This window comes from Mesorhizobium sp. BR1-1-3 (assembly GCF_020165455.1).
In the GTDB taxonomy this organism is placed as follows: domain Bacteria; phylum Pseudomonadota; class Alphaproteobacteria; order Rhizobiales; family Rhizobiaceae; genus Mesorhizobium; species Mesorhizobium ciceri.
In genome coordinates this window covers 114,008-169,530 of record NZ_JAIUIC010000015.1, presented here as the reverse complement: position 1 = coordinate 169,530, position 55,523 = coordinate 114,008, and the positions used below count along the sequence as shown (strand labels likewise).

Here is a 55,523-nt window from a genome sequence, read left to right as displayed (position 1 = left end):
ACTGAAGCAGACGGGCGTTACCTATCTTGCGCGAACAGACAAGGAGATGGCCGGTTTCGCGAAATTCCTGAAGATCGCCCAGGCTCATGGCGTCGACACGCGTCTCCTCGACCAGGGTGAGCTGGCAAGCCTGATCCCGGCCATGTCGCGACTGTTCAAAGGCGCAATGATCACTCCATCGGACATGCGGGCAGAACCTTGGGTCGCCGTGCCCGCGCTTGCTCGCCTGGCGGCCCGCGAAGGCGCGACGATCATCGAGAATTGCGCGGCACGTATGCTCGACATCTCCGCGGGACGCATCAGTGGCGTCTGGACCGAGAAAGGGCTCATCGCGGCCTCGAGCGTCCTCGTCGCCAGCGGCGCGTGGACGTCGCTGTTCCTGCGCGCCCACGGCATCTCGATTCCGCAGCTCAGCGTCAGGGCGACCGTCGCTGCGACAGCGCCGATGGCGGAAATCCACGCCGGCGCCGCCGCGGACGAACGCATCGCTTTCCGGCGCAGGCAGGATGGCGGGTACACGCTCGCATCGGGAGGCAGCAGCCAACTCTACATAGGGCCGGACGCATTTCGCCATGCAGGCAAATATGTCAGCGCCCTGATGGCCAATCCGTTCGGCACACGCTACCTGCCGGCCGCGCCGCGAGGCTACCCGGACGGCTGGTCGACCCCGCGCAGATGGAACGCGGATGAAGAAAGCCCTTTCGAACGGATGCGCGTCCTCAATCCGGCTCCCGAGACGTCGGCGCTCCGCGCCATCGACGGCGGGTTCAGGGAGCTTTTCCCTCAGTTCACGACTGTGCCGCTCAAGGCGAGCTGGGCGGGCATGATCGATGCGATGCCTGATGTCGTGCCCATCGTCGATCGCGCCGCTGCGTTCCCAGGCCTCGTTGTCGCGACCGGGATGAGCGGCCACGGCTTCGGCATAGGACCCGGAATGGGCCGCATCCTGTCCGATTTGATCCAGGGCAACGAGACCGGGCACAATCTCCACAGGTTCCGTCAATCCCGTTTCAGCGACGGCAGCCCGATCCGATTGGGACCATCGCTGTAAGTATTTCTGCGGCCCGCCAGCCCATCCGCTCTGGCCTTGAAGAACCGGACGAGGCTCAGGTGCCGCATGCCCGGGCGTAGATCTCGATGCTTCGCTGGACGTGATCGATCGCGATCTCTTCGACGTCGCAGGCTCGGTCGGCCCAAGCGAGCGCCGAAGGCAGGTGCTGGAGAAACAGCGTCACCGGCACCTTGCGGCCCTTCAACGCGTCGAAGAGCCGGTCGCAGGCGGCACGGGCTTGCGGGGTCGCCCAATAATATCGGATGCGATCGGAATAGGAGTAGTGGCGCAGCGTCCGTCTGTCGGCGTCGCTGCCATGATAGTGGCTTGCCCAGTTCTTGGGCACGGCTTGCATCAGCTCTTCCATGGCCTGATAAAGCGGCCGCTGGCCATAGAAAGGCACCAGATCGGAAGCGATCAGGTCGAGCGCGTACAGCGCCTCGCGCAGTTTGAAGGTCAGCTCGGGGCCGACCTTGAGGATGGCGAAGCCATCCTCGATGAGTTCACGCAGCGGCCTCTCGCCCTGATAGTCCGTCGAATGGGCTTCGAAAATGAGCGACGGCAATGTGTTCAGAGTTGCCGCCAGATCGCTGGCCTTGGTCCGATCGTAAAAAATCACATTCTGGTTGCCGAACTCCACGCCCGGCTGCACGACAAGCCCGATGACGCGGGAAAACGCGCTTTCAAGCCCGGCGGCCCGGAATGCTTTGGCGTGAATGGCATGTGTCTGGCGAGCCGCCTCCGGACTGGTCGGGGTGATCGCATCCAAAGCGTGATCGGCGCCACCGGGAGGCGGCACCTCCGTCCCGATGATGTAGACCGGGCTTGCCCCGCCGCTCTGCGCGGCCGCCTGTTCCGCGACGCCCGCCATTCTGGCTGCGCGCTCGGCCACCGTATGGTCGTCTAGCGCCGCCGGTTCACCCGCGCAGCCCATCGATGCATCGAGATGGATCTTGCGGAAGCCGGCGCGGACATAAGCATCGACCATTGTCCCGGCCTGCGCCATCGCCTCTTCGGCGGGCCGGTCTTTCCAGGGATTGGGACCGAGATGATCCCCGCCAAGCACGATCAGCTCTGTCGGGCACTGCTCGACTGCCGCGAGCGCTTTCACCATCGCCGCGAAATCGGACGGCGTCATGCCCGTATAGCCGCCCAGATGATTGACCTGGTTGCACGTCGCTTCGATCAGGACGGTGGTGCCGGTTTCCCGGCCGTGGCGCAGTGCAGCTTTGAGCACCAACGGGTGTGCCGAACACACCGAGGTCACCCCGATTTTCTTGCCTTCCCTGTGCAGGCCCGGCACATCTTCGATCGCCACACGCATCAGCTTCTTCTCGCCGTTCTTGCCATGAAATCTTCCAGTTCGGCCCGCGTGCCGGCTCCCTCCATGGGACCGAGGCGTGTGACGTTGCGCGCCCCTGCCGCGTTGGCGAATTCGAGCGAAGTCCGCAGCGGCATCCCCAACCGCCGGCATGCGACATAGGCTCCGCCGAAACAGTCGCCGGCGCCGGTGGGGTCCGTTTCCTCGACGATGAGGCCGGGACAATCGGCACTGGCGCCCGTGCTTTGACGGGCTGACGCGCCATGTTCGCCACGCTTCACGGCGATCTCCTTGACCCCTCGTTTGAACAGCGCCTCGATTGCGCGTTCCTCGCCATCCATGCCGGCGGCCAGGAACAATTCATTGCCCGACGGCAGCAGCAGGTCCGCTTTGTCCACCAGGCTCGCGAATTTCTCCTCGGTCTGGCCGTGCGCCAGCAATTCTTTGCGCAGGTTCGGATCGAGCGACATGGTGCCGCCGCGTGCCTTGATCAGCGGGATCGCGCGTTCGGTGATCGCCCAGGCCGCGGGGCTTGCGAACACCGTTCCCATGACGTGGATATGCCCGCAACGCGCGATCAGCGCCTCGACCTGCGGGGTCCATTCCAGTCGAGCGGCGGCGGATTTGGCGATGTTGTAGACGAAGTCGCGGCTTCCGTCCGTGCGGTAGCGGACAAAGGCGCTGCCCGTCGGATAATCCGCGGAAACAGCGATGGCGGAAGTGTCTACGCCGTCTCGCTTCAGGCGCTCCATGTTGACCGCGCCGAAATCGTCGTCGCCCACCACGCCCACCATCGCGGCCGCTCCGCCCATACGCGCGCATTGATCGATGAAGATGGCGGGCGCGCCGCTCGGAAAGGGGCCAATGAGGTCGATCGGTTCCCGGAAACCGGTGCCTGTCTGCCTCGCGACGATCTCTACTAGGATTTCTCCAATCGTCACGGTTGGCCCGAGCGAGTCCGGTGCAAGCGTTTGGGGGAGGTCGTTCATCAAGCGTCAAATCCTGGGTGTGGTGTCGTTTGCGGTTTCACGACGCCGAGGCGTCTGGACCGGAAACCGCGTCCTTGTTGAGCATCTGGTTGTCGAGCGACATGAAGCGTTGATGCATCATGCAAGCGGCTCCGAAGGCAGCTCCATAGATGGCGCTCTCGTTGAAAACGATCTCGGGGACAGGAAAGGTCGCGGCCTGGAGCTCGCGGATATGCACGTCGACCCGTGCGGCGACCAATGGATACAATTCCGCGACGGACCCGCCCAGCACGATGCGGTTCGGGTCGATCAGCCGCGAGATCTGCACGACTGCAAATGCGAACAAGACAGCCCATTCTTCGGCGAGCTGCACCGCTTGAGGAACACGATCGCGGACGTCACGCAGGAACAAGTCCAAGTCGGCGTCCGGCCTGTACTGGCGATAGGATGACAGGATGCGGTCGCGCCCGAAGGCCTGCTCCAGATTCCGGTATGTCGGGTTCCGTGTCTTGAGGTGGCCGACTTCTCCGGCCAGGCCATTGCCGCCGCGGAACAACTTGCCGTCGATCACAATTCCGCCACCGACACCGTTCTCGATGACCATGAAGAAGGTTACGCCGCTCGCCGCTTCCGGCTGGCTGTATGTGATGCCGATGCCGAATGCGTTGCCGTCATTTTCCGCGGATACCGGGATCTCGGCCGGAAGAAGGCTGCGGGCAAGGCCTGTGAGATCGACATTGCGCCACCCCAGGATCGGTGCGACGTGGATGAAACCGTCCTGGTTCATTTGTCCGGGCACCGCGATGCCGATGCCCTGACATCGCGCCAGGCTATCCTTCCGCATCTCGAGAAACACCTGTTCGATCGCCATGTGGACCGCGGCCTCCGGATCGCTGTCATGTCCTTCGAAGCGCGTCATGGCGCTGCGAACGATCTTGCCCGCGAGATCGATCTCGACGCATGTCATATGTTCGACACCGATCTCTATGCCGGCGAAGAAAACGGCTTCAGGCACGATTTCCACGAGGATACCCGGTCTTCCGGCCCTGGGCTGGCCCGCCGGATTCGCGATATCGTTCTCCGCGACTTCGCGAACGAGTCCGGCCTCGACCAACTCCAGGACGATATTGCCGGCGGACGAGCGGTTGACCCCCATATGCCTGGCGAGATCGGCCCGGCTCAAAGGGCCGAAGCGGTGGAGCGCGTTCAGCGTCGCTACCGAATTGCTCTGGCGGATCCTGCGAGGCGAGCTGCTGGCGAAGGTTACATGGTTCATGGCGGACTCCGCATGTTCGTTCCCAGCCTATACTTCACCCGAGCTTGTTTTTCCTCCGGCAACGCAAAGTCCTCAAAAGAATGAACCGCCTGATGTCGGAAGCAAGCAATTCCCGCTGCGCCGGACGCGAAGGAGAATGCCGCGAGCGAGCGGCATCCTCCTGTTGGAGCGTCAATTGCCGACAAGCACCTTGTCGACATTCTCGGAGGTCACCGCCAGCCACGGCACGTAGTAATGCTGGTCCTTGCCGTCGTTCCAGGCGAGCTTGCCGCCGTTTACGTCCCAGACAGCCGCGCGCGGCTTGTAGCTGTCGCCGACGATCTTGTGCAGCGCGAGGTCGATCGCCCCTTGCGCCTGTCCGTTGGCATCCTGGAGGATGGACATCGACTGTTCGCCACGCTTGACGGCTTCAAGCGCGTCCTTGATGCCGTCCACGCCGGCGACCGGAACCGTCTTGGGATCCAGGCCGTGGTTGCGGATGCCCTCGATGGCGCCGACGGCCATCTCGTCGTTTTCGGCCAGGACGCCCTGGATCGCATCGCCATGCGAGGTCAGGAAATTCTCCATCAGCGTGATGGCCTCGGCGCGTGACCAGTTGGCGGTGTTCTGCTCCAGGATGGTGACTCCGGGATTTTCCTTCAGCACCTTCTGGATCCCTTCAAGCCGCTGTACCTGGGCCGACTGGCCCAGCATCCCTTCCAGGATCACGACCTTGGCCTGCGGGCCGGCCTTGTCGATCACCGCCTTGGCCAGCATTTCGCCGGCCTCGACATCGTTGGAATTGATGTAGGCGTCGTAGAGTGCGGTGTTGGAAACCATCGTGTTGGAGCCGAACACCGGGATGCCGGCTGCCTTCGCGCGCTCGATCGGTTCATTGCCGGCGTCGATGTCGACCGGGATGAAGATGATCGCGTCGTATTTTTCGGTGATGGCTGTGTCGAACAAGTTCGACTGCGTCAGCACGTCCTGGCGACCGTCGAGAACTGTCAGCGTGGCGGTACCGTCCGCAAGCGCCGAGTGCGCCTTGGCGGCATCGGCCCACAGAACATTGTACTCTGTGTTGAGGCTCTGGACGATCGCCGCGATCTTCAGCGTCTTGGCGTCGGCCGAATTCCCCCCGAACACCATGCCTGCAAGGGCAAGGCCGGCCGCTGCTCCCATCAGGAAGCGTCTTGTCGTTTTCATGTGCATTTCCTCCATGTTGCGTGCGGCCGCGCCGCTTGCGCCCGTTACTCTCTCCCGGCTCGGGAGCGGTCGATCAGCACCGCGAGGACGATGATCGAACCCTTGATGATCTGCTGGTAGTATGAGGACACCCCCATCAGATCGAGACCGTTGCTGATCATGCCGATGATCAGCACGCCCACCAGCGTATAGCCGATGCGGCCGATACCTCCGGTGAGGCTTGTTCCGCCGATGACCACCGCCGCGATGGCATCGAGTTCGTAGCCGATGCCCGCCTGTGGCAGGGCGGACGTGGTGCGGGCCGTCAGCATGACACCCGCGAGACCGGCCAGCGCGCCCATGATGACGTAAACCGAAAAGATGATGCCGGTGGTGTTGATGCCGCTCGTCTTCGCGCTGCGCGGGTTTCCGCCCACCGCATAGACCCGTCTTCCGTAAATGGAGTAGCGCAGGACGATCGCCGCGACAGCGAAGACGACGGCGAAAATGATCACCGGTACCGGTATGCCGAGCACGAGACCCTGGCCGAGCCAGCGGAATTCGAGGCTGAGATTGGGAATCGGGCGGCCGCCGCTGTAAAGCAGCGTCGCGCCGCGCGCCACGCTCAGCATTCCGAGCGTGGCGACGAAGGCCGGCACCTTGAAGTAGGCGATCAGCCCGCCATTGACGGCGCCGCAAAGCGCGCCCACGGCGACGCCGGCCGCGACTGCTAGGAGCGGATTGAACGCATCCGCGCCGGTGACCAGGCTGGCCGCCACGGCGCCGGCCAGGGCCAGAAGCGAACCGATGGAGAGATCGATGCCGGCCGTCAGGATCACGAAGGTCATGCCGACAGCCAGCACACCGTTCATGGAGACCTGCCGCAGAACGTTCAGCAGATTGTTGGTGGACAGGAAGTTCGGCGACGCCAGCGACAACACGACGAACAGCAGGATAAACGAGATGACGATGCCATAACGGGCGATGAACTTTCCCAGGCTCATGCCGCTCATGCTTTGACTGGCGGATACCATTGGATTCTTCTCCACGAAATGGATCGTCTGGCTAGGAAGCCAGATGAACGAGGGTTTCCTGGGTGGCCTCGGGTCCGGCGACCTCGCCTGCGATGCGGCCCCGGCGAAAAACAACGATGCGATCCGCATTGGCGAGGATTTCGGGCACCTCGGACGAGATCATCAGCACGGCGTTTCCCGCCTTCACGAAATTGCCGAGGAAGGCGTAGATCTCGCGCTTGGCGCCTTCGTCGACGCCGCGTGTCGGCTCGTCGCAGATCAGGATCCTGGGGTTGGTATCGACACAGCGCGCAAGGACAACCTTCTGCTGGTTGCCGCCGCTCAGGGATTGGACGGGCAGGTCCGGCGACGCCGTCTTGATGGAGAAGCGCTTGATGTGCTCGACCACGCTCCTGGCTTCCGCCGATCCGTTCATGAAGCCCTTGCGCGCATAATGCGGCAGGTTGGCCACGGTGATGTTGTGGGCGACCGACGCGGTCAGCGACAGGCCCGTCTGCTTGCGGTCCTCCGTAACCAGCGAAATGCCGGCGCCGATGGAATCGGCGGGCGTCTTGAGATCGATGGGCTTGCCCTCGATCAGCACCTGGCCGGAATCCCGCGGCTCGTTTCCGTAGAGCGCATTCACGAACTCGCTGCGACCGGAGCCGAGAAGCCCGTATATGCCGACGATCTCTCCCGCATGAACGGTCATGTCGATGTCGGCGAACTTTCCCTTCGATGCAAAGCCGCGGGCTTCGAGCAAGGGTTTCTGCGGGCCGGTATCCTTCGGTTCGCGATGATGGTCCAACAGGTCGCGGCCGACGATCGACCGGATCAGGCCCTTGCGGTCGATTTCGGAAATCGATCCGCCGCCTACGAAACGGCCGTCGCGGAAGACCGTATAATCGTCGGCGATCTCGAAGATCTCGGTCAGGCGGTGCGAGACATAAATGATGCCTACGCCCTCCGCGGTCAGAGTGCGGATCGCGTCGAACAGCATCTGCGCCTCGCGCTCGCCAATGGCCGAGGTAGGCTCGTCCATGATCAGGATGTCGCTGCGGCGGCTGATTGCCTTGGTGATCTCGACGAGTTGGGCCTGCGCGATCGAAAGATCGCGCAGCCGCGCACCAGCGGGGATGTTGAATTTCAACCGCGCCAGGATCGCCTCCGCGTCGCTTAGCATGCACTTGTCGTCGACGAAGAAGCGGCCGCGCCGCTGTTCCCGGCCGAGATAGAGGTTCTCGGCGACGGTCATGTCCAGGAAGGGGCTAAGCTCCTGGGTGATGATGGCGATACCCGCATCGAGCGCCTCGGCGGGGGAGGAGAAATTCACCTCCCGGCCTCTCACCGTGACGGATCCGGCGTCGCGCCGCAGCATCCCCATCAACACGCCGAGGAAGGTCGACTTGCCGGCACCGTTGCCACCGCACAAGGCATTGACCGTCCCGGCGCGCAACCGAATCCGCCCGTCGACCAGGGCGGGAACGCCTGCAAAGCTCTTCGCGACATTTTCGGCGCTGAGGAGAAGCGGCGCGGTGGCGCCGTTCTCGTTGGTGATAGCTTCGTTCTGCGTCATCTTCCCGTCCTCCTCGGGATGAGATGGCGCGGGCGCTTGTCGGCCCGCAGCCCTTTCGTCTTCAGGCAGCCTTGTTGATCTCGGCCCGGCGCACGGCTTCTTCCCAACGGCTTTCGATGAAAGCCTTGGCATGCGCGGCGAGCGGATTGTTGTCGGTCCAGGTGTCGCGCCAGATGCCGCACACACGCGACAGGGCTTCATCGACGATGGCGCTGGAGAAGCTCTCGAAGGTGACGTCGCGATTGTGGAAGCCAATGTCCACCAGCGCGGAAAAGATGCTCGCGAAATCGATCGTACCGGTGCCGAGATAGCCGCGGTAGTTCTCGTTGAAGTGGAAATAACCGAGCTTGTCCCCAGCCAGACGGATCGCCTCGGCCTGGCTCGCCTCCTCGATGTTCATGTGGAACGTGTCGAGATGCAGGAAGACGTCGTCGCGGCCGGTGTCCTTGATGAACTTCAGGCCTTGCGCGGTCGTGTTCAAGAGGTTGGACTCGAAGCGGTTCACCACTTCCAGAACGATCTGCACGCCGCTATCCCTGGCCACCTCGGCTGTCGCGGCGATGGCGTCGGCGCTGTTCATCCAGCCGGTTCGCGTGGGCAGCCCGTCATACTTGCCGTGCATCGAATAGAGAATGCCGCCCAATCGGATGCCGCCGATGTCGCGGACCGCCTTGACCGCGTCGGACAAGAGCGCCTTTCCCTTGGTGACCACGGCCTTGTCCTCGCTCGAGACGTCCGCATCCGCCGACAGGCCCATGGTGACCACGATCTCGATGTCCAGTTCCTTGGCTTGCTTCGCCAGGCGGTCGAGGTCGAATTTCTCGGGCCGCAGATAAGCGAACTCGATCAGCCGGTAACCATGCTCCGCCGACTTGGCGAGCGCCATTTCCAGGCCCTCCTGGGTCAGGCCGTTTGTCCAGACAAATGAATGGATACCAAGACGCCGCATTCAGATCCTCCGATGATTAAGTTTGCATGTTAAAGATACAAACTTGATCCTGAATGCCTAAAATTCAGCTTCGGCGCAAGAGGAATTCTGGCATTGGTCGGCGCGAGCCAATCATGCCGGATTAAAAAAATGCGGAAAAACAGACAGTTGAGGGGCATCATGGAGGTGCGAGAAAATTTTCTCTGACCCATGCGAGAAACGGGATATGCAGCTTTTGACAACAAATATCCCATCACTTGCGCAGACCGAGCGGCATGGACCGTCGCTCGGCGAGATGCAAGGCGAATGCGGAACGAGCAGAACCCGGTCCAACGTTCGTCAGTTCCTGCCAAGGCATTCGCTTGGGACCAGCCGGCGGACGCCCGATCCTCCGGCTTGCCCAAGCGCGCACCCGGACGCGGCGACGCGAAAACCCTCAGCCGGGAAACAGGTCCAGGATCGACGACAGACGGTTGGCACTGAGATCGATGTCGCTGAGCGGGCCGCCGCTGGGGAGATAGCCAACCACGAACAGACCGGCGGCCCGTGCGGCCTTGGTGCCGGTGCGGCTGTCTTCCACAGCGACGACGGATCCCGGAGCTATGGCGAGCTGCCGGCAGGCCTCGCGATAGGGCGTTGGGTCGGGTTTGCCGACCGTAACGTCGTCGAGGCTGATTGTGAGGCTCATATGGTCGAGCACGCCGAGCGCATCGAGATTGGCATTGACGACTTGCCGGCCGGAATTTGACACGCAGACCTGCGGGATGCCGCGGTCAGCCAGGGTCCGGATCGTCTCGACCGCCTCGGGGATCGGGATGGCGTCCGCCCGGTTGGCGACGTAGTGGGCATTGATGGCGGCGAGCCACTCCGCCTGGTCAAGCCCGACTGGGAGGCGCGGACGCAGCATTGTCCAGACGTCGCCCATATGGATGCCGCGAAAGGCCTGGTCGGGCAGGTCGTCAAGATCGACGTTCCAGTTGCGGCAGCCGGCGAGGAGAGATTGATGATGCAACGGCTCGCTGTCGATCAGCGTTCCGTCGATGTCCCAGGCGACGGCGCGATACATCACGATGGCGATCCCGCTTTGGTCGCGCCAGGAGCCGATAGGCGTGCATAGAGATCGCGATAGCGGCGATAACCCTCGCGGTAGATGTCGGCCTTGCGCGGGTCGGGATCGAGCCGGTCGGCGAAGCTGACGAAACCGGAAACGCCCGACCAGTCGTCGGTCAGGCCGACGCCGATCGCCGCCGTCCAGGCAGCGCCGATGCAAGAACCGGGGTGCCCGGTCAGGCGTTGGACCGGCTTTTGCAAGACATCCGCGACAATCTGCATCCAGACCTTGCTGCTTGAGCCGCCGTCGGAGGCGAGATAGCGCTCGGTCCGATGGCCCATGTCGTTGAGCACCTCGACATGATGCGCGATGGCAAAGGCATAGGCCTCGAGCAAAGCGCGCCAGACATGGCCGATATCGTGCGACAGCGTCAGGCCGTCGATCACGCCACGGGCCGCTGGATCATGGATCGGCGTCTTCTCGCCAAGGAAATAGGGCAGGATGATGAGGCCGTCGGCACCGGCGGGACGCTCTGCCGCCAGCGCATCGAGCCGCTGGTGTACGGAAATACCCTCGGCCTGTGCCGCGGCCATCTCGCCGCCGGCGAAATTGCGTACGAACCAGTTGAGGGCGGAGCCGCCTGTCGACATGCAGCCATTGGGCATGAACAGGCCCGGCACCAGGTGATAATCGAGATACATGCGCGGATCGGGCTTGATCTGATCGGTAGCGATCAGGATATCGACCGAGCCGCCGAATTTCAGGAGGACATCGCCCGGCTTGGCGACGCCGGCGCCAAGCGCGGAGGCGATCATGTCGGCTGCACCGCCGACGACCGGTGTCCCCGCCATCAGGCCGGTCTCATCGGCGGCCTTCGCCGAGACGGAACCGAGGATCTCATGCGAGGCGATCTTTCGTGGCACGGCCGAGCGCGGTATGTGCGCGAGCGCCACCAGATCGTCGTCGATCCGGTGCGTCGAAACGTCGACGAAGCCGGCCTCCAGCGCCCAGTTCTGCTCGACCGCACGTTCGCCGGTGAGGCGCCAGTTGATATAATCGTAGGAGCCGAAAACGGTGGCGATGCGGCTGAACACCTCCGGCTCGTGACGCTCAATCCAGCGCAGCTTTGCGGTGACGAGCTGTTGGTTGATGCCGTTGCCGGCCTTGGCGATGAAAGCCGTCTCATCGCATTCGGTCCGCAGTTCGGCCACTTCGGCGCCACAGCGGCCGTCGCTCTGCTGGATGCTCGGCCGCAGCACTTCGCCCTTCTCGTTCAGAAGAACGACCGCCGGCAGCATGCCGGTGGTGCCGACCGCCACGATTTCCTCGGCCTTGATGCCGCTGGTCCTGAGCAACTCCTGCACGATGCCGCGGACATTGGTCCACCATTGCGCGGGATCTTCCTCGGCCCAGCCCGCATGCTCGGAATGCAGCGTGACGGGGCGCGAGGCGAGGCCCAGCACCTGATCGGGAAGCCGGATCAGGATGCCGATCGTCGAGGTGGTGCCGATATCGAGACCGAGAACGAACGCCATGTCGAATCCATTGAAATGCTGGGAAGGGCAGGCGGGCGAAACCTGTCTGCCTCGTTGTGTCGCACTGCTCGATACCAGTCGATCATTCCGGACGCCGGCCTGCAACGATCGATATGATCACCGCGAGCCGGCGCGATGGCCGGCATCGCCGTGGAAGCCGTCCTCAGCGCAAAGTGGCGACAACATCCATGAAGCGCTTGACCCGATCGCCGTCGACGGCGTTCCAGGTATTGCCACCGATCTTGAAATGGGTCCCGATCACGACGCCGCTTGCCAGCGAAAGGACGTCGCGGACATTGTCGATGTTCACGCCGGTGTTGGCGAAGACCGGCACGTCCTTGATCGTCTCGCAGACGCTGCGCAGGTGGGACTGGTCGGCCGGCTGGCCGGTGATCGGACCGGAGACGAGGATCGCGTCTGCCATCGACGAGAACACCGCGCTCTTGGCACGCAATTCAATCGGGCGCTGGTCGAGCGAGTGTGCGAACTCGGCATTGATGTTGAAGAGAAGCTTCATGTCGTCGCGACCAAGGTTGTGCCGCAGGCGCGAGGCGGCGGCGCAATCGGGCTCCCACAAGCCCATATCGGAAGCGAACAGGCCGGTGAAGATCTCGCGCACGAAACGGGCTCCGGTGGCGGCTCCGATCGCGACGCTGGCAGTCGGATCCCAGAGATAGTTGACGCCAAACGGCACTTTCAGCTCGGGCTTCACCGCCTGGACGATGGCAGTCATGGCGGCAATGCCTTCGGGCGGCGCCTTGAAGACATAGGGGCGGTCGTTCTCGTTGCCGAACATGATGGCATCGACGCCGCCGTTCTGCAGCTTGCGGATGTCGGAGAGTACGCCATCGATCAGCTTGTCGAGGCCGCCATCGGAATCATAGAGGGGCGTTCCCGGCAGGGCACCGATATGTGCCATCGAGATGACAGCCTTCTTCTTGTCGCCGAAAAATTCAAATACCATCGAGTCTTCTCCTTGGGGATAAAGTGAAATGGCGCGCCTCAGTCGCGCGTCAGTGGCGGCGCGATGCGCAGGTCGACCTTGGCCGCGGCGAGCGCCGCGACGATCTTGGCCGGCGGCTCGGCATCGGTGATGAGGATGTCGATGTCCGACAGTGGCGCTATCCGCACCAGCGACATGCGCAGGAATTTGGCGGAATCGCACAGGACGATCTTGGTGCCTGACCGCCTCAGATAGGCGCGCTTCATATCGGTATCATCGAAGGAATAATCGAAGAGGCCGTCCGCTGTGATACCGGAGACGCCGATCACGGCGACATCGAACCATAGCGCCTCGAACTGGGCGATGGCCGCAGGCCCGCCGGTCGACATCTCGTCGGCCCGTACGCGGCCGCCGGCAACATAGACTTCGGGCACACCGCCATTCAGCGCCGCCGCGATCCTGAGACTGTTGGTGAACACCTTGGCGTGCGGAAGGTCCCTGAGGTGCTCGGCCATCAGATAGGTGGTGGTGCCGACATCCAATGCGATCGTGCGGTATCCCGAAACCAGCGCGGCCGCGGCCGTGGCAATCGCGGCCTTCGGGTCGCGGCGCTGGCGCAAGCGCGAATCGAAACTCGGCTCTTCGCTGTCCATGGCGACCAGCGGCGGGTTGTCGGCCTCGATCGCGCCGCCATGGATTCGGACCAGCCTACCCTCGCGTTCCAGTTCGACGAGATCGCGGCGGATCGTCATGTCGGAAACGGCAAGTTCGGCCGCTGCCGCGGCGACGGTGAGCGACCCCGTCCGGCGCAGCAAAGCCAGGATGCGTGCCTGCCGGTCGTGCGCGAGAAGGCGCTGACGATCGGCGTCGCGCGGTGCGCCATGCGGCGATGTCTCAGGAAGGGTGGTGTCGTCTGCCATCGATGTATCCGGTGGGTAAGCCGCCGACGAAGCGGTCTGCTGATCTTCACACTATCGCATGATCGAACATTTTCAAACAAAAATATGTTTGCAGTGTTCGATTTTATTGGTATGCATCTCGATATCAACAAAATGCGTTCCGCCATCAAGCAGAGAGAATACGACCATGCCGGCTGTCTCCGTCACGCCTCCCGTGCTTGCCGAACTCGCGGGCAAGCGAGCCTTCGTGACGGGCGGTGGCGCGGGGATCGGCCGGGCGATCGCGACCGCCCTGACGCGGCAGGGCGTCGCCGTGGCGATCGGCGATCTGGATCCCAAGGCGGCACGTCAGGCGGCTGAGGAAATTGGTGGCGGTGCCGCCGCCGTCACGGTCGATGTCCGCCGCCGCGATTCCGTCGAGGCGGCCTTCTCCACCGTACTGGAAGCGCTTGGCGGCTGCGACATCCTGATCGCCAATGCCGGCGTGTCCACCATGCAGCACGCGCTCGATCTGACCGATGAGGAGTGGGACTTCAACTTTTCGGTCAATGCCCGCGGTGTATTCCTGGCAAATCAGATCGCTGGACGGCATTTTGTCAAGCAAGGCACGGGTTGCATCGTCAACACCGCCTCGCTTGCCGCGAAGGTCGGTGCGCCGCTCCTGGCGCATTATTCGGCATCCAAGTTCGCCGTGCTCGGCTGGACGCAGGCCTTTGCCCGCGAGCTCGCGCCCAAGGGGATACGCGTCAATGCCGTCTGTCCCGGGTTCGTCAAGACCGGCATGCAGTCGCGCGAAGTCGAATGGGAGGCGCATCTGCGGCAAGTCACGCCCGAACGGGTGGTCGCCGACTATATCGCGCAGACGCCGCTCGGCCGGCTCGAGCTGCCGGAGGATGTCGCCGACGTCGTCGTGTTCCTCTGCTCGGATCAAGCCCGCTTCATGACCGGCCAGGGCGTCAACGTGACCGGCGGCGTCTACATGACCTGACGGCTTTCGGCGGCTGTAGCCGGATGCTGATGCGGGCACGCGCCTATCCAAAAAAGTGAACACATATGATCAGAAGTTAGGCTTTTAATGTTATATTTTGTTCTCTAAGATGACCGTTCGCTCGACTTCGGCCTTCGGCGTCAGCCGGGTCAGACGGGTTCATGAGGAAAGTCTATGGCGTCTATCGAGCTCGATCGCGTTTCCAAGCTCTACGGCAATGGCAATTACGGGGTGCATGAGGTCGATCTCACCATTCCCGATGGTGAATTCGTGATCTTTCTCGGTCCGTCGGGATGCGGCAAGTCGACGACGCTGCGGATGATTGCCGGCCTGGAGAGTATCTCCTCCGGCGATCTTCGCATCGGTGGCAAGAGCGTCGCCAATGTCGCGCCGCGCGACCGAAACGTCGCCGTGGTGTTCCAGAGCTACGCGCTCTATCCGCACATGTCGGTGCGGCAGAATATGGCCTTCGGGCTGAAGATGCGCGGCACCGACGCGGCGGTCATCGATGCCAAGATTGCAGACGCCGCTAACCTGCTCGGTCTGCAGAACCTTCTCGGCCGCAAGCCGGCAGCGCTTTCGGGTGGCCAGCGGCAGCGTGTCGCGCTCGGCCGGGCGATCGTTCGCGAACCGGCGGCCTTCCTGCTTGACGAACCGCTGTCCAATCTCGATGCGCAACTGCGTGCCGAGATGCGGCTCGAACTCGTGAAGCTGCACCGGCGCCTCGGCCGCACCATCGTCCATGTCACCCACGACCAGGTCGAGGCGATGACCATGGGCGATCGCATATGCATCATGCGCGATGGTCGCCTGATTCAGGCCGGCCGGCCGCTTGAAGTCTATGCCGACCCGGTCAACACCTTCGTCGCACGCTTCCTGGCGACGCCGCCGATGAACCTCATTCCGGCCACGCTTCAGGCCGCACCTGGCGAAGGGCTCTCCGTCCTGACCGACAGCGGTGCCGTGCTTGCCGTCCCCGCCCGCCACCGCGCCGCCTATGGCGAGCGTGTCGGGCGCCGCGTCATTCTGGGCGTGCGAGCCGAGGATTTCCACGAAAGCCCCGACAAGCCGGACTGGCAGAAGGTTGCCGTACGGGTCGTGGCCGTCGAGGCTCTCGGCGCCGAGAACGTCCTGATCGGCCAGATTGCCGGTCACGCCACCGGCAGGGATGATGCTCACCCCGCGGGGGGCGACAAGCCGTTGGAGATCGCCGCCCGCCTCAGCCGTTATTTCACGGCGCCCGTCGGCTCGATGGTCGAACTCTACATCGACCCGCTGCCGATGCACCTCTTTGATCCCGAAACCGAACTGGTCATCGCGCGGCCGAGCCTCATGGGGGCCACGCGATGACCAGCATGGACAGAAACGAACGGCCGGCCTTTCGTCGCCGCTTCGGCTTGCATTTCGGGCTGATTGTCGTCTGCGCCATCGTGCTGCTGCCACCGCTCTGGGTGCTGCGGACAAGCTTCGTCCCCGAGCAGTTGTCCTACAGCAACGAGCTGATGCCGGCCTTTACGACGGACAATTATTCGGCGCTGCTGTCGAGCCGCTTCGGTCAGTCGTACCTCAACAGCCTGATCGTCGCGCTCGGCTCGGTTCTGCTCGCATTGCCTTTTGCCGCCACCACCGGCTATGCCTTCGCCCGCTTCCGCACGGGCGGTCGTTGGGCGCGTTTTGCCGTTCTGGCGACGCAGATGTTGCCGCCCGTGGCGCTGGTGCTGCCGACCTTCACGCTGTTCCGAAGCCTGGAGCTCAGCAATTCGCTGACGGGGCTGATCATCGTCTATGCCGCGCTCAACCTGCCTTTCCTGACCTGGATCCTGATGGGCTTCTTCGAGGGCATTCCAGTGGATCTGGAATGGGCGGCGATGACCGACGGCGCGACCGCCTGGGGCGCCTTCTGGCGTATTGTCCTGCCGGTGTCGATGCCCGGTATCGCGGCCGCCGGCGTGCTCGGCTTCATCCTGGCGTGGAATGAGTTTTTGTTTGCCCTGGTTTTGAGCGGGCCGAAGACGGCAACCATACCGGTTGCGCTTGCGGCGTTGCAGACCTCGAACGGCGTCCAGATCGCCAAGGTTTCTGCCGGCGTCGTCCTTGCCATCCTGCCGCTGGTCGTGGCTTCCCGCTTCATCCAGCGTTTCATCGTCCAGGGCTTGACGTTCGGCAGCGTGAAATAGGCCGGCCGCTCCGAGAGCCGACATGGCTCGCTAGCCGGTTATGAAATCGTGGCGGGATCACCGCCGCGTCCAGAGGGAAAGAGGAGTAGAGAGTTATGACTTGGAACAAGCAGACCTTGATCAAAATGCTGATGACGGCCGTGAGCGGGGCAGCTGTTGTCGGCGCATCGCTTCCGGCCAGGGCGGCTGAGCCCATCACCTTGCACGCCTTGATGGAGGACGTGCCGGAAACCAAGATCATTGAAGCGCTGTTGCCCGAATTCGAGAAGCAGACCGGCATCAAGGTCGAGTTTGAGAAGATCGGCTATCCTGACATGCACGACAAGCTGGTGTCGCAGCTGACCGCGCCGCAGAGCTACTACAATGTGCTCGAGGTCGACTTCCTGTGGGCCGGCGAATTTCCGGCGGCCGGCTGGCTGGCCGACCTGAAACCCTTCGTCGAGAAATCCAAATACGATCTGAGCCCCTTCATTCCCTCGACGCTTGACCTGCTCGGCCGAACCAAGGACCAGCTGTTCCTGGTGCCCATGTACAACTACTCGATGGGCCTCCTCTACCGGAAGGACCTGATCGGCGACGAGAAGCTCAAGGCCGCCTACAAGACGGCAACCGGCAAGGAGCTCGCTTTGCCGACGACGCTCGAAGACTATGTGGCGATTTCCAAATTCATGAAGGCCAATGCCGGCGTCGCCGGAGCCGCGATGCAGGGCCAGCGCGGCGATCCCAACAGCATGGAATTCTCCAACTACCTGTTCTCCGCCGGCGGCAGCTATCTCAATGCCGACGGCAAGGCGAACCTCGACACGGCAGAGGCCAAGAAGGCGCTCGATCTCTATGTCGACAACATCCAGCACGGCGCCCAGCAGGGTGCCGTGTCGGCCACGCTCGACGACACCATGCGTCTGATGTGCAGCGGTTCCGCCTTCAGCATGGTCACCTATTGGTGGATGCTGCCGCAGATGGACGATGCCGTGAAGTGTCCGACGGTCGCCGGCAAGGTCGGCCTGTCGGTGATGCCGGGCGGCCATGGCGAGAGCGGCGGCTGGGGCTGGGGCATTCCCAAGAACACGTCGCCGGAAGAGCAGGAAGCCGCCTGGACCTTCATCCAGTGGGTGCAGAGCAAGGATGTTTCGGTGAAGCGCGCGCTCGAGGGCCACGCGCCCGTGCGCAGCGATGTCTATGCCGATGCGGCGGTGCTGGCGAAATATCCCTTCTACAAGACCGCCCAGGATGTGGTGGCGACCGGCAAGTCGTTCCCGATCTTCACCTATTCGGCGCAATACGAGGATCTGCTCGGTACCCAGCTTTCGCTGGCGGCTGGCGGCCAGGCGACATCGGACGCGGCGCTGAAGGCGGCTTCCGACGGCCTGCAGGGGCTCCTCGACAAATAACGGTCCGGCTCGGCAAGGAGACCCGGCGCGGCGGTGTCAGCCGCGCCGGATCTTCCAGACCCCGGATCTTGACGAGATCAGCAACGCCACCCCGACCAAGGCTCGGCCACGATGCACAATGCGATCAAAAAAGGATGGGCTGCCCGTGGCCGCGAGTGGCGGACCGGCTGGGCCTTCGCCTTGCCCGGCCTGCTGCTGCTGGCGATCGTGATGGGCTTTCCCCTGGCCTATGCCTGCATCCTCTCGATCTCCTCGATGACCTTGATCAAGCCGCAGCTCCTGCCGCTTGTCGGGTTCAAGAATTTCGCTTCGATGATCGGCGATGAGCTGTTCTGGAACGCGCTCTGGCTCACCGTGCGCTATTCGGCGGTGACCGTGGTCGGCGAATTCGTGATCGGGCTCGGCATTGCCCTGATGCTCAACCGGACGGTCCGGATGAAGCCGGTCTATTTCGCGGTTCTGACCATTCCCATGGCGATGTCGCCGATCAGCGTCGCCCTGATCTGGCGCATGCTGCTCCAGCCCAATCTCGGCATCGCCAATCATCTCATGGAGATATCAGGCCTGCCGCGCCTCGACTGGCTAGGCACGCCAGGCATGGCACTCTGGACGATGGCGGCGATCGACATCTGGCAGCAAATGTCCTTCGTCGTGCTGATCCTCGCCGCGGGACTCGCCGCTTTGCCGCGCGATCCCTATGAGGCTGCTGAAGTGGACGGCGCGCGCGGCTGGCAGCAATTCTTCTACATCACGCTGCCGATGCTTCGGCCGGTCGCGGCGATCACCATCATCATCCAGCTGATCAACGAATTCCGGACCTACGATCTGCCCTATGTCCTGACCAAGGGCGGGCCAGGCAACGCGACCGAAGTGCTGAGCTTCTTTGCCTATCGCCGTGCCTTTCTCGGCCTTTCGCTCAACGAAGGCGCGGCAGCCGCGTTCGTGCTGCTGCTGATCGTGCTTCTGCTCACCGTGATCTTCTTCGCCGTCCTCGAACGCTCGCAATCGGGAGAGGGCCGGAAGTAGGGCTGTTAAGCCTTGAGCAATCTATGCGGTCTATCCTGGCCTGCAGATTGTCGAGGGAACATGAAACGCCAGCCGCTTCTGCTTTTCGCCTTTCCGTTTCTCATTCTGGCGGTCCTGGCAGGGGAGCGCATGGCGACCTTGTTGCTGGGCATCTATCCAGCCAGCCCCACCGCATGGTGGCTATGGCTTGAACTGCGCCCCTTGTCGACGGTGCTTTGGCAGCAGGTGGATGTCTGGCTGGGCGGTTCCATGGCTTTCGAAGCCGCTATCCTTGCCGCCGCATCGATCGTCTGCTGGATGGCGTGCCACGCCAAGCGGTCGGCTTTCTTCTTCCTCGCCAACCATATCGCCCTGATTTTCGCCGGGCTGATGATCGCGGTCGGCAGCCATTCGGAAACGGCAAGCACGATTGCCGAATTCACGTCGCCCAAGGGTCTTCCCTATTCGCTGGCCGTCGATTTCACCTTGAAGAATAGCTTGGTGCTGCTTTTGGGCTTCGTGGCCTGTGCCTACTGCCACATCGCCTTTCTCACCGAGGCGCGGGAGCGGTCCGTCCGGGCCATCCGCATCCTCGCGCTGCAGCGCGATCTTTAGATCTCGCCCAAGCGGCCTTCGTTCAGCCACGCCCGAAGTCTAGTTGATCCGGCGGTAATAGACCTTGCCGTCGGGCTGCTGGATGCGCTGGTAGTTGGAGCTTGGGGCAGGGGGCGACGCCGAGGCGATTCTCCTCCTGGGTGCGGGCGCTTCGATGACGCCGGGCTCGCTCGCGCTTTCGCCGTCGAGGGCTTCGGGCGCTTGCGCCAGCGTGCTGGTAGCGATCTCGGATGGCTCTTCCGCACCCGGCATGGCCTCGCCGCCGGCGACCGGCATAGTCTGCCTCAGCCGGGCAATGCTGGCATCGATCTCGTTGAAGCTGCCTTGCAACTGGCTGTCCAGTTTCTCGAACCGGCTCTGAAAACCGTTGTTGACCGTGTCGAGCCGGGCTGCGATCCGCTGCTCGAACGCGCCGAGCTGCTCCAGTCGCGCCTCGACGAAACGCAGGTCGCTCATGCCACGATAGAGATAGACCGCGGCCGCCATGTTGACCGCGGTGATCAGAAGCGCGCCACCGGCGACGATGACGCCGATCGTCTTTGCCTTGCTGGGTTTCCCGGTGGCAGCCGGTTCGCGCTGTTCCTGGTTTCCGATATCGATCGCCGGCATGTCCGGTTCGCTGATCATCGTCATTGGACCACCACCTTTGCGCCGACCGCGACGCGTTTGAAAAGATCGATCACATCCGTGTTGGTGAGACGAAAACAGCCCGATGTCCCGTCGAAGCCGACACCCGACGGGTCGTTGGTGCCGTGTATGCGGTAGAGCGTGTCGCGCCCGTCCCGCGACAGGTAGAGCGCCCTTGCGCCGAGCGGATTGTAGGGGCCGGCGGGCACCATTTTCGGCAGCTCCGGCTGGCGGGCGCGCATTTCCTGCGGCGGGCGCCACTCCGGCCATTCGGTCTTCGCCCCGACCTTGACGACGCCGGTCCAGCCGAACCCGTCGCGCCCGACGCTGATCTGATAGCGCAGCGCCTGACCCTGGCGGGTCACCAGGTAAAGCGCCTTCTCGTCCTTGCGGATGACGATCGTGCCCGGCTGCTCTGCGGTCGCGAAGGCAACGGCTTTGCGCAGGCTGGGTCCCATCGCCGGCAGCGGCGGTCGCTCGGAAAGCGCCGATCGCGCTTCGGCGAAGTCGTGGACGGACAGCGCCAGCGCCAGGCCGAGCACGCAGGCGCCGGCGAGCTTTGGGATGATCCGATATCTACCGGGCAGCGTCATCGAGCCGCTCTTTGAACATCCGCTTCAGATCCTTGTTGAAGCGCGCCCGCCCATCCACTTCGGAAGGCGGGATGGCCCTGTTCAGCGCATCGGTCAGGAGCGCGTTGTCGAGCGCGACCGACTTGATGTGCGGCGCCTTGAAGATCTTTTCGAGCTCGCTGCGCGAGAAATGGTTCCCGAACCATTTGCGCTTGTGCTTGTTGGCGACCAGCGTGATGCTGACCGCATTGCCGCGCAGCTCGCGGATCTTCTTGTAAAGCCGCTTGCCCTGCCGCAGCGAAGCGACATTGAGTTCGAACACGATGAAGATCTCGTCGCTCGTCGACAGCACGGAATTGTGCCAGGGCGTTTCCAGATTGGGCAGGTCGATGACGATGTCGTCGAAGCGGTAGGCGACGAGGTCGAGCAGCCTGAAAACGAAATCGCTGCCATGCGGCTCGAACGGCAGCTGCGGCCGCTCGAACGCGTAGAGGGTGAGGCCGGACGGGCGCGACAGCTTGATGACGTCCATCAGCTCGACATCGAGCCGCTCCGGCTGGCCGATGATGCCGGCAAGGTCGAACTGGTTGAACAAATTGAGATAGGCGCCGCAATTGGCGCTCTGGAAATCCAGGTCGACGAGACAGGTGGACGCCGCGCGCTCAGCTGATTTCGAAGCCAGGAATTCGGCCGCCGACAGCGCCAGCGTCGTGGCGCCGGCGCCGCCGCTGGCGCCGATGAAGGTGATGATCCGGCTTTTGGTTCCCTGGTTGCCGGTGTCGTGGAAGGTCACCGCATTGAGCAGCTCCTTGCCGTCGAGCGGCTTGTGCAGCCAGTCCGAGGCGTTCATGCGCACCAAAACGCGCGTCTGCTCCGAGCTCAGCTCGTCGGAAACCGCGATCAGCGGAACGCTGGCCCACAGCGCGCGCGCCTCGACGATGCCGGGCCTGCCGAGCAGCTCGCCATCGCCGAGATCGAGGATGACAATGCCAGGGCGCGTGTCGGCCGGCGGGCCCTTGAGGAAGTCGCTCGTCTCGGAAACCCTGACATCATAGATCGCCAGCGCATCGAGCCGCGTCGCCACATCGCGCTTGAAATGTGGATCTGACGAAAACAGCGCCACCTGCTTGCGCTTGGTCGGCGTCACCTTGGTGTTGATGGCGTTCATGACGCGGTACTCTTCAAATCTTCGCCCGTGACCGTGCTCAGCATCGAGGGCATGTTGATAGTGCCGAACCCCAACAGTCCGCCAAGGAAGAAGAACTGGAAAGTCCGGTTTTGCAGGTTGACTGTGATGGTCGGCACAGGGCCGCTGAGCCTGGTTTGAAATCCAAGTCCTGTCGCCGAATAGGTAATGACGACATTGGTTCGCAGGAGGCCCGGAAAGAAATGGCACATGCCAGACCGCTGAGTTCCTGTTGGCGCCGGGCATGCATCGTTGTTGGTAACGGCCGTGTCGCCCCTGAAGATGCGACTGAAGGCATTGGCGTCGAAGTTGGCGGTGCTGCCATTGCAGGCCCCGATGCTGCCGGTATATTTGCAGACGAACGGAACGTAAGCGCCGGCCGCGACCGGCGCGCCCGGTACCGAGACCGGCGCTGCGGCGGCAAGCGCTGTTGCCGGCACCACCGGATCGGAAATCGAGGCCAGCCTTGCGCCGATCTGGACGGCCTTGGTCGCGCCATTCCATTGGTAGAGGGCGTAACCGAAATCGACAAAGCCGAACGTCAGCGCAAAAAGCAGAGGCGCGACGATGGTCATCTCGATCATGGCCGCGCCGTGCTGTGATTTTGCGAAGCGCCTTATCATCATCAGAACCGGATCAACCGCTCCTGATGGAAGCCGCTCAGGGTGATCGAACCGATGTTGAGAAGCGCCAACATGCCGACACCGCTGTAGGGATAGGTCCCCGCCGCACTGACGATGCACACTTGGGGGGTCACCGATCGATATTGGGTAACGCCGGCAACAAGAGCGTCGTGGCAAGAGCCGCTGGCACCGATGGTCACCGTCACATTCGCTTTCTGCCAACCACTGACGCGCGGGCTGGTCGTCACCACACCATTCACGACAGTCGGCGCAGCCGTGCCATATACCGCGATGTTTGTCGCAATATCGGCACAGTCGATCGTCGAAAAACCGGAACTCGCATAATCGGTGTACAATTGGCTATTGCAGCGAGCTCCGAACCGGGCAGCGTCGGTCAGGCCCGCTTCCATCAGCAGCTTGTCGTGAATCAGATTGCCGAATTCGAATACTCCAGCGGACAGCAACAGCATCACCGGTGCGACGAGTGTCATTTCGACAAGCACCGCGCCACGCTGGTCTCGATGGAATTTCGTTAGATGACGTACGACGTTTAGAAACATCGCCATCACCTGTAGAGTTGCGCTTCGTCGCGCAGGAAGTTGTCAAGTGAGCCATTCCCGGCTTTCGTCGTGATATCGACGATCTCACCGTAAATGTCGGCGGAGGGCGGTGATCCTGCGGGCTCGGTGAGGAATACGCTTGCAAAAGCCTGCGTGGGATAGGGGCCCTTCGAGCCTTGCACCTGATTGGCCACGCAGTCGATGAGGGCGACGTAGATCATTCTGCGTTTCGGATCATTAAGCGGGTTAGGATGGCATTGGGGACCCGTTGCCTCGGGGCCGCTGGTCAAGCCGGGGTGCTGCAGTTCGTAATTATAGACATCCCATCGGCTCGAATCTGAGGGAAGGTCCGATGGGAGTGTCGATGTGCCGTGGTTGACCCGCCAATAGTTGGGCAGATCCCAACTGCCATTGCCGAGCCTACTGAAGCCCGTCACCGAACCGCATGTGTTGGAGACAAGGCAGTTATCGCGGGGCAGCGCCATATATTGGGATGTCTGGGTTCCCGTGGGGGCAACGTAAGAGCAGACACCCTTGCTGTCGACCTGCTTGACCATGCCTTTGCGGACATTGGGCGCGGGCGGGTAGGTTGTCGGGCTTAGCCCATTCTTGGCATAGATATCAAAGCGGACATTAATGCCATCGTTTACGGGTGGGACGTTGCCGGGCGCTGTCTCGACGCCGTCGTCTTTGTAGCAGGTCAACGGCTTGGTTGACGCGAACATGTTGGTCAGATCCGGCGTCGCCTGACTCCCGTCCGGTGTCTTAAGGAAGCCATAGTCGCCCGGACCATACTGTGCGTTGCCGCCACCGCTTTGCGCCTTCAGATAGACCATCGGCCTGCTGTGGCCGCGTAAGGTGGCGCCAAGCGCTTCAATGCTCGGATACGGGTTGCAGATGAACATCGGCGTGAAATCGCAGACGCTTGATGAGAAGCCCGCGACCGAGGTGGCTCCGACATCAAAGCTACCGGCGGCGGAGGAACTCAGGAACGACACCGGGAATATCGCGGCGAAGCCAACAGGCGTTACCTTGACCTCCAGGTATCGCGCCTTCGATGCATCCGTAACTTCATCGATGATGAAATCGGTGAGGGGACGCGCGTCGCCGGCTACGCCGTTCTGAGTTGGCGGGATCGTCCGAAGGTAACGTCTCGTCACGCCAGCAGCCTGCAAAGTCTGCGCCTCCGGGGTGGTGGAGTCCGAGAAATAATACTGATTGGCTACCAGAGTTGAGAGCGCCCTGTCCGCTCTGGTGATGCTGTCGGCCTTGCCATCGAGTTCAGCGGCTGCGGCAATCGCTAAAGCGTCGGCGCCCTTCTGCAGATCATTATGCATGTTGTTTACGCGACTCATATCGATCACAAGCAGCGAAAAGCCAATGATAGCCGGCAGCGTGACGCTGACGAGGATCAGCGCTATTCCCCTCTGATCGTGCCAGAACGCGCGAATGGTCCGCAGCATGGCCTTACTCTTTGCTCCCTTGCCAGGTTTCCTCGTATCGCCTGGCGGACTGAAACCGCATCCTTCCGTTCAGTTCACGGCGTTACCGCACCGCCGACATTGACCGTGATCGCTGGCGGCGGTGGTGGTGGCGGCGGAAATCTGTAACTGTTTGCAACAGCGGCAGCGCGCGTGCCGTCGCCTTCAATATGAGTGTTCCGGGACGCCGGATTAAGCGGGTCGACCGTCTGCAGCATCGAATTGAATTTCTGCGAGTCGCCGGCGGCCAGGGTCACCGTATCATAGTGGTTGAGATAGTCCGCGGCGCAGCCCGACAGTGCACCGGCGCACAGGATGAGGATCAAGGCGCTATTTCTTGACATAGAGCATCTTGTCCTTCGATTTGAAGTCGAGCATGTGGCCATAGGGGCCGGTGACGCCGTCGCCCGTTTCATATTTTCGGATCATATCCTTGTTCACCTCGAGTTGACCAAGCACGAAGAATTCCGGATCGTTGGCCGGCCGTGTCTTGTCGAACGGCGTCGCCAGCTGCTCGCCGGGCTTCACCGGCCGCACGAGGTGCGGCGTGACGATGACAACCAGCTCAGTCTCTTCCTTCTGGCTGCTCGAATTGCGAAACAGCGCGCCGATCACAGGCACCTGGCCGAGCCACGGCACCTGGTCCTGCTGCTTGGTGGTTTTGCTCGACAGAAGCCCGCCGACAGCAAAGCTCTGGCCGTCGCGCAACTCGACAACGGTTTCCAGCTTGCGGTTGGTGAAGATCGGGTCGCCGGCGGTGGTGAAGCCGGTCAGGTCGCTGACCTCCGGCGCCAGCTTGATGTGGATCTTGTCGTCGGCGAGCACGACTGGCGTGAACAGAAGATTGACGCCGAATTGCTTGTACTCGATCTGGATTTCGCCGTCCTTGTTGACGCTGCGGATCGGCACTTGGCCGCCGGCGTTGAAACTGGCCGGCTCGCCGGATAGCGTCGTCAGGTTGGGCTCGGCCAGCGTGCGCACCACGCCCTTGGCCTCAAGCGCCTCGATGATCAGATCGACCTTGATGTTGCTGTCGATGACGCGAGTGATCAGGGCCGCGAACGGGTTGGTATTCGAGAGGAGGCCGCTGATCAGATTGCCTGGCCCAAGCACGACATGGTCCTCGTCGACGGCAGCAACACCGGTGCCGGTGCGGGTCGTGCCATCGCCGTTCCTGCTCCGGATCGACACGCCGAGATCGCGGCCGGCGTTGCGCTTCGCTTCCAGCACGCGAACCTCGAGATTGACCTGCTGGCTGTCGTCTACGATGACCGAGTTGATGACGGCGTCGGGGCCATATTGCTGCGCCACTTCCATGATCGCCGCCAGCGTGGCGCCGTCCTTGACATGGCCGCCAAGCCTGACCTTGCCGTTGATCGAGCCGATTTCGATACGTGACCGCGGCGCCACCTGGCGGATCGCCTGCGCCATGTCGCTGACATCGACGCCGACCTCGATCTGTAGGGCGCCGAGCGAGCGCTTGTCGGTGGAGAACAGATTGACCGTGGTGGTACCGGCTCCCTTGCCGATGACATAGAGCGTACGGTCGGTCATCGGCTGGGCATCGGCGATCTTCTCGTCGCCGACGACGATGTCGCCCAGATTGGCACTCACCTGGATCGTTACCGATTGCGACATCGGCAGGAAAATACGATGAACGGCGGGGGTCGACACGTCGATGAAGCGGTCGGCCGCACCAGCTGTCAGGCTCGACAGCAACAGAGCCGCCAGACAGGGCAACGCGGCCACCGCCATCCCTAACCTAGATCCCCGCATCCCCATCTCCCCACTCGCTGCTGGTGGCAGCACCCATTTCACCGCGCTTATTGTTGTCGCGGCACGTCATATGTCTCGAGCTTCACACCTCGGAACACGCCGATCGTGGCGCGTGCCGGCGGCTCTGGCTGCACGTATTTGACCACTTCCTTGGTCGCCGGTGCCACGACAGGAACCGGTTTGGTACGGCCCAGTTCGTCGAGACGGCTTCCCACTTTTTCCACGGCCTGGGTTAACCCGGCAATCTTGTCTTCGGCGCGCTTGCGCTCGGCTGCTGCCGCCGCTTCGGCCGCTGCCTTCTTGTCGAGTTCCGCCTGCCTGGCGGCGACATCGGCCGGCGTTTCGCCGGTCAGGTCGGAAAGCGTCACCCGTTCGGTCGTCTCACCCTTGCTGGCGGCGGCCTGGCGCAGCGCCAGCGACAATTGGCCGGCGCCTGCCGCCAGTGTCAGCTTCTGCGCATCCTTGGTGCTGGCCTCAAGCGTCACCGACTTCACGACCGTCGGGCTGTCCTTGCTTTCGTCCGCAACCTGGTCGACGGCGAGCACCTTCATGCTCTGCAGCAGCACGTCGACAAAACTCTTGTCCGCGCCATCGTCGCCGCGCACCGTCCGCGTCAGCAGCACATCTACCCGGTCACCCGGGAAGACAAAGCCGGCGACGCCGAGTACATCGTTTACCCTGATGGACACGGCCTTCATGCCCTCGCCGAGCACCGCCGAAAGCGTGGCGCGCTGGCCGGGGCCGGTGATTTTGGTGGCGAGGATCGGTTCGTTGACACCGATCGCCTGCAACGCCTGCTTCGAGCCGTCACCGGCTAACGCTTCTTTTGTGGTCTTGAAAGCGCCTGTAGGAATTGCGCCTGCTGGCCATGCGATCTCGCGGAGCTTGTCTGAGGTCAGCGTGTCGCCGAACTTCAGCGCCACCGTAGCCACCACAACCGTATCGCGTAGGACATCGTTCGTCTGCGCCATCGCGTTGCGTTGATTTGCCAGCCAGATGTTGGCGAGCACCACCGCAAGTACGCCGAACACGCCGGCCAGGACGATCATGATGAGTGTGTTGGCTCGCATTTCCCGCTGCCCCCGCAGCTGTGATTACTTTTCGGTCAAGGAATGTCAGGCCCGGGCGTTATGCCCTGGCCTGACAAAGCTATCTACTTAGGCTGGCGTAACGCAGGTAACGCCATTGCCGGCTGTATTCAGGGTATCGCATAGCGCGCCCCACGTTCCCGTGATCCAGCCCGCAACCACGATGATAGTGGCGATCGTGGCAGCGGCGATCAGGCCGAGAAGGATGGTGTATTCGACCATGGCAGCGCCGTTTTCATCGTCGCGGAACTGCCGGGTCATCGTCATGAGCTTGTTCATGTCAATTTCTCCCTTTGGAGGTTGGAACCCGACGAGACAGAGCAAAGGATGAAATCCATACCCAAGCATCCCCCGTCATCTCGATCCTAGGTCCCGAGAAAACGCAGAGTCAAACGACATTAAGGGTTCCTTAACTTTCACATACGTGATTCGGCAAGAAGATTGCAAAGCCAAATCTTATCAAGCGATTGATTCTTTTCATTTTTCGATCGCCCTTAACCATTCGTTCACAATTCAGCCGCTCATGTGGCGAAATTAGGGAAGCATTAGCTAGTATGCATATTCCTTTATATCTAAGGACTTGAGTGGGAGTTCTGCTCATTTTCGCGGTGCGGTCGGACGAGTCCGAGAGCTGCAGATCAATTTGGAGAACCCCGCATTCCCTCCGTGTCAAATAAACAAGGGTTTGGTGGCCTTTGATCTTAACTATGCCGGAAGTAATGGCCGTGCGCCTGGCATCCAGGCGCTTGTGCGCTCGTTGGTTAACGTTTAGTTTCCGCTAATGCGTGTCCGAGGGGAGTATAGGCGATTATGCTGGGGCGGTTCATCAAGGGGGCAAGCGAACAGCAGGCGGCGTCAAAGACCGAGCAGCTGGCGGTGCTGCCTGTTGCTCCGGCTCTTTCGCTCGCGGCTGATGTTGAGTCGCATGGCAATGATTTTCTGACGCTCAAGGTCGAGCTTCATCGCCATTTGATCGACCGGTTCAACCTGACCGCACTTGAAAATGCCTCCAAGGATGAGATCCTGAATGAGATCCGTCCCATCGTGCGCGAGTTCGTACGAAATCGAACCGTGCCGCTGAATGCCCGCGAACTCGATCAACTGACCAGCGACACCGCCGACGAGATGCTGGGTCTCGGGCCGATCGAACCGCTGCTCAAGGACGATTCCATCACCGACATAATGATCAATACGCATGAGCGCGTCTTCATTGAGCGGCGTGGCATGATCGAGGAAACCTCGATCCGCTTCCGCGACGAGGCGCACCTGCTACGCGTCATCAACAAGATCGTGTCGAATATCGGCCGGCGGGTTGATGAATCCGCGCCGATGGTCGATGCCCGCCTGGACGACGGGTCGCGTGTCAACATCGCGGTGCGACCGGTCTCGGTCGACGGCCCTCTGGTGTCGATCCGCAAATTCTCGAAAAATCCCTATTCGCTCGAGCGCTTGATGGCGTTCAATTCGATCCGTCCGCCGATGATCGAACTGCTGCGGATCGCGGTCCAGGCGCGCAAATCGATCCTGGTTTCAGGCGGCACCGGCAGCGGCAAGACCACCTTGCTCAATGCATTGTCTAGTTACATCCCCTCGAAGGAGCGGCTGATCACCATCGAGGATGCGGCCGAACTGCAATTGCAGCAGCCGCATGTCGGCCGGCTGGAGACGCGCCCGCCCAATGTCGAGGGCAGGGGCGAGGTGCGCCAGCGTGAATTGCTGAAGAACGCGCTGCGCATGCGGCCGGATCGCATCATCGTCGGCGAGGTGCGCGGCGAGGAAGCCTTCGACATGCTGCAGGCGATGAACACCGGCCATGAAGGCTCGATGACGACAATTCACGCCAACACGCCGCGAGATGCGATCTCGCGGCTGGAACAGATGGTCGGCATGGCCGGCATGCCGATGAGCCACGATTCGATCCGGGCGCAGATTGCGTCGGCCATCGACATCATCGTCCAGACGCAGCGGCTGTCCGACGGCGGCAGGCGCGTGACGTCCATTTCGGAAATCACCGGCATGGAGGGCAATATCGTGCAGCTGCAGGAAATCTACCATTTCGTCAGGCGCGATGTTGCCGCGGATGGAGCAATCATAGGTGATTTCCGCGCCACCGGCGTGCGCCCACGCTTTGCCCCTGAGGCCGCGACACAGGGCCTTCATTTCGCCAAGGACGCCTTCAATCCGCAGGTGGCTATGTAATGCCGACGGGACAGTCGCTCCTCTATTTCATCTACGTGGTTGCGGCCGCTTCCGTCATTCTTGCCGCCGAGGCTTTCTACCTTTCGCTGGCCAGCCGGCGCTCGCGCCGGGTTGCGGTCAATCATCGACTGCGCAAACTTGCCGATGAATCGCCTGCGGAACAAACATTGCAAAGCCTGCTGCGCGAACGCGGCCTGACCGATTCAGGCGACTTCATCTCCGGCTTTGTCCGGCTGAACCGACTCTACACTCAATCCGGGATCACCGGAAATCCGATGACCTTCGCGGCTTCCTTCCTCCTCGCCGGCCTGGCGGTAGCGTTGCTTCTTTGGGTTCTGACAGGTCTCTCGGCGCTGGCGGCGCTCCTCGTCTTCCTAGCGGTGGGCTTTGTCCTGCCGCTTCTCGTCCTGCGTCGTGCCGGCAAAAAGCGAATCTTGAAATTCGCCAGGCAATTGCCCGACGCGCTCGACATGATCGTCCGTTCTCTCCGCGCCGGTCATCCGGCCACCGTTGCGATCGGCCTCGTTGGTCGCGAAATGGCTGACCCGCTCGGCACGGAGTTCGGCATTGTCGCCGACGAGATCACTTTCGGGCTCAGTATCGAGCAGGCGGTGCGAAAATTGTCGGAGCGGGTCGGCTTCGAGGGTCTGCACCTGCTGTCGGTATCGCTCTCGATTCAGGCCAAGACCGGCGGCAACCTCACCGAGATCCTGTCGAACCTCTCGTCCGTGCTGCGCGAAAGGCAGAAGCTGAGATTGAAGATCAGGGCGCTTACGGCCGAGGGCCGCGTGTCCGCATGGATCATCTCGCTGTTTCCTGCCGTCATGTTTGCGATTCTGATGCTCATCTCGCCCTCCTACTATGGCAAGGTCTGGGACAGCCCGTTGATCTTCCCGGTGTTCCTGTCGTTCGGGATATGGGCGCTGCTCGGCGACTACATCATGTACCGCATGGTCACTTTCGATTTCTAGGAGCAACCTTGGGCCTGTTTTCGAACTTGAACGACCTGACCTTTCTCGTCTCCCTCACCGTTTTTGCGGCGGCGGTCGCGATGTTCCTGTTCGCCGCGCTGGTATTCCTGCCTGCGATGCAGACGCGCAGGCTGGTGACGGATAGTCTTGTCGGCGACGGGCGCGTGGATCGTCGCTCGATTCTGGGGCAGGACCGTCTCGCCAGGGCCGCGGCGCAAAAGCCAGTAGAAGCCTACTTCAGGTCGATGGAGAAGGAGCGCAACGAGCCGGACGCCCTTGAGGCGAAGCTCTTTCGCGCCGGCTTTTATCACGCGAGTGCCCCCCTTATCTACACGCTTTGCCGGCTGGGGGCCGTCGCCATAGGCTTTCTGGTGATGTACGCTCTCCTGTCGAAGGTATTGCCGCCGAAACTGCCAAGCTTCGTAGCTTTCGGCGGTGCGAGCCTGATCGCCCTCGGCTGCATCGTTATCCCAAGCATCATGCTCGACCGCTTTGAGAATGCTCAGAAGCAACTCTATCGCCGAGCCTTCCCCGATTTCATGGACATGATGATCACGTGCGCCGATGCCGGCATGAGCCTTGAGGCGGCAGTCGAACGAGTCAGCCAGGAACTGGCGGGCACGCATAAATGGCTGGGCATCCAACTCTCGATCATGAATCTGCAACTGCGTGCCGGCAAGACGCTTCGCGAGGCGTTGCGCGAACTGGCCGACCGCATCGGCCTTGATGAGGCGAAGGCATTGGCAGTGCTGTTCCGGCAGTCTGAGGAACTCGGCACCAGCTTGACCGACGCCTTGCGCGTCTACAGCGCCGAGATGCGCGGCCAGCGGGTCCTGCAGGCGGAAGAGCGTGCCAACGCCTTACCCGTCAAGATGATGATTCCGTTGGGGCTATGCATCTTTCCGGTCGTCATGATGGTCATCATGTTGCCGGTCATCATTCGCATGAAGGGCATTTTCTTCTAGTTTGGTATATCATTTGCGCCTAATGTGAGTCGGGGACCCCAGGGGACACATCTATGAAGAGGGTTATCGCGGCCGCGGCCTGTCTGCTCATGGCGGTGCTTGCCGGTTGCCAGACGGCGGACACAACCGACGGTGTCGTGCGCACCAACGAACCGTCGAAGGGCGACGTGACGTCTTTTGGCGATGCTTTCGACGGGCTGAAAACGGTCAGCGACGTCGAGTATTACGCCTCCGACCAGGCCGTCGCGGAGGCCAAGAACCAGTTCCGCGCCGAAAATTACGGCAATGCCGGCGCGCTGTTCTTCAAGGCGACGCAACTGGCGCCCAATGACGGCAACGCCTGGATGGGGCTGGCCGCCTGCACCGACCGGATCCACCGCTTCGACCTGTCCGACAAGGCCTATGCCAGGGCTTTCAAGTTGGTCGGCGCAACGCCCGAATATTACAACAATGTCGGCTATTCCTATCTGCTGCGCGGCAAACTGCAGGACGCCCGCTCCAATTTCCTCAAGGCTTATGAGCTGGCGCCCAACGACCCGACCGTCGCCAACAATCTGAAGCTTTTGTCGTCAAGCGTGCAGAACGTCGAGCGCTAGCATGCTGCTCGTCGAAGCACTGCTGCTGAAGGCGCTCGCTATCCCTCTGCTGGCAAGGATTGCCTGGCTCGATTTCACCACCCAGAAGATTTCCAATCGCGACGTGCTGCTGCTGCTCTGCCTGGGCGCCGGGGGCTTGTTGCTGCTCTCGCTCCAGTCCGGGTCGTGGTGGGACATGGGACTGAGCGCCGGTGCAGGGCTTTTGTTGTTCGTGGCGTTCTTGCCCTTCTGGGCGTTGCGCAAGATCGGCGCCGGCGATGTCAAGCTGATAGCAGTCGTGCCATTCCTGATCAGCGGCGGCGCTCTCGCGGTGTTTTCGGTGCTGCTCCTGGTTTTCGCCTTGGCCACCGCGGCGATCGTGAAAAACCCCTTCCTGCTGCCAGCGGGTGCTTTTCGGCTCATCGTCCAGCATCTGGACCGCAAGGGCATGGTGCCGTTCGGCGTGCCGATCTCGCTGGCCGCGATCTGTACGCTGGCGTTCCTGATCTACAAGAGCTTGATCCTGGCGAGCAGTTCTGGGATCCTCAATCAGCTCAACTGACCTCGACAGTTCGCGCGGCTGAACGCGCTGCGATCGACACTTCCCCGAAGCCTTCGCCGGCGCGCTGGCTGACGGAACAAACAAAAAAACCCGCCTGTGCGGCGGGTCACTGGCGCAAATCAGCACCATGGGCAAAAATGTACCATAGCTGAGTGCAGGGAGTCAAGAAAAAAATTCCTATCGCGCTGCCCTGCACAAAAACGACGACACTGCCGAACTGGCTCCCGCCAGGCCTTTCGTCGAAGTTCGGAGCCGTGGGTCCGGTCACGGAGAGCTTGTCGAGAAGCCGGGTCGATGGCTAGATAAACAATCACAGGGAGAAGGCAGCATGGCACTTCACCTTTCGGCGGATGCTCCGGTCTCGGTCGCGGCGCCTCCACAGAAATACCTGTTTGGTCCGTTCATTGATTTTTTCATGCTCGGCGGGAGCGCGTTCCTGATCCTGCCGATCCTGTATTTCGTGCCGCTCAAATATGAGGGCGTCGTGGCGCTGGCGGCGTTCTTGCTGTCGCATCTCATCAACCAGCCGCACTTTGCCCATTCCTACCAGATTTTCTATCGCAATTTCGCACGCAAGGTGCGCGGTGACGGATACGACAGAAGTCTCCAGATCCGCTACATCATCGCGGGCATTGCCGTCCCGCTGATCATGCTCGCTTTCTTCGCCTATGGCTCGGTAACCGGCAACGCCCGCCTGCTGGGATATGCCACCAACGCGATGGGCTTTTTCGTCGGCTGGCACTACGTCAAGCAAGGCTATGGCATGCTGATGGTGGACGCGGTGCTGAAGCGCAAATTCTTCAGCGACCAGGACAAGAAAGCGCTGCTGTTCAACGGATATGCCGTGTGGCTGTTCGCCTGGCTCCATACAAACGTGGTGATCACCGAAAGGCAGTACTGGGGCCTGGACTACTACACATTCGCTGTCCCGCCCTGGCTCCTCAACATCGCGCTCGCGGTCGCCGCTGCCTCCTCGGCGGCCACCGCCGTGATGTTCGTCAATCGCTGGCGCAAACATGGCGGCGCGCTGCCGTATAACGGCGTCGTCGCTTACGTCGTGTCGCTCTATGCCTGGATTCTGTTCGTGGCTCTAAATCCGCTTTGGCTGCTCGTGGTGCCGGCGCTCCATTCGTTGCAGTATTTGGCAGTCGTCTGGCGTTACCAGACCAATGTCGAGCGCGACCGCGTGGATGCCGTCAAGGATCCGGAATTCAGGGTGCTGTCCATTCTTGGGCCGATGTACAGGCTGCGGGTGCTGATATTCATCGTCGCCGGCACAATTCTCGGTGCTCTCGGTTTCTGGCTCGTGCCGATGGCGCTGAGTGCCCTGGTTCCCTACGACAAACAGGTGCTCGGCTCGTCGCTTTTCCTCTTCATCGCGTGGATATTCATCAACGTGCACCACTACTTCCTGGACAATGTGATGTGGCGTCGCGGCAACCCGGAAGTCTCGAAATATCTGTTCCGCTAACCCTCAGTCCGTTGGATGTTCAGTCCCGCAGGAGATCGAACATCAGCTTGAAGAAGCGGTCCGCGTCGACCTCATGTGCGATGCGGGCATTGTCCTTTTCACCGCGCTCGCCCCAGTAGTCGGCGATGGTCGCGCCGAAGGCGTAGGTGCCGGACAGATCGACGCCGATATGGGCAGGGCGCGTGCGCACCAAGGTCGGGTCGATGGCCAGCGCCAGCGCCAGCGGATCGTGCATGGCGCCGCCAACGCCCATCGAGTTGCGGTGCAGCTTCTCGTAGAACAGCAGCCAGTCGTTGACGAGCCGGCCGAGCGGCGTGTCGATGGTGGCGAGTTCGGCATATTGCGGCGCCTCGATCAGCACCTGCATGGTGACGTCGAGGCCGACCATCAGGATCGGCACGCCGCTGTCCAGCACGATCTTCAGCGCTTCGGGATCGCAGAACGCGTTGAATTCGGTCGGCGTGATGATCTCGCTCTTGCGGTAGAACACGCCGCCCATCCAGATCAGTTCCTTGATCTTGGGCAGCACGTCGCGATGCTTGAGGATCATCAGGCCGATATTGCTGAGCGGGCCGGTGGCGACGACCAGGATCGGTTCGGGCGCGGCGCGCAGCCTGTCGGCCAGGAAATCGACGGCATGCCGGTCAACCGGCTTGATCGTCGCCTGCGGCAGGTAGGGCGAGCCCTCGAGCCCGCTCGGGCCATCGGCGGTGCCGAGCACCAGCGGGCGCGCCAGCGGACGGTGACAGCCCTGCGCGACAGGCACGTCGCCGGCGCCGATATACTCCAGGATGCGCAAGGCATTGGCGGTCGTCTTCTCGACTTCCGCATTGCCGCAGGTCGTGGTGACGCCGATGAGTTCGATGGCCGGCGAGCGATGCGCCATGACCAGCGCGATGGCGTCGTCGTGGCCGGGGTCGCAGTCGAACAGGATAGGAGTTGGCTTGGTCATCATGTCGTCTTTCACGCCGCCCGCTCGTAGCGCGCTATGGTTTTCTTGAAGCCGTCGAGGAAACGCCGGCCGTCCAGGCCGGTGCAGATGCGGGTGGTTTTCGGCCCGCCGCCGGGCAGCAATTGCCGGCCGCGATAGGCGACGGTCTGGCCGCGCGCCAGCCTGCCGTCGAGCACGACGTCGGCGAACAGCGGCTCGGTCATCGTCGCCAGGCCGGGATCGAAAGCCAGCGCCACGGTGATCACGTCATCCATCGGGAACCCGACGAGGTCGAAGAATTCGCGCCAGATGTCGATGTAGATCGGGAAGCTGTCGGCGATCATCTCCAGGACGGGATTGTCCCTCGCGACGGCCTGCATGTCGGCGATGTCGTCGCGCGTCAGCATCGAGTCGGCGACGCGGTTGTCCTCGCAGATGTCGAGGGGGACGAGGATCTTCTCGACATCGGCGTTGAGCACGATGCGCGAAGCCTCCGGATCGGCCCAGATGTTGTACTCCGACAGGGGTGTGATGTTGCCCGGCGTCTGGAAATTGCCACCGAGCACGATCAGCCGCTTGAGTGCACCGGTCAATCGCGGCTCCTGCAACAGCGCCATCGCCGCGTTGGTCAGCGGGCCGGTCGTCACCAGCGTGATCTCGCCCGGATTGGCCATGACCGTCTCGATGATGAAATCGACCGCATGTCCCGACGTGGCCTGCCGCACCGGCGTCGGCGCCGGCGGGTTGAACTTCTTCAGGCGATCGCCGAAACGGGCGACAAGCCGTTTTTCGAAATGCACCGGCGCCTCCATGTCGGCCTTGGCGTTGCCGACGATCGGCCGCCACGCGCCGGCGTGAACCGGGATATCGTTACGCCCGGCGAGCGTCAGCGTGTTGAGGACGACGTTGGTGACCTGTTCGATCGGGCCGGCCGCACCGGTCACGGTGGTGACACCCTCGAGCCGGAGTTTGGGATTGACCGCTGCAAACAGCACGGCGAGAATATCGTCGCCGGCTGAATCCACGTCGAGGATTATGCGTTCCATAAAGGCTTCCTTCACTGGGGATTTTTGCCGCCGGGTTCAGTGTTCCTGTCTACCGACAGCAGCTTCCGCATCGATTCCAGCGTCTCCGCGATGATCCTCGGGCGCGCCCGGTAGGACAGCGCGAACAATGCGATCAGCGCAACGACATAGGGGACGGTGAGAACCAGGTAGGACGGATAGCCAAACGTCTGCAGGCGCAACGAAAAGGCATCGGCGAAGCCGAACAGCAGGCAGCCGGCCAGCACCTTCAGCGGATCGCCGTTGGAAAAGATCAGGATCGCCACCGCCATGAAACCACGGCCCGACGACATGTTTTCGGTGAACATGGTGATGTAGCCGAGGGACAGATGCGCGCCGGCGAGGCCCGCCAGCAATCCGCACAGCAGGGATGCGATGTAGCGGACGCGGGTGATCGAGATGCCAAGCGCCTCGGCGGCTTCCGGCTTTTCGCCGACGACGCGGATATAGAGGCCGAGCCGCGTCCGGTTGTAGCAGACGACCAGCAGCGGCACGGCGATGAAGGCGGCATAGACGAGCGGCGTGAAACCGGAGATCAGCGGCGCCCAGGAGCCGAGAAGGTCGCGGGCGCCGGGCAGCTGGACTTTCGGCAGGCCGACGATGCCGTGACCGACGATCGAACCGCGCGTGCCGAAGATCGCTTTCATCAGCGAGATCGTCATGCCGCCGGCCAGGATGTTGAGCGCCAGCCCGACGACCACTTCATTGGCTTTGAAGCTCACCACCAGGACAGCAAAAACCAGGGCGAAGACGAGCGCCGCCGCAACGCCGCAGGCGACGCCCGCCAGTGCGGAACCTGTCCAGATCGAACCAAGGACGGCGAAGAAGGCGCCGACCAGCATCTGCCCCTCGAGGCCGATGTTGAAGATGCCGGCCTTGGTGGTGAACGAGCCGCCAAGCGCGACCAGAAGGATGGGCGCGGTGGTGCGAAGCGTCGCAGCGATCAGCGCGACGTTGATGAGCTTGTCTAGAATTTCCATCGCCGCTCCCCTGCCTGGCTGTCGCCGCGCTTTCTCACCAGCACCTGGGCCGACACGCTGAGGATGATCAGCGCCTGGATCACGGTGATGATTTCGCGCGACGCGCTGGTGTCGACCTCGAGCAGCAGCGATCCGTTGCGCAGGGCACCGAAGAACAGTGCGGTGAAGATGGTGGCGACCGGCGAGCCATTGGCGAGCAGGGCGGCGATCAGCCCGTCGAAGCCGAAACCGGGAGCAAATCCTTCCATGAAGCGGTGGTGGACGCCGAGCGTCTCGACACCGCCGGCCAGCCCGCCGACGGCCCCCGAAAGCAGCAGGACCAGGAAGCCCTGCCGTTTCACGTTGATGCCGCCATATTCGGCGAATTTCGGCGCCGAGCCGACCATCGTGACGCCGTAACCCCATTTGGTGTAGCGGAAGACAAAGGCCGCGCCGACCGCCAGCACCAGGCCAATGACCAGGCCCCAGTTCAACCGCGAGAAGGCGAAGATCTCCGGCAGATAGGATGTCGCCAGGATCGGCGGCGTCTCCGACCAGCCGCCCGGCCGCTTGAACAGGAAGATGGTGAAGTAGGATGTGAGCAGCACCGCCACGTAGTTCGACAGGATCGTCGAGACGACCTCGTTGGTGTTGTAGCGGGCGCGGAAATAGGCGGGGATGGCGACCCAGGCCGCGCCTGCCACGACCGCCAGCGCCAATGCTGCCAGCGTGTGGATGCCCGCGGGCAGGGGCATGGCAAAGCCGACCCAGGCGGCGGCGAAGCCGCCGAGGAACAGCTGGCCCTCGATGCCGACGTTGAACATGCCGCCGCGCAAGCCGATGCAGGCAGCGACACCGCAGATCAGGATCGGCGTCGTCTGCAGCAAGGTCCCGGCAATCTTCTCCTGATCGCCGAAGGCGCCGCGCAACAGTGTCATGAACACACGCACCGGGCTTTCGCCGACCATGAGGATGATGATCGCGCCCATCAGCAGTGCCACGCCGATGGCGATGACCTGGCCGGAAACGGCATGCAAATGGTCTTTCATGATGCGGTCTCCACGGCGAATTCCGGTGCGGCCACGCCTGCCATCATCATGCCGATGCGCTCCTCGTCGGCATCATCGCCAGAGACCTCGCCCATGATCCGTCCGTTGAACATCACCAGGATGCGGTCGGCAAGGGCGGCCAGTTCGTCGAGTTGCACGGAAATCAGCAGGATCGCGCGGCCGGCGGCGCGCTGGCGCATGATCTCGTCATGAATGGCCTCCTGGGCGCCGATGTCGACGCCGCGCGTCGGCTGGTCGATCAGCAGGAAATCGGCGCCATTGGTGAATTCGCGTGCCAGAACGACCTTCTGGATGTTTCCGCCCGAAAGCCGCTTGACCGCATCGCTCGGTCCGCGCGCGCGAATATCGAAGCTCTTGATCAGCGTTTCGGCGTTTTGATTTATGGCATTCCAGTTGAGCATGCCGCCACGACTCCATGGTGCGCGATGCTGGCGGCCCATCAGGGTGTTGGCCGCTATCGAAGCGTTGCGATCGACCCCGCGTACCATGCGGTCGCCTGGAACATGGGCGAGGCCGGCCTGGCGGATCGCGGCGGGCGAGAGATCGGTGAGATTCTGGCCCTTCAGCCAGGCCCCGCCATGGCTTGCCGGCCGCAGGCCCGAAAGTACTTCCGCCAGCTCCGTCTGTCCATTGCCGGCCACACCCGCGATCCCCACCACCTCGCCGGAGCGGACCGTGAAACTGGCATCGCGAAGGGCCGGCAGCAGGCGATCGTCGCGCGCCCACAGATCCTTCACTTCGAGCACTACGTCGCCGTGCAGCGAAGCGCGCGGCCGGCGGTCGAAGCTCACCTCGCGGCCGACCATCATGTGCACCAACTCGTCCTTGCTGAGCTCGGCCGTCGGCCGGGTCGCCACCTTCCTGCCGTTGCGCAGCACCGTCACCGTGTCGGACACTTCCATCACTTCTTCCAGGTGATGCGAAATGAAGATCACCGTCATGCCCTCGGCCACGAAGCTGCGCAGCGTCTGGAACAGTTCGCGGCTTTCCCGCGGCGTCAGCACCGCGGTCGGTTCGTCGAGGATGATGGTGCGCGCGCCGCGCACCAGGACCTTCAGGATTTCGATGCGTTGCTCTATGCCGACCGAGAGCAGCCCGACGCGCTCGGTCGGATCGACCTGCAGGCCGAAGCGCTTCGACAGGTCGCGCGTTCGCGCCACCTGCGCGGCGTGGTCGATCAGTCCATGGCGACGGATTTCCATGCCGAGAAAGACGTTGTCGGCAACCGAAAGCGAGGGAACCAGCTTGAAATGCTGGTGAACCATGCCGAGGCCGGCCTTTATCGCGACGGACGGATCGGCGATCACGATCTCTTCACCGTTCAGCCGGATCGAGCCTTCGTCCGGCTGCAAGAGGCCGAACAGGATGTTCATCAGCGTCGTCTTGCCGGCACCGTTCTCGCCGATGATGGCGTGGATCTCGCCGCGGCGGACCGCAAGGTCGATGCCGTCATTGGCGACGAATGCGCCAAAACGCTTGGTGATGCCGGTCAACTCGACGGCCATCGCGGCATTGCTGTGGAGGGTCGGCGACCCCGGCGTGTTCGACAACATGGCTCTCGCAGATTGGACACTGATCCGCCGCGGCAAGCCGCGGCGGATCAGTCTAGCGCTTTCTTGGGAGGGAGGCGCTGGTGTTGGCTTATTTCGCCTTGGCGATCACGATCTTGCCGTCGACGATGCCCTTTTTGATCTCGTCGAGCTTGGCGGTCATCTCTGCCGGGATCTTGGCGGCGATGTCATCGCAGACCTTGACCTCGACACCGCCCGAGGCGAGGTCGAAAGTGCGGGTGCCGGCGGTGATCTTGCGGCCCTCGACCTCGTCCTTGATCAGCGTATAGACGGCGATGTCGCCGCGCTTCAGCATGCTGGCGAGCACATTTCCGGGGGCCGAGCCGCACATGTCGATGTCGACGCCGATCGAATATTTGTCGACCGCGGCACTTGCCTGCATCACGCCTTCACCCGTCGGGCCGGCGACGTTGTAGACAATGTCGGAGCCTTGGCCGTAAAGCGCCTGGGCAAGTTCGCTTCCCTTGGCCGGGTCGTCGAAGGTTCCGGCGAAGACGGAGTTCACCTTGACGTCGGGCGCGGCATATTTGGCGCCTTGCTCGTAGCCGCCCAGGAAGTTGCGGATCACCGGGATATCGCGGCCGCCGACAAAGCCGATGGCCCTGCCGTCGCCGATCTTGTCGAAGGCGGTGCCCTTGGCTTCGATCATGCCAGCAAGCGCGCCGGCGACGAAGGATCCCTGCTCCTCGGCGAAATTGGCGTAGATCATCTTGGGGTTGTCGAGGACGCCATCGATGAACACGAAGCGTTGGTCAGGATATTCGGCGCTGACCTTTTGCAGCGAGTCCACCAGCTCCCAGCCCATCACGAAGATCAGGTCGTACTGTTTGCCCTTGGCAAGATTCTCGAACTGCTGCTGGTAGTCGAGCGCGCGATTGCCGGTGTCGACCAGCTTGAGATCGATGCCGAAATCGGTCTTGGCCTTGTTGAGGCCGTTGACGATCGAAACGCCAAAACCCTGTGCAAAGTATCCCGAGATGGCGGCCACGGAAACCTTGGCCTGTGCGGCGGCCGGTCCGAACGAAATGGCAAGCATCGTGCCGGCCAGGAATAAACTCTTGAGCGCCCTTTTCATGTCATTCCCCTTCAGCTTTTTTCAGCTTTTGAAGCCACGCTTTGACCATCCCCCACACATCGCCGGAACAACGGCGAGTTCGTTGATGGTCATATGAGTTTAGGAGCGGCTTAACAGGCTGTCAATCGTCATCCGATGCAGTTTTCTTGGCCCTTCGCCCGCTTGCCCGACGTCTGTGCTTGACAAATGTCGATAGGCATAATTGTTGATACTCTAACGAGTTTTATGAACGACGGGATGAAGGAAGAGAACAATGCCGGCTGTGGTGGTCAGGAAATTTCTGGTTCAGATCGAAGAGATATTCCATGAGGGCGGACCCCACGCGGCACGTCCGCTCAAGCGAGGCGCGATCGTCGCGGTCATCGCCAACCCTTTTGCCGGACGCTATGTCGAAGAGATCACCGGCTTCATGGAAGACCTGAAGCCGCTCGGTCTCGATATGGCTCGGCGCCTGATCGACTCCATTGGTGAGGGCGGCCAGGCCATCGAAGGTTATGGCAAGGGTGCCATAGTCGGCGCCGCCGGCGAGCTTGAACATGGCGCGCTCTGGCACAATCCGGGCGGCTACGCGATGCGCGAACTGCTCGGCAATGCCAAGGCGATCGTGCCTTCGACCAAGAAAGTCGGCGGCCCCGGAACGCGCATCGACATCCCGATCACGCACATAAACGCCTCCTATGTGCGCAGCCATTTCGATGCAATCGAGATCGGCATTGCCGATGCGCCGCGCAGCGATGAAATGGCGGTCATCCTGGCGATGACCACCGGCGCACGCGTTCATGCACGGGTCGGCGGCCGTGCCGCCGCCGACATCAAGGGTGAGGACGGACTGCGATGAGCCCGGAAATCCGCCGTATCATCACCATCGTCGAGGAAACCCGGATCGAAGGCGGGCGGCCCGTCGATCCGCCGACGCGGCGTGCCGCAGCCATTGCGGTCATCCGCAACCCCTATGCGGGTACCTACGTCGAGGATCTGTCGGCACTCAGCGCCGTCGGCGAAGCGTTGGGCGAAATCTTGCCCAAGCGCGCCGTCGCTGCTCTGGGCATTGCCGGCAACCGGGTCGAGAGCTTCGGCAAGGCGGCCGCCGTCGGCGCCGATGGCGAGCTCGAACATGCCGCCGCCATCCTTCATCCAAAGCTCGGCGCCCCGTTCCGCGATGTGCTCGGCAAGGGCGCCGCGCTCATTCCCTCATCGAAGAAGCGCGGCGGCCTCGGCGTGCCGCTCGATATTCCGCTCGGCCACAAGGACGCGGCGCGGGTGCGCAGCCATTTCGACGGCATGGAGGTTCGTGTTCCCGACGCACCGCGTGCCGACGAGATCGTCGTCGCTATCGCCGTCACCGATTCCGGCAGGCCGCACCCGCGCGTCGGCGGACTGACCAAAGACAAGGTCGTCGGCAAGGACGGCGTCAGCTAGGATAACCGACATTCAGGCGATGCCGGCCTGCAAACGTTGATTTCCTGCGCTTCCCGTGCTCGCGTACCCGAAAGTACGCTGCGCTCCGGTTCTGAGAAATAAAGATATTTGCGACACACAAAAAAGTCGAAGAAATAGAACCGGAGTTCAGCCGGTTTCGACTATGAACATCCGTGCCTCTTGGGCTTCCCGACGCTCGGCCTTGATCGGCGCGTATCTCTCGGAATTGTAGAACGCCAGCGCTTGGGCGAGGGTTGCAAATTCAAATACGCCGGCCATCGGGAGCGGCACGTCCTCGCCCTCAAGAACCTGCGCAACAGGGCCGAAATGTAAGATGCGCCCGCCGGCCTCTTGCAGAGCCGCTTGAAAGCGCGGAGCGACAGCCGCCTGTTTGGCGGCGTCGATGATGCGCAGATTGATATGCACGTACGCTGGCATGGAATTCTCCTAATAATGCATATACACTATTATCCGAGGATGAAATTGTCTAGAGGGCGGACGTGAGCGGTTTTGATCCGGAAACGTTGAAAGGCGTCGCGGCGGAGTGTCCGGGCTTTCAGGCTCGTGCGACGGCGCGTGCGGTCACGCGCTATTACAACGCCTGCTTCAAACCGCTCGGGCTGACGGCCGAGCAGTTCAGCCTCCTCGTGGGCATCGGAGCGGTTGAGGGAACGACACTCGTCGATCTTGCGAACAGCGCGGGAGTCGACCCGACGACCCTGAGCCGAAATCTTCAGAACTTGGAAGGGCAACTTTTGGTTCATTCAAAGGGCGGACGCGGCCGCTTGGGAAAGCAGATTGGCCTAACGATATCTGGGCGCAAGCTTGTCGTCGATGCGCTCCCGTTGTGGAACTTGGCTAAAGCGGAACTGTCCAGTCGCTTGGGCAAAGAAAAACTGCGTTCCGCTAGCAAGCTGATGGCCGAGCTGGCCGAGGCAGCAAAAACTTCGCGCATATAACGGCTCGTCGCGACCTGAACCTCAACATACCCTGAACGTCGTCAACTGGGGACGATTTCCGGCACCCGCATCGCCGGCGGGGTGTTGCGGCTCCGGCCGGTCCGCACCACGCCGTCGATGACGACCATTCCAATGCCTGGAAGATTGCCGAGCGCCACGCTGTCGAGCAGCCCGTCGCCGGCGCCGCCGATCGCCTGATCCATGAAGATCAGGTCGGCGGCGCGACCGACCTCGATCAAACCGCGATCGTCCAGTCCGCGCACGCGCACCGTGTTGCCGCTGGCAAAACAGAACGCCACTTCCGGCGCAATACCGCCAAGCGAAGCCAGCATGGTCAGGGTCCGCAGGATACCGAGCGGCTGCACGCCGGATCCGGCCGGGCTGTCGGTGCCCAGGATGACGCGCGAAAGTTCGCCGCGCTGCCTTGCCAGGTCGAGCACGAACAGTCCGGTGCGCAGATTGCCGTTGTGGACGATTTCAAGCGCCCTCGAACCCTTCTCGCAGATCTGCCGTATTTCCGCGTCGGGCAGGGCGGTTGGCCCGCCATTGACGTGGGCGACGATGTCGGCGTCGACCTCCAGCACGACATCCGCGCCGATGCGGCCGGAGCCGGGCAGCGACGGGCCGCCTGTGTGGGTCATCGAGGTCATGCCGTATTTGCGCGCCCAGGCGATCATCTTCCGGCCGGTCGGCCCATCCTTGACGCCGCCAAGCCCGACCTCGCCGACAAGCGTCACGCCGGCCTCGGCGAGACTGCGGAAGTCTTCCTCGGTAAGGCCGGGTTCCAGGATCGGTGCCCCGGCCAGGATCTTCATGCCGTTCGGACGGAAGTTGGAGAAGGTGCGCTGCGCCGCGATCGCCAACGCCTTCAGCCCGACAAGATCGCGCGGTCGGCCCGGTGTGTGGACCTCGCCAGCCGAAATGATCGTGGTGACGCCGCCATGCACGGTCGAATCCATCCAGCCGATCTGGTTCTGCCGGGGCGTCCAGTCGCCGGCCACCGGATGGGCGTGGTTGTCGATAAGACCCGGCGCGACCGCACAGCCCATCGCATCGATGATCGTCGCCGCGCTGCCGCCATCAATGTCGCCTGCCTTGCCAATGCCTGATATGCGTCCATCGCTCACGACGATGGTGTCGGCGTCGATGATCGGTTGTGCGAGATCGCCGCTCAGCATGAGACCGATATTGCGGACGACGAGCGTGTTGGCAGACGACTGGAGGTCGGACGACATCGGTTCTCACTTTTGCTGTTATGGAAAAAAGGACTGGACGAGGCTTATTTGCCGCCGTCGCCATTCGATGGGTCGTCGTCATTGATGCGCTGGAGCAGGCGAAGCAGCGTCGCCTGCTCAGCCGGGGAGAGCGGCGACAGGAACCGCCGCCCGACCTCGACGCTGCGTTCGAGGCGCTCCAGCGTATAGTCGGTCCCTTTGCTGGTCAGCGCGATCATCGTCAGGCGTTGGTCGGTTTCGGAGGCGCTGCGCGTGATCAGCCCGTGTTTGAGCAGTTTACGCATGACGATGCTGATGGTCGACGGGTCCATCGCCGTCAACCGGCCGAGATGGTTCTGCGAGACTTCGCCATGCTTGAGGATCGTGGCGAGCGCCGCGAATTGCGTTGGCGAAAGGTCTTCGCCGGCCATGACCTGCTGGAAGCGCAGTGTCGCGCGCTGATGCGCCCGGCGGATGACGTGCGCCGGGTGACGGTCCAGTTCATAGCCGGTCTCGGCGTATTGCTGCAGCACTTGCTCGCGGCTCGGGGGTGCATCGCCGCTCGGCGTTTTCGAGGTCGCGCCTTTTTCGGATTGCGGTTTCTTTTCAGTCGTCACACCGGACTCCTATCGCCGCTGTCTCGGATGTCGCCGGTTTGGAAAAGCTCAAGCCGCGACCTCCGCTGGTTGAAGCGACGTCCCGTCGCGGAGGGCTGCGACGACATCAGCCGAATCGCTGACCACGCCGAAATGGGTCGCTATGTCGTAGAGCGAGCTTTCCTGCTCGCGCGGTCCCGTCGCTGCGCAGCAATCGCTTGGCACCACCACCTCATAGCCCTGAAAAAAGGCGTCATGGACGGTCGAGCGCACGCAGATGTTGGTGACCACGCCGAAAATGACCAACTGGTCGACCTGCATGTCTTTCAGCGTCAGGTCGAGGTCGGTTTGAAAGAAGGCCGAGTAGCGCCGCTTGATGACATGGATCTCATCAGCGCGGGCGCCGAGATCCTCGATGATCTCCGGCCCCCAGCTTCCATCCAGGCAATGCGGTGTGCGCTTCAGCCATTCGCGCTCGCGTCGCATGCCCGGCCGGTGGCTGTCATGGACCCAGATCACCGGCACGCCGGCGGCGCGCGCGGCCTCGATCACGGCCAGTTGCGGCGCGACCAGCGTCTCGTACCCAGGCAGGACCATGGCCCCGCCGGGCTTGCAGAACTCATTGACCATATCGATGACGATAACGGCTGCACGGCGTGGATCGAGGCGCACCGCATCATCGTGCCGATGTGAGGAAAAACTGTCCACGGGCATGGCGAGCTCCTTTGACCGATCGTTGATGCTCATACAAAAAACCCTAGTGGATGCCAAGTCAATCCCGTTCGACGCAAAGCGTGCTGGTCGGCCTTGCGCACCGCGCTCCGACAAGCGTATGCGCTATTTGCCCATCGCGAAATGGCCTTGACAACGCTTGTCAGGCATGTGCTCGATTTGTATGACCATCAATGATATTCAAGCCGCTGAATTGCGGAGCCGAGGCCGAGATATGAAAACCATCGTCACCGGAGCCAGCGGCCTGCTTGGCCGCCATGTGGCCGAGGCTCTGGTTGCGGCCGGCCACGATGTGCTTGGTGTCGACGCCGTGGTGCCGGGTGAGGTCGCATGGCGCCACGCAACCGCCGATTTGACCGATCTGGGATCGACACTGCAGCTGGTGCGCGATTGCGATGCCGTTGTGCATGTCGCGGCCATTCCGCGGCCGACCGGCCGGGCCGGCGGCGAGGTGTTCAAGACCAACATCGCGACCGCCTACAATGTGGTCGAGGCAGCCGCCATGGCCGGCGCCAGGCGCTTCATCTATGCCTCATCCTTCAGCGTCTTCGGCTATCCCTTTTTCGAAAAACCTGTGCGACCGCCCTATCTGCCGGTCGACCTGGACCACCCGGTCGGCGCGCAGGATCCGTACGGCCTGTCGAAATGGCTGGGCGAGGAAATCGTCGACGCGGCGGTGCGCCGCGGCGCCTTTTCGGCGGTCAGTATCCGCATGCCGTGGATCCAGACGCCGGGTTCATTTTTCGAGGGCGTCGGGCCGCGCCGCGCCACGGCCGACAGTGCCCGCGACCTGTGGGCCTATCTCGACGCGCGCGACGCCGGGCAGGGCTTCCTGCGGGCGCTTGAATGGCAAGGCGACGGCCATCTGCGCGTCCTGCTCAGCGCCGCCGACACCTTCATGGAAGAGGAAACCGAAGCGCTCGTGCGCCGGGTCTATCCCGATGTCGCTCTATCGCGGCCGATCGCCGGCTTTGGCGCCGTGCTCGACACGGTCCATGCGCGCGAAACGATCGGCTTCGAACCACAATATTCATGGCGTTCCTATCCAAAGCCGGAGACCGGGGGATGAAACGATTCGACCAGAAGAAGATCCTTGTCACTGGCGGCGCCGGCGCGATCGGCGGCGCGGCGGTGCGGCGTTTCCTTGACGAAGGCGCGCGCGTCGCCATTGTCGATCGCAATGGCGCGGCGGCGCAGCAACTGGCTCGCTCACTGGGTGAAAACGCCCTTGCCATCGAAGCCGACGTCAGCGATGAAGCGGATGTGCGGCGCGCCGTCGAGGCGACCGTCGAGACGTTCGGCGGCCTCGACGTGGTGTTCAACAATGCCGGCATTTCCGGCGTCGTCGCTCCCGTTCACGACCTGCCGGTCGAGGACTGGGATACGACCATCCGTATCAATCTGCGCGGTATCTTCCTCGTCCTGCAGGCATCGCTTCGGGCGATGATCAAGGCGGGGACCGGTGGCTCGATCGTCAACATGGGCTCATCCATGGCCGGTTGGGACGTCCTTTCGGGCGGTGCCGGCTATGTCGCTTCCAAACACGGCGTGGTCGGCCTGACGCGGGTTGCAGCGCTCGATGCCGCGCCCTACGGCATACGCGTCAATGCCATTTGCCCCGGCGTGATCGAGACGACGCTTGGCGTGCCGGCTTCCGGTGACGGCGAATTCAAGAGCAGCGTCCAGCATTTCGCCGACCGCATTCCATTGCGCCGCATCGGCCAGCCGGACGATGTCGCGGCCGCCGTGGCTTTCCTGGCCTCGGACGAGGCGAGGCACGTCACGGGCGTGGATTGGCTGATCGACGGCGGCCAGACCTTGCAGAGCTGGGCCAACGCCCCTGATGGCGGTGCGTTTCCGAAATTTCGCTAAAGCTCAATTTCGCTGCTCGATTTGCTTGAGCATTGATCTGCAAGAATTCGGCAAACCAATTGTCGGATGCCGGCCGCTCCCGCTAAAGGCCAAGCCCCATTCGCGATCTACTTCACGCCGATGCCGGCGGTCAGGCCGCCATCGATCTTGTAGTCCGCGCCAGTGCAGAAGCCGGCCTTCGACGAACACAGGAAAGCGATAAGTTCGGCCACCTCCTCCGGCTCGCCGATGCGCCCGATGGGGTGCGCTTCGCCGAAGCGCTTGTAGGCGGCCTCGACATCGGCGTCCGTGCCGTTCTCGCCGCGGGCGGCCTTCTCCAGGATCGGAGTGCGGATCGAGCCGGGGCTGACGGAATTGACGCGGATGCCGGAGCACGCATGGTCCAGGGCCAGGGCACGCGTCAGCGTGTGGATGGCGCCCTTGGTGGTGGCATAGGCGGCGACGTTTTGCTGGCAGGCAAAGCCCTGCACCGAAGCGACGTTGACGATGGCGCCGCCGCCCCTGCGGACCATTTCCGGGATGCCGAAATGCGCGGTCAGATAGATCGACCCGACATTGACCGACATCGCCTTGTTCCAGGTCTCGAAATCGGTGCTGACGGCGGTTCCGTACGGATGCACCGCCGCCGAATTGACGACGATATCGAGGCCGCCGAACCGCTCCACGCCGGCCGCGACCGCGTCGCGAACCTGATCGGGCACGGAGACGTCGGCGCCTATCACCAGCGCCCCGGCTGCGGAGCTTTCCAGTTCCGCTTTCAGTAGAGCGTTGGCCGCGCGGTCGATGCCGCAGGCGATGATCGCGGCGCCCCCTGCAGCGAGGCGTCTGGCGGTTGCGAGGCCAATCCCGGTCGTCCCCGTCACCAAGGCAACCTTGCCGTCGAAATCCTTCATTGGGAAAACTCCTTCATTCGCTGTCCGAAACCGGTTCCTAGTTTGACACCCATTGTGGTCCAACAATAGGTTGCCATCCTCTCGCAGAAGGAAGCGGCAATGGAACAGTGCTGGCGCTGGTATGGACCAAACGACCCGGTAACGCTCGATCATGTCAGGCAGGCCGGTGCGACCGGCGTGGTGAGCGCCTTGCACGATATCTATGACGGGCGCGCCTGGCCGCTCGAGAGCATTCTGGAGCGCAAGCGTGTCATCGAGGCCGCCGGCCTGACATGGTCGGTGGTCGAGAGCATTCCGGTCCACAACTCCTTCAAGATCGGCGCGCCGGAACGCGAGCGCTACGCCGGCTACTATCGCGACTCAATCCGCGCGCTCGCCAAGGCCGGCATTGCGACGGTCTGCTACAATTTCATGCCGGTGGTCGACTGGACCCGCACGGATCTCGCCTATCGGCTGCCGACGACGGGCTATGCGCTGCGTTTCGACGCCATCGATTTCGCAGCCTACGACCTGTTCGTGCTGAAGCGCGTCAATGCCGAAGCCGGCTATACCGCTGCCCGTATCGCCGAAGCGGAAGCGCGGCTGAAGGAATTGAGCAGCGAAGCGATCGACAGGATCGAACGCAACCTGATCGCCGGCCTGCCGGCGACCGAGCGCAGCTATGACAGGGACAGTTTTCGCGAGGCCCTGGCGGACTACGATGCGATCGGACCAAAGGAGCTGCGCCAAAACCTTGCCTGGTTCCTGCGCGAGATCATTCCGGTGGCCGAAGAGGAGGGGGTGCTCATGTGCATCCATCCCGACGACCCGCCCTTCTCGCTCTATGGCTTGCCACGCATCGTTTCGACAGCCGAGGATGCGCGTTTCATCCTTAACGCCGTCGACAGCCCCGCCAACGGCCTGACGTTCTGCACCGGCTCTTATGGCACGCGCGCCGACAATGACATCGTCGCCATGGTCAAGGAATTCGCCGACCGCATCCACTTTGTCCACCTCCGCAACATCACCATCGAGGATGACGGCTCGTTCTACGAAGCCGAGCATCTCGAAGGCGGCACCGACATGGCGCATGTTATCCTCGCTCTGATGCAGGAAGAGGCGCGCCGTCGCAGGGAAGGCCGTGCCGACTGGCGCATTCCGATGCGACCAGACCATGGCCATCTGCTTGCCGACGACATCGGCAAGACCAGGATCAACCCCGGCTATTCGCTGATCGGCCGGCTGAAGGGCCTCGCCGAACTGCGCGGCATCATGCGCGCCATCGAGCGGTTCGAGCTGGCTTGAAGCCGTCCTGCCGGTCGGCTGGCGGGATTTACAGACGATCACGCGCGATTGCGCTTCCGCTGCGACTTATACGCTGTCGCACTGGAAAGTGCGGTCCACGAGAGGCATGGCGGGTAAAGCACTTGTCGGGAAATTATTTGCCGACAGGTCATAATATGCAGCGCTGACGTTCTTCCATCCGGCCCGGATTGGACTTCCTGTTGCTTTGATCGGCACGCCTTGCGTGTCACTTTGAGATGCATTCATGCTCGAAGCTCTTGCCGGTGGTCGCTTCTACTTCTCCTAAGCCAGGGCAGAGAAAAGAAGGAAGCTGACCATGCCCAGAATTGTGCCGGTGCTTGACCTGAGCCGCCTCGAACAAGGTGCGTCCGAGTATCGTACCTTTCTCCTGGACCTGCGTACGGCAGCCCGGGACGTTGGCTTCTTCTATCTCAGCGGCCACGGAATTTCCGCCCCGGAGATCGACGACGTGCTCGATGCCTCGCGACGGTTCTTCGCGTTGCCGGAGGCCGACAAGCTGGCCATCGAAATGGTCAAGTCCCAGCAGTTCCGCGGCTACACCCGCGCCGGCGGCGAACTGACCAAGGGCGCGGCCGACTGGCGTGAGCAACTCGACATCGGCGTCGAGCGCCAGCCCATAGCGCAGGGACCTGGAATTGCACCGTGGACACGGCTGCAGGGGCCGAACCAGTGGCCGTCTGCACTGCCGGAGCTCAAGCCGGCACTGCTTGCATGGCAGGCCAAGGCGACCGCGGTGGCCATTCGGCTGCTGAAAGCCTTCGCACTATCGCTCGATCAGCCCGAGGACGCCTTCGACGCGATCTATCGGGACTCGCCCAACCATCGCATGAAGATCGTCCGTTATCCCGGCCGTGACGCGACCGAAGGCGACCAGGGCGTCGGCGCGCACAAGGATGGCGGTTTCCTCACCCTGCTGCTGCAGGACGACAACAAGGGCCTGCAGGTCGAATATGACGGAAGCTGGGTGAATGTGGATCCGCTCCCTGGAACGCTGGTCGTCAACATTGGCGAACTGCTCGAACTGGCATCGAATGGGTATTTGCGTGCCACCGTTCACCGCGTCGTGACGCCGCCTGCCGGCGTCGAGCGGATCTCCGTTCCCTTCTTCTTCAGTGCGCGGCTGGACGCGACCATACCGCTTCTGACCCTGCCCGAGGAATTGGCGGCCGAAGCGCGCGGGCCGGCAAGCGATCCGGACAATCCGTTGTTCCGCGATGTCGGCACCAATGTGCTCAAAAGCCGACTGCGTTCACATCCCGACGTGGCGCGCCGCCACTATGCCGATCTTCTCCAGGCCGGAGCGGCGGGCTCGTGAGCTCAGCTCTGCACGAATTTTCGCCGTTTCATATGTTTTTTGGAATGCCATTCGTCGCCAAGGCTTCGAGATAGGCGCAAAAAGGTAAAATCGTTTAGCGGTTTCCTCCCATTCCGCTGGACGGTGTTCCCCTCTGAAGGTTCAAACCTTCTTTTGGCCGGGCCGCATTCGAGCCCGGCCATTTTTTGTCCTGGTCCCGGACAGCGCAAAACCTATGCTGCAAAAGGCCGGCGTGGAGGAACAGGATATCTTCCCGAGTTGCGCGGACCGTCCGATCCTGAGTTTAGGATTCGAGCGCTAGTGCTCGACTGTATCGATCGGTCGAAACGACTTTCATGACACAAAAACAATTGCACCTCGGCGCCTTCATGCGCCCCGTCAGCCTGCATACCGGCGCCTGGCGCTATCCGGGCGCCTATGCCGACGCCAATTTCAATTTCGCGCATCTGAAGCGCTTCGCCCAGACCTTGGAGGCGGCGAAGTTCGACGCCTTCTTCATGGCCGACCATCTGGCCGTTCTCAACATGCCGATCGAGGCGCTGCGGCGCAGCCACACGGTCACCTCGTTCGAGCCGTTCACGCTTTTGTCGGCGCTCGCCGCCGTCACCGACCATATCGGGCTGGTCGCCACCGCATCGACGACGTTCGACGCGCCCTATCATGTTGCCCGCCGCTTCGCCTCGCTCGACCATATCAGCGGCGGACGCGCCGGCTGGAACATCGTCACCACGTCCAATCCGGATGCGGCGCTCAATTTCGGCCTCGACGAGCATGTCGAGCATGACGAGCGCTACCGGCGGGCCCGGGAATTCTACGATGTCGTCACCGGCCTGTGGGACAGCTTTGCCGACGATGCCTTCATCCGCGACGCCGAAAGCGGGTTCTATTTCGACCCGGCCAGGCTGCATGTGCTCGACCACAAGGGTGAGCATCTCTCGGTGCGCGGCCCACTCAACATCGCGCGGCCAATCCAGGGCTGGCCGGTCATCGTGCAGGCCGGCGCCTCGGAGGCAGGACGCCAACTGGCGGCGGAGACAGCGGAGGTCATTTTCGCCGCCCATGCCGATCTCGCGGCGGGGCAGCGCTTCTTCGCCGACGTCAAAGGCCGTGCGGAAAGGCTTGGCCGGTCGCGTGACGACATCAAGATCCTGCCCGGCGCCTTTGTCGTTGTCGGCGACAGCATCGAGGACGCGCAGGCCAGGCGGGCGAAGCTCGACAGTCTCGTCTACTACGAGAGCGGCATCGCCTCGCTGTCGATCGCCATCGGACATGACGCGTCCGGTTTTGATCCCGACGCGCCCTTGCCCGAAATCCCCGAGACCAATGCCTCGAAGAGTGGCCGCGAGCGCGTCATCGAACTGGCACGCGAGGAGAACCTGACCGTCAGGCAGCTTGCGCAAAGGCTGGGCGGCTATTCCGGCCTTGCTTTTGTCGGCACGCCTGAAACAATCGCCGACGAGATGGAGGAATGGCTGATCGGCGAGGGTTCCGACGGGTTCAACATCATGTTTCCATACCTGCCCGCCGGGCTCGATGATTTTGCCGAGAAGGTGGTGCCGGAATTGCAACGGCGAGGGATCTTCAGGCGGCAATATGAAGGGTCGACACTGCGCGAGAATCTCGGCCTGAAGCGTCCGCCCAACCGGTTTTTCGAGTAGAGCCTTCTTCGCAGGGAGATTTTCGATGTCGATCCAGTCCAACACCCGCATCGTGCTCGCGGCGCGGCCACAAGGCCGGCCAAAGCCGGATGATTTCCGCATCGAGACGGTTGATGTCGTCCAGCCGGGAGAGGGCGAACTGCTGCTGCAGATCCTCTATCTGTCGCTCGATCCCTATATGCGCGGGCGCATGAACGCTACGAAATCCTATGCCAGGCCCGTCGATGTCGACGGCGTGATGGAAGGCGGTACCGTTGCGCGCGTCGTGATCTCTCGCCACCCGGAATTTACCGAAGGGGATATCGTGTTGTCCCATTCCGGCTGGCAGAGTTTTGCCTTGTCCGACGGTGTCGGGCTGCGCAAGCTGGATCCCGCTGCGGCACCCATCACTACGGCGCTTGGCGTGCTCGGCATGCCGGGCTTCACGGCCTATGCCGGTCTGCTCACCATCGGGCAGCCGAAGCCTGGCGAGACGGTCGTCGTGGCGGCCGCCAGCGGCGCGGTCGGGTCGGCCGTTGGCCAGATCGCGCGCATCAAGGGCGCGCGTGCCGTCGGCATTGCCGGCGGTGCCGACAAGTGCGCCTTCGTGCGAGACGAACTCGGCTTCGATGCGGTCGTCGATCACCGTGCCGATGATTTTGCCGAGCAGTTGAAGGCAGCCTGCCCCGGTGGCATCGACATCTATTTCGAGAATGTCGGTGGTCCTGTCTGGGACGCGGTGTTTCCGCTGCTGAACGAATTTGCGCGTGTGCCGGTCTGCGGGCTGATCGCGCAGTACAACGTCATCGCGGATGCCGGCGTCGACCGGTTGCCGGTATTGATGCAGCAAGTGCTGCACCGCAGCCTGACGATCAGGGGGTTTATCCAGCGTGAATTTGTCGACCAGCGCCCGGCCTTCTATCGTGAGATGGCCGAATGGATATCGTCCGGCCGCGTCCGCTACAGGGAAGATATCGTCGATGGCATCGAAAATGCACCACAGGCCTTTCTCGGCCTTCTCGATGGCAAGAATTTCGGCAAGCTGATCGTGCGTATCGCGGAATAAATGCCGCGCAACGATCAGGCGGGGCTGCTTGGGTAATTTCTGCCGCAGCCGTGGCCGCGGGGCGTGATTGCCAGCAGCCGCCGATCAGCCGGTTGCCCCGGCTGCCGATGACGCTGAGCGGCGAGAAACGCAACTTGCCGATCTGGGCGATGGTCGCGGCGTCGCGCTCGCGCAGGCTTGGATTGCTCACGGCACGGTTTCTGTCTCGAGTGCCGGCAGTGCCGCCGCCAGCCGGTCCGCCCATTCCTCGATGCCGGACCGTGTCGACAAAAGATCCTGCCGGATCTCGACGAGGACGGCGGCGATGCCGCGATCGTCGCCATGAATGGGCACGGCGTAGTCGGCGTCGCGGCTGATCACATAGGGCACGTTGGCCGCGACATTGAGCGCCGCATCGGTGCGCAGGCCCGAAAGGATCGCTTCGGCGAGACCTCTTGCTTGGTCATGCAGCACGCCGGCATGCCAGGGCCTGCTGACGCCGAGGAAGACCGGCGTGAAAGAATGGATCGTCACGATCCGCGTCTGCCGGCCTGCTTGTGCCCGGCGGTCGAGATAAGCGGTCACCCGGTCATGGAACGGCGAAAAGATGATCTCGGCGCGCCGGGTCCGCTCCGCCGCATCGATGCCGACATTCCCGGGAATGTCGGTGTCTTCCGACAGTACCGGAATGCTGCCTGGCGTGCCCAGTGGCCGGTTGAGGTCGATCAGCAGCCGCGAATAGCCGCTGAGGAAGGCCGGAGCATCGAGCTTCGACGACAGCAGGCGGGTCACTTCGGCGGCGCCGATATCCCAGGCGATGTGGCGCTGCAGATGGTGGGCATCGAGGCCAAGCTGTCGATACTCGACCGGCATGTGGTTGGACGCATGCTCGCACAACAGCACGATATCGGAACGGCCGTGCTCGTTAAGGGCCTCGACGGCCTCGGGCCAATCTTTTTTTGTCACTGCGGTCATCAATAGAGCGTCCGGTAGAGATCGCAGATGGAGGCCGGATCGAGACCGGCAAGACGCTCGGCTTCATGTCGCTTGAGGCCGACGAAGGTTTCGATGAAGACGGGCGCGAACCATCCCGTCACGGTGCCGTCGGCCAGCAGCGCGTCCAGTGCCGCGGGCAGGGTTTCGGGCAGGCGCACCAGACCAAGACTTGCCCGCTCCGCCTCGCTCATCAGTGTCGGGTCGCCGGTGACCAAAGGTGGCGACGGCAGGCCCGCCTTCAGCCCTTCCAGCCCGGCGCGGATGACCGCCGCCAGCGACAGATAGGGATTGCCGGTGGCGTCGGCGGCCCGGT

56 protein-coding genes (2 of these 56 running past the window's edge) are annotated in these 55,523 nt (G+C 62.6%); 22 read left to right on the top strand and 34 right to left on the bottom strand.

Annotated elements, in window-relative coordinates; genetic code table 11:
* Positions 1 to 1,051, top strand: the 3' portion of a protein-coding gene (locus LB559_RS27995; protein ID WP_224675488.1) for an NAD(P)/FAD-dependent oxidoreductase. The gene continues 296 nt to the left of window position 1, outside the view; the window shows 1,051 of its 1,347 coding nt (coding positions 297–1,347); the start codon falls outside the window, past its left edge; it ends in the stop codon at positions 1,049 to 1,051.
* A 55-nt stretch (positions 1,052 to 1,106) separates the two neighbouring features.
* On the opposite strand, the gene LB559_RS27990 is transcribed toward LB559_RS27995, so the two are convergent.
* The 11 genes from LB559_RS27990 to LB559_RS27940 form a co-directional block, all read right to left on the bottom strand.
* Positions 1,107 to 2,375: a D-tagatose-bisphosphate aldolase, class II, non-catalytic subunit gene (locus tag LB559_RS27990; protein WP_224675487.1), complete on the bottom strand. Its 1,269-nt coding sequence runs from the start codon at positions 2,373 to 2,375 to the stop codon at positions 1,107 to 1,109.
* Positions 2,375 to 3,361, bottom strand: coding sequence for a sugar kinase (locus tag LB559_RS27985; RefSeq protein WP_063170080.1), 987 nt, complete (start codon positions 3,359 to 3,361; stop codon positions 2,375 to 2,377). Before LB559_RS27985 ends, LB559_RS27990 begins: the two co-directional genes overlap by 1 nt.
* 37 nt (positions 3,362 to 3,398) lie before the next feature.
* Positions 3,399 to 4,616: an ROK family transcriptional regulator gene (locus LB559_RS27980; protein WP_224675486.1), complete on the bottom strand. Its 1,218-nt coding sequence runs from the start codon at positions 4,614 to 4,616 to the stop codon at positions 3,399 to 3,401.
* Between the two features lie 171 nt (positions 4,617 to 4,787).
* Positions 4,788 to 5,801, bottom strand: coding sequence for a substrate-binding domain-containing protein (locus LB559_RS27975; protein ID WP_224675485.1), 1,014 nt, complete (start codon positions 5,799 to 5,801; stop codon positions 4,788 to 4,790).
* Between the two features lie 44 nt (positions 5,802 to 5,845).
* Positions 5,846 to 6,814 (bottom strand): ABC transporter permease, encoded by a 969-nt coding sequence (locus tag LB559_RS27970; RefSeq protein WP_032898845.1) that lies wholly within the window; start codon positions 6,812 to 6,814, stop codon positions 5,846 to 5,848.
* 31 nt (positions 6,815 to 6,845) lie between these two features.
* Entirely contained in the window at positions 6,846 to 8,369 is a 1,524-nt protein-coding gene (locus LB559_RS27965; RefSeq protein WP_224675484.1) for a sugar ABC transporter ATP-binding protein, read from the bottom strand.
* A gap of 61 nt (positions 8,370 to 8,430) precedes the next feature.
* Positions 8,431 to 9,318, bottom strand: coding sequence for a sugar phosphate isomerase/epimerase family protein (locus tag LB559_RS27960; protein ID WP_024502258.1), 888 nt, complete (start codon positions 9,316 to 9,318; stop codon positions 8,431 to 8,433).
* Between the two features lie 415 nt (positions 9,319 to 9,733).
* Entirely contained in the window at positions 9,734 to 10,363 is a 630-nt protein-coding gene (locus LB559_RS27955) for an HAD family hydrolase (RefSeq protein ID WP_127369386.1), read from the bottom strand.
* Positions 10,363 to 11,883 carry an FGGY-family carbohydrate kinase gene (locus LB559_RS27950; RefSeq protein ID WP_224675483.1) on the bottom strand — a complete coding sequence of 507 codons (1,521 nt, stop codon included), beginning with the start codon at positions 11,881 to 11,883 and terminating at the stop codon, positions 10,363 to 10,365. Before LB559_RS27950 ends, LB559_RS27955 begins: the two co-directional genes overlap by 1 nt.
* A 163-nt stretch (positions 11,884 to 12,046) precedes the next feature.
* Positions 12,047 to 12,847, bottom strand: coding sequence for a BtpA/SgcQ family protein (locus LB559_RS27945; protein ID WP_224675482.1), 801 nt, complete (start codon positions 12,845 to 12,847; stop codon positions 12,047 to 12,049).
* Positions 12,848 to 12,885: 38 nt separating this feature from the next.
* A complete protein-coding gene (locus LB559_RS27940) occupies positions 12,886 to 13,746 on the bottom strand; it encodes a DeoR/GlpR family DNA-binding transcription regulator (RefSeq protein ID WP_027162262.1) in 861 nt (286 codons plus the stop codon).
* Positions 13,747 to 13,912: 166 nt separating this feature from the next.
* On the opposite strand from LB559_RS27940, the gene LB559_RS27935 reads away from it, so the two are divergent.
* The 6 genes from LB559_RS27935 to LB559_RS27910 all read left to right on the top strand — a co-directional run bounded on the left by LB559_RS27935 (position 13,913) and on the right by LB559_RS27910 (position 19,901).
* Complete coding sequence (locus LB559_RS27935) at positions 13,913 to 14,713, top strand: SDR family NAD(P)-dependent oxidoreductase (protein WP_024502263.1); 801 nt, start codon at positions 13,913 to 13,915, stop codon at positions 14,711 to 14,713.
* Between the two features lie 174 nt (positions 14,714 to 14,887).
* A complete protein-coding gene (locus LB559_RS27930; RefSeq protein ID WP_224675481.1) occupies positions 14,888 to 16,063 on the top strand; it encodes an ABC transporter ATP-binding protein in 1,176 nt (391 codons plus the stop codon).
* A 5-nt stretch (positions 16,064 to 16,068) separates the two neighbouring features.
* Complete coding sequence (locus tag LB559_RS27925; protein ID WP_032808731.1) at positions 16,069 to 16,890, top strand: carbohydrate ABC transporter permease; 822 nt, start codon at positions 16,069 to 16,071, stop codon at positions 16,888 to 16,890.
* A 95-nt stretch (positions 16,891 to 16,985) separates the two neighbouring features.
* Positions 16,986 to 18,281, top strand: coding sequence for an ABC transporter substrate-binding protein (locus LB559_RS27920; RefSeq protein WP_224675480.1), 1,296 nt, complete (start codon positions 16,986 to 16,988; stop codon positions 18,279 to 18,281).
* A gap of 111 nt (positions 18,282 to 18,392) precedes the next feature.
* Positions 18,393 to 19,307, top strand: a complete 915-nt coding sequence (locus LB559_RS27915) for a carbohydrate ABC transporter permease (protein ID WP_064994612.1) — start codon at positions 18,393 to 18,395, stop codon at positions 19,305 to 19,307.
* A 60-nt stretch (positions 19,308 to 19,367) separates the two neighbouring features.
* Positions 19,368 to 19,901 carry a hypothetical protein gene (locus tag LB559_RS27910; RefSeq protein ID WP_224675479.1) on the top strand — a complete coding sequence of 178 codons (534 nt, stop codon included), beginning with the start codon at positions 19,368 to 19,370 and terminating at the stop codon, positions 19,899 to 19,901.
* Positions 19,902 to 19,940: 39 nt separating this feature from the next.
* On the opposite strand, the gene LB559_RS27905 is transcribed toward LB559_RS27910, so the two are convergent.
* The 10 genes from LB559_RS27905 to LB559_RS27860 form a co-directional block, all read right to left on the bottom strand.
* On the bottom strand, positions 19,941 to 20,534 hold the full coding sequence (locus LB559_RS27905) for a hypothetical protein (RefSeq protein ID WP_224675478.1): 594 nt from the start codon (positions 20,532 to 20,534) through the stop codon (positions 19,941 to 19,943).
* Positions 20,531 to 21,121: a L,D-transpeptidase gene (locus LB559_RS27900; protein WP_224675477.1), complete on the bottom strand. Its 591-nt coding sequence runs from the start codon at positions 21,119 to 21,121 to the stop codon at positions 20,531 to 20,533. Before LB559_RS27900 ends, LB559_RS27905 begins: the two co-directional genes overlap by 4 nt.
* A complete protein-coding gene (locus tag LB559_RS27895; protein ID WP_224675476.1) occupies positions 21,105 to 22,268 on the bottom strand; it encodes a CpaE family protein in 1,164 nt (387 codons plus the stop codon). Before LB559_RS27895 ends, LB559_RS27900 begins: the two co-directional genes overlap by 17 nt.
* A complete protein-coding gene (locus LB559_RS27890) occupies positions 22,265 to 22,870 on the bottom strand; it encodes a TadE/TadG family type IV pilus assembly protein (RefSeq protein WP_224675475.1) in 606 nt (201 codons plus the stop codon). Before LB559_RS27890 ends, LB559_RS27895 begins: the two co-directional genes overlap by 4 nt.
* A 41-nt stretch (positions 22,871 to 22,911) precedes the next feature.
* Positions 22,912 to 23,469, bottom strand: a complete 558-nt coding sequence (locus LB559_RS27885; RefSeq protein WP_224675474.1) for a TadE/TadG family type IV pilus assembly protein — start codon at positions 23,467 to 23,469, stop codon at positions 22,912 to 22,914.
* Between the two features lie 5 nt (positions 23,470 to 23,474).
* Entirely contained in the window at positions 23,475 to 24,932 is a 1,458-nt protein-coding gene (locus LB559_RS27880; protein WP_224675473.1) for a pilus assembly protein TadG-related protein, read from the bottom strand.
* Between the two features lie 74 nt (positions 24,933 to 25,006).
* Positions 25,007 to 25,294 (bottom strand): hypothetical protein, encoded by a 288-nt coding sequence (locus LB559_RS27875; protein WP_224675472.1) that lies wholly within the window; start codon positions 25,292 to 25,294, stop codon positions 25,007 to 25,009.
* Positions 25,281 to 26,726 (bottom strand): type II and III secretion system protein family protein, encoded by a 1,446-nt coding sequence (locus LB559_RS27870; RefSeq protein ID WP_318014188.1) that lies wholly within the window; start codon positions 26,724 to 26,726, stop codon positions 25,281 to 25,283. Before LB559_RS27870 ends, LB559_RS27875 begins: the two co-directional genes overlap by 14 nt.
* 47 nt (positions 26,727 to 26,773) lie before the next feature.
* Positions 26,774 to 27,796: a Flp pilus assembly protein CpaB gene (gene cpaB / locus LB559_RS27865; protein WP_224675470.1), complete on the bottom strand. Its 1,023-nt coding sequence runs from the start codon at positions 27,794 to 27,796 to the stop codon at positions 26,774 to 26,776.
* Between the two features lie 87 nt (positions 27,797 to 27,883).
* The gene (locus LB559_RS27860; protein WP_224675469.1) at positions 27,884 to 28,093 is read right to left on the bottom strand and encodes a Flp family type IVb pilin; all 210 of its coding nucleotides are present in this window, start codon (positions 28,091 to 28,093) and stop codon (positions 27,884 to 27,886) included.
* Between the two features lie 531 nt (positions 28,094 to 28,624).
* Between LB559_RS27860 and LB559_RS27855 the strand changes: the two genes are divergently transcribed.
* The 6 genes from LB559_RS27855 to LB559_RS27830 all read left to right on the top strand — a co-directional run bounded on the left by LB559_RS27855 (position 28,625) and on the right by LB559_RS27830 (position 34,557).
* Positions 28,625 to 30,013 carry a CpaF family protein gene (locus LB559_RS27855; RefSeq protein ID WP_224675468.1) on the top strand — a complete coding sequence of 463 codons (1,389 nt, stop codon included), beginning with the start codon at positions 28,625 to 28,627 and terminating at the stop codon, positions 30,011 to 30,013.
* A complete protein-coding gene (locus LB559_RS27850) occupies positions 30,013 to 30,984 on the top strand; it encodes a type II secretion system F family protein (RefSeq protein ID WP_224675467.1) in 972 nt (323 codons plus the stop codon). The genes LB559_RS27855 and LB559_RS27850 overlap by 1 nt, the downstream gene beginning before the upstream one ends.
* Positions 30,985 to 30,998: 14 nt before the next feature.
* Positions 30,999 to 31,949: a type II secretion system F family protein gene (locus LB559_RS27845; RefSeq protein ID WP_224675495.1), complete on the top strand. Its 951-nt coding sequence runs from the start codon at positions 30,999 to 31,001 to the stop codon at positions 31,947 to 31,949.
* Between the two features lie 53 nt (positions 31,950 to 32,002).
* On the top strand, positions 32,003 to 32,545 hold the full coding sequence (locus tag LB559_RS27840; protein WP_064994625.1) for a tetratricopeptide repeat protein: 543 nt from the start codon (positions 32,003 to 32,005) through the stop codon (positions 32,543 to 32,545).
* 1 nt (position 32,546) lies between these two features.
* On the top strand, positions 32,547 to 33,086 hold the full coding sequence (locus LB559_RS27835; RefSeq protein ID WP_224675466.1) for a prepilin peptidase: 540 nt from the start codon (positions 32,547 to 32,549) through the stop codon (positions 33,084 to 33,086).
* Positions 33,087 to 33,414: 328 nt separating this feature from the next.
* Complete coding sequence (locus tag LB559_RS27830; protein ID WP_224675465.1) at positions 33,415 to 34,557, top strand: hypothetical protein; 1,143 nt, start codon at positions 33,415 to 33,417, stop codon at positions 34,555 to 34,557.
* A gap of 19 nt (positions 34,558 to 34,576) precedes the next feature.
* On the opposite strand, the gene LB559_RS27825 is transcribed toward LB559_RS27830, so the two are convergent.
* The 6 genes from LB559_RS27825 to LB559_RS27800 all read right to left on the bottom strand — a co-directional run bounded on the left by LB559_RS27825 (position 34,577) and on the right by LB559_RS27800 (position 41,227).
* Positions 34,577 to 35,524, bottom strand: a complete 948-nt coding sequence (locus LB559_RS27825) for a nucleoside hydrolase (RefSeq protein WP_164766073.1) — start codon at positions 35,522 to 35,524, stop codon at positions 34,577 to 34,579.
* Complete coding sequence (locus tag LB559_RS27820) at positions 35,521 to 36,534, bottom strand: nucleoside hydrolase (protein WP_024502285.1); 1,014 nt, start codon at positions 36,532 to 36,534, stop codon at positions 35,521 to 35,523. The genes LB559_RS27825 and LB559_RS27820 overlap by 4 nt, the downstream gene beginning before the upstream one ends.
* 11 nt (positions 36,535 to 36,545) lie before the next feature.
* The gene (locus LB559_RS27815) at positions 36,546 to 37,532 is read right to left on the bottom strand and encodes an ABC transporter permease (protein WP_013530293.1); all 987 of its coding nucleotides are present in this window, start codon (positions 37,530 to 37,532) and stop codon (positions 36,546 to 36,548) included.
* Complete coding sequence (locus tag LB559_RS27810) at positions 37,520 to 38,560, bottom strand: ABC transporter permease (protein ID WP_224675464.1); 1,041 nt, start codon at positions 38,558 to 38,560, stop codon at positions 37,520 to 37,522. The genes LB559_RS27815 and LB559_RS27810 overlap by 13 nt, the downstream gene beginning before the upstream one ends.
* Entirely contained in the window at positions 38,557 to 40,134 is a 1,578-nt protein-coding gene (locus LB559_RS27805) for an ABC transporter ATP-binding protein (protein WP_224675463.1), read from the bottom strand. Before LB559_RS27805 ends, LB559_RS27810 begins: the two co-directional genes overlap by 4 nt.
* A gap of 88 nt (positions 40,135 to 40,222) precedes the next feature.
* Positions 40,223 to 41,227, bottom strand: coding sequence for a BMP family protein (locus LB559_RS27800; protein ID WP_224675462.1), 1,005 nt, complete (start codon positions 41,225 to 41,227; stop codon positions 40,223 to 40,225).
* 253 nt (positions 41,228 to 41,480) lie between these two features.
* Here LB559_RS27800 and LB559_RS27795 point away from each other — a divergent pair, with 253 nt between their 5' ends.
* Entirely contained in the window at positions 41,481 to 42,065 is a 585-nt protein-coding gene (locus tag LB559_RS27795) for an amino acid synthesis family protein (protein ID WP_224675461.1), read from the top strand.
* On the top strand, positions 42,062 to 42,646 hold the full coding sequence (locus tag LB559_RS27790) for an amino acid synthesis family protein (RefSeq protein ID WP_224675460.1): 585 nt from the start codon (positions 42,062 to 42,064) through the stop codon (positions 42,644 to 42,646). Before LB559_RS27795 ends, LB559_RS27790 begins: the two co-directional genes overlap by 4 nt.
* A gap of 147 nt (positions 42,647 to 42,793) precedes the next feature.
* Here LB559_RS27790 and LB559_RS27785 read toward each other — a convergent pair whose 3' ends face one another.
* Entirely contained in the window at positions 42,794 to 43,084 is a 291-nt protein-coding gene (locus LB559_RS27785) for a DUF1330 domain-containing protein (protein ID WP_224675459.1), read from the bottom strand.
* Between the two features lie 62 nt (positions 43,085 to 43,146).
* Here LB559_RS27785 and LB559_RS27780 point away from each other — a divergent pair, with 62 nt between their 5' ends.
* Positions 43,147 to 43,605 carry a MarR family winged helix-turn-helix transcriptional regulator gene (locus tag LB559_RS27780; protein ID WP_027162241.1) on the top strand — a complete coding sequence of 153 codons (459 nt, stop codon included), beginning with the start codon at positions 43,147 to 43,149 and terminating at the stop codon, positions 43,603 to 43,605.
* A gap of 41 nt (positions 43,606 to 43,646) precedes the next feature.
* Here the strand turns inward: LB559_RS27780 and LB559_RS27775 are convergent, their stop codons facing one another.
* From LB559_RS27775 to LB559_RS27765, 3 genes are read right to left on the bottom strand one after another with little or no spacing between them, the layout of a single operon-like run.
* Positions 43,647 to 44,840, bottom strand: coding sequence for an amidohydrolase family protein (locus tag LB559_RS27775; RefSeq protein ID WP_027162240.1), 1,194 nt, complete (start codon positions 44,838 to 44,840; stop codon positions 43,647 to 43,649).
* Positions 44,841 to 44,884: 44 nt separating this feature from the next.
* Positions 44,885 to 45,436 carry a MarR family winged helix-turn-helix transcriptional regulator gene (locus LB559_RS27770; protein ID WP_027162239.1) on the bottom strand — a complete coding sequence of 184 codons (552 nt, stop codon included), beginning with the start codon at positions 45,434 to 45,436 and terminating at the stop codon, positions 44,885 to 44,887.
* 48 nt (positions 45,437 to 45,484) lie between these two features.
* Positions 45,485 to 46,129, bottom strand: a complete 645-nt coding sequence (locus LB559_RS27765; RefSeq protein WP_027162238.1) for a cysteine hydrolase family protein — start codon at positions 46,127 to 46,129, stop codon at positions 45,485 to 45,487.
* 232 nt (positions 46,130 to 46,361) lie between these two features.
* Between LB559_RS27765 and LB559_RS27760 the strand changes: the two genes are divergently transcribed.
* On the top strand, positions 46,362 to 47,216 hold the full coding sequence (locus tag LB559_RS27760; protein WP_024502293.1) for an NAD-dependent epimerase/dehydratase family protein: 855 nt from the start codon (positions 46,362 to 46,364) through the stop codon (positions 47,214 to 47,216).
* Positions 47,213 to 48,019, top strand: a complete 807-nt coding sequence (locus LB559_RS27755; RefSeq protein ID WP_224675458.1) for an SDR family NAD(P)-dependent oxidoreductase — start codon at positions 47,213 to 47,215, stop codon at positions 48,017 to 48,019. The genes LB559_RS27760 and LB559_RS27755 overlap by 4 nt, the downstream gene beginning before the upstream one ends.
* Positions 48,020 to 48,126: 107 nt before the next feature.
* Here LB559_RS27755 and LB559_RS27750 read toward each other — a convergent pair whose 3' ends face one another.
* Complete coding sequence (locus tag LB559_RS27750; RefSeq protein ID WP_224675457.1) at positions 48,127 to 48,912, bottom strand: SDR family NAD(P)-dependent oxidoreductase; 786 nt, start codon at positions 48,910 to 48,912, stop codon at positions 48,127 to 48,129.
* Between the two features lie 99 nt (positions 48,913 to 49,011).
* Between LB559_RS27750 and uxuA the strand changes: the two genes are divergently transcribed.
* The 4 genes from uxuA (at position 49,012) to LB559_RS27730 (ending at position 54,235) form a co-directional block, all read left to right on the top strand.
* Positions 49,012 to 50,196, top strand: coding sequence for a mannonate dehydratase (gene uxuA, locus LB559_RS27745; protein WP_224675456.1), 1,185 nt, complete (start codon positions 49,012 to 49,014; stop codon positions 50,194 to 50,196).
* Between the two features lie 316 nt (positions 50,197 to 50,512).
* The gene (locus LB559_RS27740) at positions 50,513 to 51,532 is read left to right on the top strand and encodes an isopenicillin N synthase family dioxygenase (RefSeq protein WP_013530313.1); all 1,020 of its coding nucleotides are present in this window, start codon (positions 50,513 to 50,515) and stop codon (positions 51,530 to 51,532) included.
* A 335-nt stretch (positions 51,533 to 51,867) separates the two neighbouring features.
* A complete protein-coding gene (locus tag LB559_RS27735) occupies positions 51,868 to 53,190 on the top strand; it encodes an LLM class flavin-dependent oxidoreductase (protein WP_063172791.1) in 1,323 nt (440 codons plus the stop codon).
* 25 nt (positions 53,191 to 53,215) lie between these two features.
* Positions 53,216 to 54,235: an NADP-dependent oxidoreductase gene (locus LB559_RS27730; RefSeq protein ID WP_024502301.1), complete on the top strand. Its 1,020-nt coding sequence runs from the start codon at positions 53,216 to 53,218 to the stop codon at positions 54,233 to 54,235.
* Positions 54,236 to 54,421: 186 nt separating this feature from the next.
* Here the strand turns inward: LB559_RS27730 and LB559_RS27725 are convergent, their stop codons facing one another.
* On the bottom strand, positions 54,422 to 55,189 hold the full coding sequence (locus LB559_RS27725; protein WP_024502302.1) for an N-formylglutamate amidohydrolase: 768 nt from the start codon (positions 55,187 to 55,189) through the stop codon (positions 54,422 to 54,424).
* On the bottom strand, positions 55,189 to 55,523 hold the 3' portion of the coding sequence (locus tag LB559_RS27720; protein ID WP_224675455.1) for a glutamine synthetase family protein. Its footprint extends 988 nt past the window's final position; only the last 335 of its 1,323 coding nucleotides appear in the window; the start codon falls outside the window, past its right edge; the stop codon is at positions 55,189 to 55,191. Before LB559_RS27720 ends, LB559_RS27725 begins: the two co-directional genes overlap by 1 nt.

What these genes read in the sequence shown, in the direction of transcription:
- LB559_RS27990 (WP_224675487.1), bottom strand. Translation starts at nt 2,375, where the DNA reads ATGCGTGTGGCGATCGAAGATGTGCCGGGCCTGCACAGGGAAGGCAAG.
- LB559_RS27985 (WP_063170080.1), bottom strand. Translation starts at nt 3,361, where the DNA reads ATGAACGACCTCCCCCAAACGCTTGCACCGGACTCGCTCGGGCCAACC.
- LB559_RS27980 (WP_224675486.1), bottom strand. Translation starts at nt 4,616, where the DNA reads ATGAACCATGTAACCTTCGCCAGCAGCTCGCCTCGCAGGATCCGCCAG.
- LB559_RS27975 (WP_224675485.1), bottom strand. Translation starts at nt 5,801, where the DNA reads ATGAAAACGACAAGACGCTTCCTGATGGGAGCAGCGGCCGGCCTTGCC.
- LB559_RS27970 (WP_032898845.1), bottom strand. Translation starts at nt 6,814, where the DNA reads ATGGTATCCGCCAGTCAAAGCATGAGCGGCATGAGCCTGGGAAAGTTC.
- LB559_RS27965 (WP_224675484.1), bottom strand. Translation starts at nt 8,369, where the DNA reads ATGACGCAGAACGAAGCTATCACCAACGAGAACGGCGCCACCGCGCCG.
- LB559_RS27960 (WP_024502258.1), bottom strand. Translation starts at nt 9,318, where the DNA reads ATGCGGCGTCTTGGTATCCATTCATTTGTCTGGACAAACGGCCTGACC.
- LB559_RS27955 (WP_127369386.1), bottom strand. Translation starts at nt 10,363, where the DNA reads ATGTATCGCGCCGTCGCCTGGGACATCGACGGAACGCTGATCGACAGC.
- LB559_RS27950 (WP_224675483.1), bottom strand. Translation starts at nt 11,883, where the DNA reads ATGGCGTTCGTTCTCGGTCTCGATATCGGCACCACCTCGACGATCGGC.
- LB559_RS27945 (WP_224675482.1), bottom strand. Translation starts at nt 12,847, where the DNA reads ATGGTATTTGAATTTTTCGGCGACAAGAAGAAGGCTGTCATCTCGATG.
- LB559_RS27940 (WP_027162262.1), bottom strand. Translation starts at nt 13,746, where the DNA reads ATGGCAGACGACACCACCCTTCCTGAGACATCGCCGCATGGCGCACCG.
- LB559_RS27935 (WP_024502263.1), top strand. Translation starts at nt 13,913, where the DNA reads ATGCCGGCTGTCTCCGTCACGCCTCCCGTGCTTGCCGAACTCGCGGGC.
- LB559_RS27930 (WP_224675481.1), top strand. Translation starts at nt 14,888, where the DNA reads ATGGCGTCTATCGAGCTCGATCGCGTTTCCAAGCTCTACGGCAATGGC.
- LB559_RS27925 (WP_032808731.1), top strand. Translation starts at nt 16,069, where the DNA reads ATGGACAGAAACGAACGGCCGGCCTTTCGTCGCCGCTTCGGCTTGCAT.
- LB559_RS27920 (WP_224675480.1), top strand. Translation starts at nt 16,986, where the DNA reads ATGACTTGGAACAAGCAGACCTTGATCAAAATGCTGATGACGGCCGTG.
- LB559_RS27915 (WP_064994612.1), top strand. Translation starts at nt 18,393, where the DNA reads ATGCACAATGCGATCAAAAAAGGATGGGCTGCCCGTGGCCGCGAGTGG.
- LB559_RS27910 (WP_224675479.1), top strand. Translation starts at nt 19,368, where the DNA reads ATGAAACGCCAGCCGCTTCTGCTTTTCGCCTTTCCGTTTCTCATTCTG.
- LB559_RS27905 (WP_224675478.1), bottom strand. Translation starts at nt 20,534, where the DNA reads ATGACGATGATCAGCGAACCGGACATGCCGGCGATCGATATCGGAAAC.
- LB559_RS27900 (WP_224675477.1), bottom strand. Translation starts at nt 21,121, where the DNA reads ATGACGCTGCCCGGTAGATATCGGATCATCCCAAAGCTCGCCGGCGCC.
- LB559_RS27895 (WP_224675476.1), bottom strand. Translation starts at nt 22,268, where the DNA reads ATGAACGCCATCAACACCAAGGTGACGCCGACCAAGCGCAAGCAGGTG.
- LB559_RS27890 (WP_224675475.1), bottom strand. Translation starts at nt 22,870, where the DNA reads ATGATCGAGATGACCATCGTCGCGCCTCTGCTTTTTGCGCTGACGTTC.
- LB559_RS27885 (WP_224675474.1), bottom strand. Translation starts at nt 23,469, where the DNA reads ATGTTTCTAAACGTCGTACGTCATCTAACGAAATTCCATCGAGACCAG.
- LB559_RS27880 (WP_224675473.1), bottom strand. Translation starts at nt 24,932, where the DNA reads ATGCTGCGGACCATTCGCGCGTTCTGGCACGATCAGAGGGGAATAGCG.
- LB559_RS27875 (WP_224675472.1), bottom strand. Translation starts at nt 25,294, where the DNA reads ATGTCAAGAAATAGCGCCTTGATCCTCATCCTGTGCGCCGGTGCACTG.
- LB559_RS27870 (WP_318014188.1), bottom strand. Translation starts at nt 26,726, where the DNA reads ATGCGGGGATCTAGGTTAGGGATGGCGGTGGCCGCGTTGCCCTGTCTG.
- cpaB (WP_224675470.1), bottom strand. Translation starts at nt 27,796, where the DNA reads ATGCGAGCCAACACACTCATCATGATCGTCCTGGCCGGCGTGTTCGGC.
- LB559_RS27860 (WP_224675469.1), bottom strand. Translation starts at nt 28,093, where the DNA reads ATGAACAAGCTCATGACGATGACCCGGCAGTTCCGCGACGATGAAAAC.
- LB559_RS27855 (WP_224675468.1), top strand. Translation starts at nt 28,625, where the DNA reads ATGCTGGGGCGGTTCATCAAGGGGGCAAGCGAACAGCAGGCGGCGTCA.
- LB559_RS27850 (WP_224675467.1), top strand. Translation starts at nt 30,013, where the DNA reads ATGCCGACGGGACAGTCGCTCCTCTATTTCATCTACGTGGTTGCGGCC.
- LB559_RS27840 (WP_064994625.1), top strand. Translation starts at nt 32,003, where the DNA reads ATGAAGAGGGTTATCGCGGCCGCGGCCTGTCTGCTCATGGCGGTGCTT.
- LB559_RS27835 (WP_224675466.1), top strand. Translation starts at nt 32,547, where the DNA reads ATGCTGCTCGTCGAAGCACTGCTGCTGAAGGCGCTCGCTATCCCTCTG.
- LB559_RS27830 (WP_224675465.1), top strand. Translation starts at nt 33,415, where the DNA reads ATGGCACTTCACCTTTCGGCGGATGCTCCGGTCTCGGTCGCGGCGCCT.
- LB559_RS27820 (WP_024502285.1), bottom strand. Translation starts at nt 36,534, where the DNA reads ATGGAACGCATAATCCTCGACGTGGATTCAGCCGGCGACGATATTCTC.
- LB559_RS27815 (WP_013530293.1), bottom strand. Translation starts at nt 37,532, where the DNA reads ATGGAAATTCTAGACAAGCTCATCAACGTCGCGCTGATCGCTGCGACG.
- LB559_RS27810 (WP_224675464.1), bottom strand. Translation starts at nt 38,560, where the DNA reads ATGAAAGACCATTTGCATGCCGTTTCCGGCCAGGTCATCGCCATCGGC.
- LB559_RS27805 (WP_224675463.1), bottom strand. Translation starts at nt 40,134, where the DNA reads ATGTTGTCGAACACGCCGGGGTCGCCGACCCTCCACAGCAATGCCGCG.
- LB559_RS27800 (WP_224675462.1), bottom strand. Translation starts at nt 41,227, where the DNA reads ATGAAAAGGGCGCTCAAGAGTTTATTCCTGGCCGGCACGATGCTTGCC.
- LB559_RS27795 (WP_224675461.1), top strand. Translation starts at nt 41,481, where the DNA reads ATGCCGGCTGTGGTGGTCAGGAAATTTCTGGTTCAGATCGAAGAGATA.
- LB559_RS27790 (WP_224675460.1), top strand. Translation starts at nt 42,062, where the DNA reads ATGAGCCCGGAAATCCGCCGTATCATCACCATCGTCGAGGAAACCCGG.
- LB559_RS27785 (WP_224675459.1), bottom strand. Translation starts at nt 43,084, where the DNA reads ATGCCAGCGTACGTGCATATCAATCTGCGCATCATCGACGCCGCCAAA.
- LB559_RS27775 (WP_027162240.1), bottom strand. Translation starts at nt 44,840, where the DNA reads ATGTCGTCCGACCTCCAGTCGTCTGCCAACACGCTCGTCGTCCGCAAT.
- LB559_RS27765 (WP_027162238.1), bottom strand. Translation starts at nt 46,129, where the DNA reads ATGCCCGTGGACAGTTTTTCCTCACATCGGCACGATGATGCGGTGCGC.
- LB559_RS27760 (WP_024502293.1), top strand. Translation starts at nt 46,362, where the DNA reads ATGAAAACCATCGTCACCGGAGCCAGCGGCCTGCTTGGCCGCCATGTG.
- LB559_RS27755 (WP_224675458.1), top strand. Translation starts at nt 47,213, where the DNA reads ATGAAACGATTCGACCAGAAGAAGATCCTTGTCACTGGCGGCGCCGGC.
- LB559_RS27750 (WP_224675457.1), bottom strand. Translation starts at nt 48,912, where the DNA reads ATGAAGGATTTCGACGGCAAGGTTGCCTTGGTGACGGGGACGACCGGG.
- uxuA (WP_224675456.1), top strand. Translation starts at nt 49,012, where the DNA reads ATGGAACAGTGCTGGCGCTGGTATGGACCAAACGACCCGGTAACGCTC.
- LB559_RS27740 (WP_013530313.1), top strand. Translation starts at nt 50,513, where the DNA reads ATGCCCAGAATTGTGCCGGTGCTTGACCTGAGCCGCCTCGAACAAGGT.
- LB559_RS27735 (WP_063172791.1), top strand. Translation starts at nt 51,868, where the DNA reads ATGACACAAAAACAATTGCACCTCGGCGCCTTCATGCGCCCCGTCAGC.
- LB559_RS27730 (WP_024502301.1), top strand. Translation starts at nt 53,216, where the DNA reads ATGTCGATCCAGTCCAACACCCGCATCGTGCTCGCGGCGCGGCCACAA.
- LB559_RS27725 (WP_024502302.1), bottom strand. Translation starts at nt 55,189, where the DNA reads ATGACCGCAGTGACAAAAAAAGATTGGCCCGAGGCCGTCGAGGCCCTT.